Source organism: Sphingobium sp. TKS, assembly GCF_001563265.1.
Classification (GTDB): Bacteria; Pseudomonadota; Alphaproteobacteria; order Sphingomonadales; family Sphingomonadaceae; genus Sphingobium.
The window spans coordinates 459512-517182 of the sequence record NZ_CP005085.1 but is presented as its reverse complement, the minus strand read 5'-3'; the positions used below and the strand labels follow the sequence as shown (position 1 = coordinate 517182).

Sequence of the window (57671 nt, the reverse complement as noted above, 5' to 3'; positions counted from 1 at the left end):
CCGGGACTGGTCGGCGCTTGGCGGCTTGCCGCTCGACATCCAGCATCTCAACCAGTGGAAGCTCGGCACCCCGATCGCGCTGGGCGATGGGATCCTCTTCCTGACCTATGCCACCCTGCGCTCCAACCGCGGCGACAGGGGCACGCGGCTGCGCCAGCTGATCGAATGGATGGGTGAGGATTTCAGCGGCGTCATCGTTTTCGACGAGGCGCATGAAATGGCCGGGGTGGCCGGCGGCGAGGGCCGGTTCGGCGCCACGAAAGGGTCCGAGCAGGGCATTGCCGGCGTCCGCCTGCAAAATCTCGCTCCGCGCGCCCGGATTCTCTACGCCTCGGCGACGGGCGCCTCGGATGTCAACAATCTTGCCTATGCGACACGCCTCGGATTGTGGGGACCGCAGACGGCCTTCGCCGACCGGCGGGCCTTCGTGGAATCCCTGCGCCGAGGCGGCATCGCGGCGATGGAGTTGATCGCCCGCGACCTCAAAGCGCAGGGCCTCTATGCCGCGCGGGCGCTCAGCTTCGCCGGCGTCGAATATGACATCCTCGAGCATCGGCTCAGCGAAGAACAGATCGCCGTCTACAATGCCTATGCCGATGCCTGGGGCATCTTATGGCGAGCTGCGCATAACACCTGTTATCGCGAGGAAGCGGTAATGCGGAGGAGCGCGGCGTAGTCCTGCAAAGCTGCGGAACATTTCGCCACGTCCTTCACATTATTCTATAGGGTGTCGAGCCATCCCATCAGATTGGCATCTCGCTTCCACGAAGGTGGCACGTTGCTCGCCGCCGGGGCGCCAACCTGTTCCAGCGCCTTTCGTTTGGTCTCCAGATTGGCCTGAGCATAGTGATTGGTCGTATCGAGACTGACGTGCCCGAGCCAACTGCGGATGACGGTGATATCGACCCCGGCGGCAACGAGGTGGACGGCGGTCGCGTGCCGGAAGCTGTGAGGCGTAACGTGTTTTGACTGGAGGGTCAGCGTCGATTTCGCGGCTTGTTCCACGTAGGCGTTGAGCTTGAACCGCACCCCTGACGCCCCTAGCGGTTCACCGTATCGATTGACGAAGATCCGCTCATCGGGCGCACGGGGCTGTCGCTCCAGTAGCTTCCTGAGCAATGCCACGGTTTCTGGCCAGAGCGGGCAGATGCGTTCCTTGCGCCCCTTGCCGTAAAGACGCACGAAGTTCGGTGCATCGAACCGGATTGCTTCGGGACAGAGGTCAAGCGCCTCTTGGATTCGCGCGCCACTGTTATAGAGGAACGAGAGCAGTACATGGTCGCGCAGCCCTTCGAGTGTCGATCGGTTGGGCTGGGCGAGGATGGCCTCGACCTCCTCGGGCTCGAGGTAGCACGGCGCGGAGGTGGGCTCCCGCTTCAACGGAACAGCCAGGACCTCTGAGCACTGCGCGATGTATTCCGGATTCTTGTCCGCCACGAAGCTGAAGAAGCTGCGGATGGCGGCCAGTCGGCAGTTCCGCGTGCCGATCGTGGTCTTGCGGCCATGCTCGGTATGATGAAGGAACGCGCGCACCTCGCCGGCCGAGACGTCGGTGAGCGTCAGCCGCGCGACCCCGCAGCCTTTTCGCTCCGCGACGAACCGAAGCAGCAGCCGCCAGGTGTCGCGATAAGAGCGGATCGTGTGGATTGACGCGCTGCGCTGCTCGGCCAGCCACTCCTGGAAGAACGCCCGCAACAACGCGGGCAATGGATTGCCTTTCCTCATGGCCGCGCCTCCGTGACAAGGCACGGGGCGCCGAGCGCGCGGAACCGTTCACTGGCTTCCTGCAACAGATCCTGCGTGACGGTGATGTAGACCAGCGTGGAGTGGAGATCCCGGTGCCCCATGTAGGTCGAGAGGAAGTGCAGTTTTTCCTGAGGGTTAATGCCGGACCGGTACCACTGGAGGATGCGGTTCACCACCATCGAGTGACGAAGGTCATGGACCCGCGGCCCGGTCCGGCCCGAAGCGGGCTTGAGCCCAGCACGGCGCATGACGTTGGTAATCATTGTCGTAACCGCCTCGGGCCTGTAGCGGTCATTTAAGTGGGCATGCCAGAACAGCCCTGATTTCGGGTTCTGTGGGCCGCCAGCGCGCCGCCTCGCATCGATGTACGCGCGCAGTTCGACCGCGACACTGTCGGATAGAGGCAAGATCCTGGTCTTGTAGAACTTCGTTTCCCGGATCGTGATCGTGCTTGATTGCAGGTCCACGTCACCAAGATCGAGCCATGCCAGCTCGCTTCGCCGTAGCCCGGCACAATAGGCCAGCATGATCATGGTGTAGAGGGTCAACGGCCGCAGCGGAGCGTCCGGCGACGGATAAGTCCGTGCGGTATCGAGCATACGCCGAACGTCAGCCGGGCTGAAGATATGCGGTTGCCGATGCTCCCGCGCTACTTCCCGCTCTGGCCGGGGATTGAAGCGCTTTGGCGGGATAGTCGGATCGAGGCGGAACCGCGCCTTGGTCAGGATGCGCGCCAGCTTCTGGCATTCAGCCGCGTGGTTGCGGGTCGGCTTGGCAGCCGCCCAGCTCGCAATCATTGCCTCAAGTGGTTGCTCCGCGAGGTCGGGACGGGCCTGAAGGAACCGATCGAACCGCAGCAGCCAGTGAGCCTGCGCTTCATATTGATATCCCCGGCTGCGCATCAGCATGACATGGTCTTGCATGAAGTCACCCAGCACGCTGCCGAAGGGCGCAGGCCGTCGTAACGCGGCCAAGGATTCGTCGGGATTCGGGGAAGCCAAGGCCCGCCAGATCGGCTTGCTTTGCTTGACGTTGTACCGACGGCGAAGTGCAGCAACAGGGTTGTCGGCGATCAGCCCGATTTCGACGAGGTGGTCGAGGAAGCGGTCGACAATGCAGACCTGATTGAGCAGCGTCGACAATCGCCAACGTTTTTGCATCTCCTTCAGCCAGGCGTCGAGCATCTGCCGGTCCACCGCCGGATGCCGGCGGGCAACATCTTCGAAGGTGCAAAGGAACCAGCGATATGTCGGTACGCTTCCCGGCCGGAACTGCGATTTTACCAGGAAGGCGTCGACGACGGTGCGATCGGGATCGTGCCAGGCGCTCATGACAGCACCTCCATTCCAGGCACCTCGAGTGCCACGGCTCGGAGATCATCTGTTGCCAGTTTGAGATAAGTATTGGTGGATTCGGTGGATCGATGCCCGAGCACGTCGCCGATGATCTTTTGCGGGACCGATGCCCGCAGCATTTCGACCGCACGTGCGTGGCGGAAGACATGCGGCCCCCGCTTTCCTGCTGGCACTACGCCTGCGGCGGCCAACCGACCGCGGATCATGCCGTACAGGTTCGTCATTGCGATATAGGGTGCGCAGGATCGGACGAAGATTTCCCGCACTTCAACCTGGGGCCGCCCAAGGCGCAGATAATCCAGCAGCGCTTCACCAACAGTCACCATTAGCGGCATGTACGAGTACGCGTTGGTCTTGGTGTGGCAGATCCGGAGGGATTCTGCGCGCCAGTCCACGTCATCGAGCCGAAGGCGGCATATCTCACCTTCGCGCAGCCCATACGTGGCAAGCAGCTGAAGTATCGCATAATCGCGTAGTCCGCGTGGCGATCTGTCCTCCTGCGTTGTCGCCAGAACCGCGGCGATTTGGCTCCTTTCCAGCGTCGACGGCACATCTTCGTAGGCATAGAGCATGGGGCCGATGATGTGTGGCGTCAGATCGGTCGGGATGCGACCCGTCCGATGCAGATGGCGAACCACCGAACGGAGACGCTCAGCGACATCGGCCAATGATTTGCGCCGTAAACCAGGCGCGCGCATGTCCATGTAGAGATCGATGTCCACGATGCTCAACGTTTCGAGGCTGGCGGCACCGGCCCGGTCGAACTGCCATCGCAGGAAGTTTCGCGCCTCCCACATCAGCGCCGCAATGGACGCGCTTGCCAAACCGCGCTCCTCGCGCAGCCATGCCTCGTATTCGCGGCAAATTTCATGTCGATGCTCGTCATCGGGACCGATCATTTCTGCGTCCGGGGGCCAATTGCCTTGAGCAAGCCGGAGGAGCTTGGCGATCGCGGTGCGGGGCAACATGTGCCAACGCGCACTGGGAGGCCGACCGTACTGGATCTCAAAATCCTGAACCGCATAGCCAAAATACTGATCGACCTGCTGCGGCGTCACAGTCTCGACCTGTATATCGCACTCGGCCAGATAATCGAGAAACGCGCGGGCGTAGAGACGGTGGTTCGCCACGACCACGGGATTGTAATTCTGTGTGGTGAGCGAATTCGAGAGTTCGGTGATCAACTCGTCATGCAACTTCAACATGATTGCCTCCTCAGCTGGTCCAGGGACCGCCGAGGTTCGCAACCAATATAATGCGCAGCAACTGCGCACACTATCATGGGAATTCGCCGGTTACGCCGCGCTCCTCCGCATTACCGCTTCCTCGCGATAAGCGATCATTCACAACAATCTGCAGGCCGCGCTCGCCGCCACGCGCGTCACCGACGGCTTCAGCGGTGCCACCTATAATAGCGGCGCGAAGGCCGCGGCATTGTCGATCTTCGAATCGACCAAGCAACGCTTCTTCGGCCAGATCCTGCTGTCGATGAAGCTGCCCTCGCTGATCCCGGCGATCGCCGCCGATCTCGCGCGCGGCGACTGCGCCGTCGTCCAGCTCGTGTCGACCTCGGAAGCGATGCTCGATCGTGCCCTTGCCGACCTGTCCCCCGAGGAGCGCGCCTGGCTCGATATCGAGCTGTCCCCGCGCGAATTCCTGGTCGATTATCTGACCGCGGCCTTTCCCGTGCGCCAGATGCGCACCTATACCGACGATAGCGGCACGGTGCGCTCGGAACCGATGATCGACGAGGCCGGGCAGCCCGTGCTGTGCCGGGAAGCGATGGCCATGCGCGACCAGCTCCTCGAGCAACTCTGTGCGCTGCCGGTCGTCGGCTCGGCGCTCGATCACATAATCGGGCATTTCGGGACGGAGGCTGTGGCCGAGGTGACGGGCCGCAGCCGGCGGATCGTCGTCGATGCCGACGGCCGTCAGCGGATCGAACGGCGCAGCGCGCGCACGAACCTCGCGGAGACCGACATCTTCATGCGCGGCGAAAAGCGCATCCTGATCTTCTCCGACGCCGGCGGCACGGGGCGGAGTTACCACGCCAGCCTCGACGCGCCCAATCAGAGCCGCCGCATTCACTATCTCCTCGAGCCCGGTTGGCGCGCGGACGCGGCGATCCAGGGGCTGGGCCGCACGCACCGCACCCACCAAGCCTGCCCGCCCTTGTTTCGGCCCGTTTCCACCGATTGCCGTGGCGAACGGCGGTTCATCTCGACCATCGCCCGGCGCCTCGACAGCCTGGGCGCGCTGACCCGTGGCCAACGCCAGACCGGCGGGCAGGGACTTTTCGACCCCCGCGACAATCTGGAGTCCGACTTCGCGCGGGAATCGCTCGACCAGTGGTTTCGCCTGCTGTTCCAGGCAAAACTCCAATCGGTCCACTTCGATCAGTTCCAGGCGCTCACCGGTTTGAACCTGGCCGGGGAGGGCGGGGGGCTCACCGAGACCTTGCCCACGATCCAGCGGTGGTTGAACCGCATCCTGGCGCTGCGCATCGACCTGCAGAACGCGATCTTCGACGAATATCTCGGCTTGATCGAAGCACGGGTGGAAAAGGCACGCGAGGCCGGCACCCTCGATCTTGGCGTCGAAACGATCGCGGCCGACCGTATTTCGATCCTCGACCGGACGGTGATCCGGCGCGATCCCGTGAGCGGCGCCGAAACCGAGATCCTGCGTATCGAAACCGAGGAGCGATATCGGCCGCTGACCCTGGAGCGAGCGCATTGGCTTCTGGCCGACCCGGAAGCGCGCGGGTTGATCAACCCGCGTTCCGGCAAGGCCGCCATTTGCCGGCCGACCTTCTCGCTGACGGACGAAGAGGGGCGGACCGTGCGCCGCTATGAGCTGGTGCGGCCGACGCGCACCGAACGGCACCGGCAGGACCTCTTCGCCGAAACCCATTGGACCGACGTGGACCGGGCGAGCTTCGACGAAGCCTGGCAGGCCGAATGCGACGCAATGGCGGCGCAGACGCGCACGCAGATCATCTATCTGGTCACTGGCCTGCTGCTTCCGGTGTGGGGCAAGCTGCCCGACGATCATGTCCAGGTCTGGCGGCTGACGAGCGATGACGGCCAGTCGCTTCTCGGGCGTCTTATTCCGGCGCCGCTGGTTGAGCGGATTGCCAGCGCATTCGGCATCGCGGCCCATGTCGAGATCGACCTCGGCGCGCGGGTCGAGCACGTCCGCACCTCGGGCGAGATCATGCCGATCGGAGCGCTGCGGCTGAAGCGCGCCTTGGTCGCCGGCGATCAACGCCTCGAATTGCTGGACTGGAAGCCCGAGGCGCTGCCGCATCTCAAGGCGGCGGGCTGCTTCACCGAGATCATCCAGCACCGCACGCGGCTGTTCGTTCCCCCGAGCCGCGCCCTCGAGATCCTCGCCAGGATCACGGACTGACCCGCGGCCGCGCCAAGCGACCGAAGAGAGGGGAGGGGGCCTTCGGCCGGGTGGGCCTGAGTGGCTCAAGCCGGCCGACGAGGTCGGCGCAACCCTCGAAGGAGACAACCGATGATCCAGTCCGTGAAGGTCAAGAACCTCTCGCTCTCGAAGGACAATGTCCGCAAATCCAATCGCGATGCCGACCTCGACAGCCTCGCCGACAATATCGCCGCGCATGGCCTGTTGCAGAATCTCGTGGTCACGCCGCTCAAGAAGGCAGGACATTTCACCGTCAAGGCGGGTGGCCGCCGCTTGCGGGCGCTCCAGCGGCTGATCGATTCAGGTCGGCTTGCCGGGGACCATGAGGTTCAGGTGCTGGTGCTCGAGGATGATGCTGGATCGGCCGAAGCGAGCCTTGCCGAGAATTTCCACCGCGTCGCGATGAACCCGGCGGATGAGTGCTCGGCTTTCAAGCACTTCCTCGACAAGGGCGCGAGTGCCGAGGATGTGGCGAAACGTTTCGGCGTCACGACCCGCTTCGTTGAGCAGCGGGTACGGCTTGCCGAACTGGCTCCTCTCGTATTCGCGGCGCTGGCGGCGGGCGAGATCACGCTGGGGGTCGCCCAGGCTTATGCCGTCACGCCCGACGTCGATCGCCAGGCGCGCGTGTTCGAGAGCATGAGCCGGTCCTATTATGGCGACAATCCCGACAATATCCGCCGTGCGCTCCTCAACGGAACGGTCAAGGCGACCGACGCCAAGGCACGGTTCGTCGGCCGCGAGGCCTATGTCGGCGCGGGCGGCCGGATCGAGCGCGACCTGTTCGGTGAAGATGTGGACGAGAGCTGGATCGACGTGGAGCTCATCGAGCAGCTGGCCGCCCAGAAGCTTGAAGCGGCCGCGGAAGCGCTCGCTGCCGAACAGAAGCTGGCGTTCGTGACGCCGGTTCTCGCGACGCATGTGCCCTATGATACGGAGTGCCAGCTCCACGAATATCATCCGCCGCTGCGCGAATTGAGCGGGGACGAGCAGGAGCGCGTCGATAGTCTCTCGGATGAGGGCGACGCGCTCATCCGCGAACTTGAGACCGAACTCGAGGACGGCACGCCCGAGGCCGAGGCGGCTTCGGCGCGTCTCGCCGACATCGAGCGGGAACTCGATACGATCGAGGCGTCGCGCACGATGGTCGATGATGCGATCAAGGACCAGCTGGGCACCTTCATCTATCTGGCGCCCGATGGCAGTCCGCGGGTGCACAGCCGCATGTTCAGCGAGCGCGCCATCCGGCAGGCGGGCGAGGATGCAGAACCCGAAGCACCGTCCGGCAAGGTCGCGGCCTCCCGGCTCAGCGCGACGCTGGTTGACGAACTCGCGACCCAGCGCCGGCAGATCCTGGCAGCCCATGTCGCCTCGGATGCCGGGTTCGCGCTCGATCTCACGATATTCCTGATGGCGCACCGGACGGTGTTCGCCAGCAGCTATGTCCGGGACCACGCGACGTTGCAGGCCGCCGCCGCGAGCTTCCCGATCGTCAGCTTCCGCGATGAAGGTAGCGCGGCGAGCAATGTCCTGACCGAACAGCGCCAGGCGCTCGATGTGAGCTGGGCAGGCGGGAACACGCTGTCGTCCCGCTTCGATGCCTTCCGGCAACTGGATGAACAGGCGCGCGCCGATTGGCTCGCCCATGTCATGGCGCAGACGCTGGAGCCGACACTCAACGTCGACGATGGCGGGCGCCGCAACGGCTTCCACGATCATCTCGGACGGCTGCTCGACATTGATGTCGCGCAATGGTGGCGGCCCGATGCCCAGAACTTTTTCGGGCGGGTGAAGAAGGACGTCATGCTCGAAGCGCTCGACGAGATCGGCGGGCCGGTGCTGCGCGGCCGATACAAGGACGCCAAGAAGGGTGACCTTGCCAATGCCTGCGCTGCGCTCTGTTCGGGGCAGGGCATCGTCGAGGCCGAAGTCCGGGAAAAGGCGCTCTCCTGGCTGCCCGACGAGATGCGGTTCGGCGCGATCGAAAAGCCCGAAAGCTTCCGGAGCTATTCCGCTTTCCTCAGCGATGAAGACGACAGCGACGGCGGGGCAGGGGAGATCGCCCCCGATGGCGATGCTGGCGACTTCGAACAGGCCGCCTGAGGCGAACGCCTAACGGCGGGCGGCGCTTTCGTGTCGCCCGCCGCCCTTCATCGGCGGCGCTGAGACAGCCGCTCTTTCGCGGAGTATCCACCATGACCCAATCATCGGGCCGGCCCTCGCCGGCCGAGACCATCACGCGCGCCATCATCGACCGGCTCGAGGCCGGTGTGCGTCCCTGGGTACGGCCCTGGCGATCATGCGCCGCGCAAGGGCGCCCGCTGCGCGCCAATGGCGAGCCCTATCGCGGCATGAACACCTTTTGGCTATGGCTGGCCGCCGAGCAGTGCGGCTATCGGTCCCGCTACTGGATGACCTATCGGCAAGCACAAAGCCTCGGCGGGCAGGTCCGTGCCGGTGAGCAGTCGCAATTTGCGATCTTCTACAAAGCCTATTCGAAGAAGGTCGATTCCTACGAACGTCCGGGTGAGCTCGTCGATGAGCAGCGCCGGGTCATGCGGTCCTATGCGGTCTTCAATGCCGATCAGATCGATACACTGCCGGGCGATTTCTATCCCGAAGCCCTCTCCCTCGTCCCGCCGGGCGACCGGCTCGGTCCGCGGGCGGAGCGCTTCGTCGATCGGCTGCCCGCGCGGCTGCGATGCGGCGGCGATCGTGCTTATTATGATCTGCGCGCGGACGTCATCACCATGCCGCCGGTCGAGCAATTCGACACGCGCGCCGCCTGGGCAGCCACCATTGCGCATGAGGCCGGCCACTGGACAGGCCATCCAGCCCGGCTTGCCCGATCGTTCGGGAAGCGCTTCGGCGATCAGGCATATGCGTTCGAGGAGTTGGTCGCCTTATCTGGACAGTCTGCGCCGCCCGCAACATTGCAGTAAGGTCGGCGATGGACGCCCACGGTAGGCAGTAATCAGGCTGGCCGTAGCGCTGACCCAAGAGCTGGCGGAGGCCAGCCTGATTGCTGCCGGGCCATCAGGCGCACCGGTGTGAAGGTCAGCTTCCGGGTGGGGGGTCCGGGGGGAGGGTTTCGCGCCGGTGTCGATCATTACTGTTTGCGAGCGCCGCGAGGCCAAGGGCCTTGATGCGCATGTGCCGCTGATCCTGCGGGACGATGCGCTCTATGATCCCGATCTGGATCGCTTCTTTCTCGACCTGCCGCTGTCGGGGGTCCGCTCGCGGCACTCGCTTCGCGCCTACGCCTATGATGTTGCGGTCTGGCTTCGCTTTCTCGATGCCTGCGGCAAGACCGTGTGGGCTGCGACCCGCGACGATGTCGATGCCTATCATCGTGAGCGACGCCGCGACGAGGCCGATCACCGGATCACGGCGGCAAGCTGGAACCGGGCTGTCGCCAGCCTCGATCGCCTCTACCGCTGGGGCGAGCAGCAAGGGCTGATCGCCGACGCGCCGTTCAGCCGCCGCGCCGTGTGGCGACCGGCGCAAGGTGGCCGTCGTGGCATGATCGCGGCGCGCAACGACGCCTATGAACGTGTCGCCAGGCGGTCGGATGTGCGGTTCGTCACGATGGACGACTACCACATTTTCCGCGAGGTCGGCCTGCGCGGCCTCGCCCCGGACGGCACCGAGCGCCCCGGCGCTCGCGATCGCAACGGGCTGCGCAACGCGCTGTTCGCCGACCTTCTCGTCACCACTGGCCTGCGTCTTGAAGAGGCGTCGGGCCTGCTCGCCGATGAGCTTGCGGCCATCGATCACGACCACGATCAGGCTCAGCAGCTTTGGCTGCGCCTGCCGCCGCCGCTCACCAAGGGCGACCGGGGACGCAGTGTGCTGGTCCCGCGTCGGCTGCTGCGTCAGATCGCCGCCTATGTCGCCGTCGAACGCGCCGCAGGCGTGACCAAGTTCGCCGCGCGCGACGGCGCGGCCAAGCTCGAACGACCGATCCCTGTCACCCGCGCCGGTCTCGACCGCATGCGCGATGTCTGCACCCCAGAGGAACGATGCCGCCTGATCCTGTGCGACGAGGATGGACCGCCCCACGAGCCGGCGGCGCTATGGCTGACCGAGGTAGGGCAGCCTGTTCGCCCCAACTCGTGGGAGGTGATCTTCACCCGTGCCTGCAAGCGGTGCGAGGAGAACGGTTTCCCGCTGTCGATCAGTCCCCACCAGCTTCGTCACACCTTCGCAGTCCATATGCTCGCCTTGCTGATCCAGCAGCGGCTGCGCGAAGCGGCATTGCCGGCGGGGCCGGTGGAGAGCTACCGGCTGATCCTGGGCGACCCGCTGCAACAGGTGCAACGTCTGCTCGGCCACGCGAGCCTCACCACCACCTATATCTACCTCGATCATATCGCGACGCGCGCCGATACAGTGGACGCGGCCGTCGAGGAGCTGCTCGCGCTGCTGCCGGGACCGCAGGGCGCATGAGCGGGCATCCCCGCAAGGGCCGGCCTGTCGCTTTCGCGCCGATCACGCCGGAGTCCGTGCAGCCCGATGCTGTGCTCGGCCTCAAGTTCACGATCGAGGCACGGCATGGCGGAACGGTCCTGATCGATATGATTGGGCTCGTTCCTCGCCCACTCGCCATCGCCTTCGCGGGCGCGCTACGTCGGTCAGCGGCGCTCGGCGGCCCCATCGGTGCGGCCAGCGTCATCAAGCAGTATGTAAATGCCTACCGCCTGTTCTTCGCCTGGCTTGGCGATGACGCGCTGAACGTGGCTGGCGTCAGCGACCTGCGCGCAGTCCATATCGATGGGTTCGCCTCCGCGCTCGGACAGCGCGGGATGGGCGCGATCCACCGGCACATAACGGTCGGCAAGATCATCAACACATTGCGCGCGATCGAGGCAGACCGGCCCGATCGGATCGCGTCCGACCTGCATGAGCGGCTGCGCTACACGCTGGCCACATCGGCGGGCCGCTCGACCCCGCGCGATGCTTATAGCCCCTTCGTCGCCCGCGCGTTGCGCGACGCCGCGAGGACCGATGTCGAAGCGATGTTCCGCCGTCTCGGCGCCGACGACCGGACCGATGAGGGCGACCCGGTCATCGCCAGCGCGCGCGCCGATGTCGAAGCGATCATCGCGCGGCAGGGCTTTATCGTCGCAGACCAGCCCGCGCTGAAGAGCCTCTATTTCATGCGCATGCGGCGCGCATTGCCGATCAGCACGCTCATCGACGACCTGCATGGCCGCCATCACCTGCTTGCGCGCGATCTGCCGGCGCTGCTCGTGTTGCTCACGCTCGATACCGGCCTCGAGCCCGAGTGCCTGAAGACGCTGACCGTGGATTGTCTCACCAACCCCCATGCCGGCACGGTGGAGCTGCGCTATCTCAAGCGCCGCGCTCGCGGCGCCGAGCACAAGAGCATGCGCGTCCGCGACGGCGGTGGTGGCACGCCTGGCGGTCTTATTCGTCGCCTGATCGAGGCCACGGCGACTGCCCGCACGCATCTAAACGACGATCGTATTTGGGTTTATCACAACGCTGGCGGCCTGCGGGCAGGTATCCGCCACCCGACGGAACGGATCGATGCCTGGGTGGCGCAGAACGATATTGTCGATGACGACGGCAAGCCGCTCCACCTGCTGCTCTCCCGGCTCCGCAAGACCCACAAGGCGCTATGGTACACCAAGACCGAGGGGCATATGGCCCGCTTCGCGGTCGGCCACTCGCGCGAGGTAGCGGCGCGCCACTATGCTGATCTGCCGTCGCTCCGGCCCCTGCACGAGACGGCCGTCGCCGACGCCTTCCGCGCAGCGGTCGCCGCCGCGATGCCGACCGTGCTTCCGCCCACCGCCGAGCAGGCGTTGCGCAAAGCGCCCGATCAGGCCGAGCCGCTGATGCCGCTGGCTACCGTGGGTCCGTTGCTCGACGGCGAACAGGATGTCTGGCTCGCCGCCTGCGCGGGCTTCCATAACAGTCCCTTCGCCGAGGCCGGTTCGCCCTGTGCGCAGCCCTTCTGGGGCTGCCTTGATTGCCCTAACGCCGTCATCACCGCGCGCAAGCTCCCCGCGATCCTGGCTTTCCTCGTCTTCGTCGAAGAGCAGCGGCTGAGCCTGCCCGCGACCGACTGGGCGGCCAAGTTCGGCCGCGTCCATGCCCGCATCACCGCCCAGGTCGTGCCGGCCTTCTCCGATGCCGTCATCGCCGATGCGCGCCGGCAGATGGAGAGCGAGCGGCTTTATCTGCCGCCGGAGGCACGCGCATGACCATACCCGCCCATGCCCAAGAGCCTGCCTTCGACGATCGCCCCGTGCTGGCGAGCGCGCCGCTCAAGGAGGGCCACGCCCGCGAGGAGCTGTCTCGCGTCGGCGACCCGAGCTGGGATCTCGGTCTCGCCGTATTCCGCGAGAACGCCCGGCGCTGCCACGTCACCGTGCATTTCGACGTGCTCGAACATGCCGATGTGCAGGCGGCGATGCGCGCCTATCTCTACGCCCGTCTCAACGTCGATCTTCCCGGCTACCGCCCGAAGCTGCCGCCGGCGAGCATTCGCCAGGCATTCAACCGTGCCCGCCGGTTCTTCGCCTTCGCCCGTGAGCGGCTCGGACGGCTCGACGTTTCCCGTATCGATCAGGCATTGGTCGATGCCTATGCCCGGCACCTTCGTGCCGATCCGGCCCGGCGACCCGTCATCGTCGGCCACCTCCTCGAAGTGGTCCCCGATCTCTATCACTATCGTGACCACCTCGCTGGCGGAGGCCTTGCATTCGAGCCCTGGGCCGGACAGGCGCCCGCCCGCGTCGCGGGCTACCGGCATGTCCGGGAGAACCGCACGCCGCGGTTCCCGGAAGAGGTCATCGCCGCGCTGCTCGCATGGTCGTTGCGCTACGTCACCGTCTTCGCTGACGACATTCTCGCAGCCCGTCGCGAGCTTGATCGGCTCGAAGCGCGCCGGGATCGTCTCGTCGCCGCCGACTCCGGCCTCCCGGACGCTGATCGCCGGCAACGTCGCCGCACCCGCCTGAAGGCCTATTTCGGTCGCCGACGCAGCGAGGGGCGCGGCGCACCGATCTGGGGCACCGCTCATAACGGCAAGCTGCGCGTCGACCCCAACACCGGCGCCGTGACCCCACCGATCAACGCCCATCTCCTGCATCTCCATGCCGGGATCGACGTGCAGGCCGAGCCAGGCGCGCATCTCCTGCTGACCGGCGGTGAAGCGAGGTTGATCGACGCAGTGGCGGCCGAGCTGGGGGTAGAGGTCGGCGGCATGGACACGCCGATCTCGATCGATCCCGAGAGCGGTCGGCCATGGCGCGAGCGCTTCGACGCGAAGACTCTCGCACACGAGGAACGGATGCTCCAGGCCGCCGCCTATATCGTGTGCGCCTACCTGACCGGCATGCGCGACTGCGAGGTGCAGGCGATGCGGCGCGGGTGTCTCTCTATCGCGCGCAGTGAGGACGGCCTGATCGAGCGGCATCGCATCCGATCGACCATCTACAAGCGCCGGGCGGCCGTGGGCGAGGCGGCGAGCTGGGTGACGATCGAGCCGGTCGCCGATGCGATCACGGTGCTCGAACGCCTGTCGGCAGGACCGGCGCGCGCCAGCGGCAGCGATACGCTCTGGCCGGTGCTGCGCGCGAGCGCCGTCTCCAAAACGCATCTGTCGAGCGAGGTGGTCCGTCAGCTCAACACCTTCCGCGATCACCTCAACACCGCCTTCGGCAGCCCCGATATGCCGGTCATCCCGCCCGGTCCCGATGGCAAGCCGTGGCGCATCACGACGCGGCAGTTCCGGCGCACGATCGCGTGGCACATCGCCAACCGTCCGTTCGGCACCATCGCCGGCATGATCCAGTACAAGCACGCCTCGGTCGCCGCGTTCGAAGGCTATGCCGGGACCAGCGCATCGGGGTTTCGCGCCGAGGTCGAGGCGCAGCGCCGGCTCGGTCAGACTGATGACCTGCTGGACTATTTCGACCGGCGTCAGAGCGGCGCATCGCTTGGCGGGCCGGCGGGACCGCGTATCGGGCGGACGCTCGACGATGCCGCCGTTCAACTCGGGCCATTGCCCGCCATGATCGCCGATCGCGCCCGCCTGCGCGTCATGCTCGCCAGCGTCGCGCGCACCTTCCATGTCGGTCCGCTCGCGGATTGCTTCTTCGATCCTGCAACCGCGCTCTGCCTCAAGCGCGTGACAACCCCCGATCCCGCGCAGCCACTCACCGCCCTGTGCGAGCCGACCCGCTGTCCCAACGCCTGCATCACCGCCCGGCACAGGCCGGCCTGGGAACGCGCGGCGGCCGATGCCAGGGCGCATCTACGCGAACGGCGCATCTCCGATCTCCAGCGTCAAGCTCTCCAGCGCGAGCTCGATCGCCTGACCGCGGTGATTGCCGGGATCGATCCTCCCGCGCCGTAGACCACCCCGGCTGTTGGCGGAGTCCTGCGCCGGTCGGCGCGCCCGCGCAACGGCTTCGCCGTCCTTCGCTTCGCTGCGGCCCTGACGGGTGCGCGAGCCCCCCTGTGCCCGGCGCGAACGGGCCTCCGCCGCCGGGGATGGTCCCCGGCGCGAGAACGGAGAACAGATCATGTCAGCCTCACCACGCTCAGACGTCTACGCTCGCGTCACGCAAGCGATCGTCGACGCCATCGAAGCCGGCACCGGCACCTGGCGCATGCCGTGGCATCATTCCGGCGCCGACGTCACCCGCCCGACCAACGTCGCCAGCGGCAAGCCGTATCGCGGCATAAATACGGTCTCGCTCTGGGCGGCCGCCTATGGCAGCGGCTATGCGAGCGGGGTCTGGGGCACCTATCGCCAGTGGCAGGCGCTCGGCGCGCAGGTCCGCAAGGGCGAGCACGCCAGCCTCGGCGTCCTCTGGAAGGAGTTTCGCGCGAAGGGTGACGAAGCCAGCGACGATGATGGCGACCACCGACGGCTTTTCGCCAAGGCGTTCAGCCTGTTCAACGCCGATCAGATCGATGGCTATGCGCCCGAACCGGGGCCGGTCCTGCCCGAGAGCGAACGCCTCGCCGCCGCCGAAGCCTTCATCGCCGCGCTCGGCATCGATACCGTCTACGGCTCGGCCAGCGCCTATTATCACATCGCCGAAGACCGCATCCACATGCCGGATTTCAGCGCCTTCCACGACGCCCACGGCTTCTACGCCACCCATATTCACGAGGCAGCTCATGCCAGTGGCGCAGCCCATCGGCTCGACCGGGATTTCAGCACCAAGTGGACCAAGCACGCGCTCGCCATGGAGGAAGCGACCGCCGAGCTGACCGCATCGTTCCTGCTCGCCGATCTCGGGATCGCGCACGAACCGCGACCCGATCACGCGGCCTACATCGCCTCCTGGCTGCAACTGCTCAAGGACGAGCCCCGGGCGATCTTCACCGCGGCGAGCAAGGCGCAGGCGGCGGCCGACTGGATGCACACCCGGCAGCCATGATCCAGCAGCAACCAACGCTGAGCGGCCGATCCCTCGCGGGCTCGGCCGCTTCGTCGCGCATGGCGATGCGCGGGCTTCGCCCGCTCACCAGCGGACGCCGCTGGCGCGGCGGCGCTGATTTTTCGGGCCTCCCTCGATGCGGGTCTGGTCGGCGCTCCCTGCTAGGCCCGCCACGGCGCGCCGCAAGCCCGGCTTCGCCGAGCTGCTCCATTTCATTTCGCCCCTCCGGGTGCGGCCCGCCGCTTGCGCGGGCCTCTCCGGTCGTTCTCGCCGCCCACCCCCGCCTCGGGGGAGCCATGGGGTTTTTGGGCAGTGCTGGAGGCACCGATGGTTTTCACCTTCCAACCGCCATTTTTCGCTGGACTGTCAGGATATGTCGCCGAACTGACAGCAGCGCTGGTTGGCGCCGATGTGGGTCTCCCAACCACCCATCTCGACGACCACGCGGCTTATATCGGATCCTGGCTCGCCATTTTGCGCAAGGATAATCGCGCATTGCTGACGGCGGCTGCGCGAGCCGAGGAAGCCGCCGGGTTTCTGCTGCGGGCAACCGATCTCGCTTGCGAGGATGATCTGGACGAGCAGGCGGCTGCTTGATCTCGCCATGTCGCCGATTGCACTATATCCATATATCCGCTATCGTGGATATATGGATAACGAATCTGTCATCGTCGCGTTGGGCGCGCTTGCCCAAGCCACGCGCCTCGACGCCTTCCGCCTTCTGGTGCGTCACGAACCCGAAGGCCTTCCCGCCGGCGAGGTCGCCAAGGCGCTGGATGTCCCGCAGAACACGATGTCGGTGCATTTGGCGACCCTGGCGCGTGCCGGCCTGGTCACATCCGAGCGGCGCAGCCGGATCATCAACTACCGCGCCGATCTCGATGCGCTACGCTCCGTGATGCTGTTCCTCGTCAAGGACTGCTGTGGTGGCCGGGCCGAGCTCTGCCATCCACTTGCGGATGAACTGCTTGCCTGTCGTGCTGCCTGAAAGGACATCAACATGACGGATCGCCTGTTGAACGTACTGTTTCTTTGCACGGGCAATTCCGCCCGTTCCATCATGGCCGAGGCGATCCTCAGCCGTGAGGGGCTAGGCCGTTTCAAATCGTTCAGCGCCGGCAGCCAGCCCAAGGGCGAGGTCCATCCGTTCACCATTCATCTCTTGGAGAAGCTGAACTACGACGCAAGCCGGTTCCGCTCGAAGAGCTGGGAAGAGTTTTCCGGCCCCGATGCGCCGTCCTTGGATTTCGTGTTCACCGTTTGCGACAATGCCGCCAATGAGCTTTGCCCGGTTTGGCCGGGGCAGCCGCTGACCGCCAATTGGGGGGTGCCCGATCCGGCCGCTATCGAGGACAGCGAAACGGTGCAGCACGCGGCCTTCTTCGATACTTACAGGATGCTGTTCAATCGCATCTCGCTGTTCACCAACCTGCCGTTCGAAGGCCTCGACAAGATGAGTCTACAGAACCGGCTGAACCGGATCGGCAAGGAACAGGGCCGCGCCGACCTCCCAAGCGAAAAGGCACCCAGCGCATGAGCAATGCCGCAATCGATATCGTCATCTATCACAATCCCGAGTGTGGGACGTCGCGCAACACGCTGGCGATGATCCGCAACGCCGGGATCGAGCCGCATGTGATCGAATATCTCAAGACGCCGCCCAACCGCCCGCGCCTGGTTTCGCTCATCGCCCGCATGGGCATCAGCGCACGCCAGTTGCTCCGCGAGAAGGGCACGCCCTTCGCCGAGCTGGGTCTTGCCGATCCGACGCTCAGCGATGACCAGCTCATTGATGCGATGATCGAACATCCGATCCTCATCAACCGGCCAATCGTTGTGTCGCCGCTCGGCGTGAAACTCTGCCGTCCATCGGAAGAGGTGCTCGATCTTCTCCCGTCCGCCCAGCGCGGGGCTTTCACCAAGGAAGATGGCGAGCAGGTCATCGACGCCGCCGGCAAGAGGATCGGGGCGTGAACGCGACCGTTGCGGCACGACCCAAGCCGGCGATCAACAGCTTCGAACGCTATTTGAGCGTCTGGGTGGCGCTCTGCATCGCTGTCGGCATCGCGCTCGGCTATTCGCTGCCGAATCTGTTCGCAGCCATCGCATCGGCTGAGATCGCGCGCGTGAACCTGGTCGTGGCTGTGCTGATCTGGCTGATGATCGTCCCCATGCTGCTCAAGATCGACCTCGGCGCGTTGGGGTCGGTTCGCCAACACTGGAAGGGCGTCGGCGTCACCCTCTTCATCAACTGGGCGGTGAAGCCCTTTTCAATGGCGCTGCTCGGCACGCTGTTCCTGGGATGGCTCTTCCGGCCGCTGCTGCCGCAGGGCGAGATCAACGCCTATATCGCCGGGCTCATCCTGCTCGCCGCCGCCCCCTGCACGGCGATGGTGTTCGTCTGGTCGAACCTGTGCGACGGCGAGCCGACCTATACGCTGAGCCAGGTGGCGCTCAACGACGTGATCATGGTCTTCGCCTTCGCACCGCTGGTCGGACTGCTGCTCGGGGTCGCCTCGATCACAGTGCCCTGGGACACGCTGCTCATCTCGGTCCTGCTCTATATCGTCGTGCCCGTCATCGTCGCGCAGATCATTCGTCGGGCGTTGCTATCGTCAGGCGGGCAGCCGGCGCTCGATCGGCTGCTGGCAACGCTTGGGCCGGTGTCGCTGGTTGCGCTGCTGACGACGCTCGTCCTCCTGTTCGGCTTCCAGGGCCCGGCGATCCTGGCTCATCCGCTGGTCATCGCACTGATTGCCATTCCCATCCTCATCCAGGTCTACTTCAATGCGGGCCTGGCCTATTGGCTCAGCCGGCGCTTCGGCGTGGCCTGGTGCGTCGCCGCTCCGGCCGCGCTGATCGGCGCGTCCAATTTCTTCGAGCTCGCGGTTGCAGCCGCGATCAGCCTGTTCGGCCTCAATTCCGGGGCCGCGCTCGCGACCGTGGTGGGCGTGCTGGTCGAGGTGCCGGTAATGCTGTCTGTCGTCAGCATCGTCAAGAAGACGCGGCCCTGGTACGAGCAACGCGTTCCTGCATGATCGCTACACTGCTGGATTCCAGGTCGCTTTCCGACCTGATGGCGGAGCTGAGCGCGGCGGGTCTGCCTGCCAGTGATCTCGCCGAGGCGGGACGCCGCTTCTTTCGGTTCGAGGATGATGTTGGCCTTGTCGGCTATGGCGGGATCGAAGGCGACGGCTCCGACCGCCTGCTGCGCTCGCTGGTCGTGAAGGCCGATCGGCGCGGATGCGGATTGGGCGGTGCCATTCTCACGGCAGTCGAACGCGCTGCAGCTGATGAGGGCGCGACTAGCCTGTACCTGCTCACCACGACCGCCGAGCCTTTCTTTCGCCGTCACGGCTATGAAACAGCCGAACGGACCGACGTTCCTGCCGTCATCGCGCAATCGGCCGAGTTCCGATCGCTATGCCCGGCGAGCGCCGCCCTTTTGTACAAATGGATTGCCTGATGTCGCGTCTTCGTATCCTTCCCGAACCCGATCACATGCCCGCGCTGGACCGTGCAATGATCCGGCCCGATCTCGCCGCCGGGCTCGGCGCGCTTGAGCCGAAACCTCGCATCCTCCTCCTCTACGGCTCGCTGCGCGAGCGGTCGTTCAGTCGCTTCGCGGTCGAGGAAGCGGCCCGGCTGCTCATCCTCTTCGGCGCCGAAGTGCGGATCTTCGATCCGGCCGATCTCCCGCTCCCCGACCAGATCAAGGACGATGATCACCCGGCGGTGCATGAGCTTCGCGAGCATGCGCTTTGGTCCGAGGGCATGGTCTGGTGCAGTCCCGAACGGCACGGCCAGATCACCGGCATCATGAAAGCGCAGATCGACCATTTGCCGCTCGAATTCGGCGGCATGCGTCCGACCCAGGGCCGGACCCTGGCCGTCATGCAGGTTTCGGGCGGATCGCAGTCGTTCAACGCGGTCAACACGTTGCGGCTGCTCGGGCGGTGGATGCGCATGTTCACCATCCCCAACCAGTCGAGCATTGCTATGGCGTTCAAGGAGTTCGACGAGGACGGCCGTCTCAGTGCCTCAAGCTATTATGACCGGATCGTCGACGTCATGGAGGAGCTGGTGCGCTTCACGGTGCTGACACGTCGCCATGCCGATCAACTCGTGGACCGCTATTCGGAACGCAAGGCGGCAGCCGCCAAGCGCGACGCGGCCCAAGATCTGGCCTCACGGTCGAAGGCCTGACGGCCGGGCTCTTCCGATGCGACGCGCTTTCATGCCGTCCTGTGCGTATCGGGAGATCGGGTTGCGGGTGCCCTTCTTAAGGTCCTCTGCGTCATGAATGCCTGACGCGACAGGGCCTTCGCGCCTTTCGCCAGAGGATGCGGCACATGGGCCATCGCGCTGGCGGCGGCAACCCGAACGCTCCGGCCGTGTTGGCGCGCCGAGGCGCGCCTGCCCGCACCACCCGGACCTTATCGGGTTCCCCTTGGGCGTTGCCCGGCGGTGCCGCCGCCGCTTTTTCGATGGCCCGGAGGGTGCGCATCCGGCGGGAAGGCCGCCGGCCCTGCGACACGGAAAGGCAATCCCTCATGACCAGCTCCCTTTCAGCAGTGCTCCAAGCACTCGAACTCGGCCATCTCGACCTGATGGGCGACCAACGCTCGATGGAAGCGCCGCCGCCGGCCGAAGCGCTCGAACAGACCGTCAGCGCCATCTGGAGCGATCTCTTCGCGCTCTTCCCCTTCACCGCGCTCGAACGCGACATCGAGGATCTGGGCTGGGGCTTCGTCAATCTCTTCCACCGCGCGGCCGCCAAGAAGCATCAGCTGATCGACCGCCTGACCGACGAGATCCGGCTCCTGCTCGCCGAGCAGGACGGATCGGAGATCGCGACCGCTGATCTCGAGGACAAGATCGATCTCGCTCGCAAGGTCGAGCAGTCCGCCCAGGCCTATGAGGGGATGCGCGACACCGCGGCGCGCCACTATCTGCATGAGACCGGCCGCTCCTGGGTGCCCGCGACCGGCAACCGCATCTCGCTCGGCACGACCGCTGCGATCGTCGATGGCCGGGCCTATTTGCAGGCGCGGCGCGAGCGGGTGCGCGATGCCAATATGGTCCATGGCACGCCCGTGGTCTTCGCCGGCGGGCGCCTTCGCTTCGCCAGCGACGACGAGGCCAAGCAGTTTGCCGACAATCTGCTGCGGACCCTCAAGGCCGTGCGCGAACGTGTGGGCGACATGTATCTCGTCCATGGCGGCGACATGAAGGGCATCGAGCGTCTTGCAGCATCCTGGGCCGAGCAGAACGGCATCCAGCAGCTGCGGTTCGGCCTTGATCGCAAGCTTGGCGATCGTGCCGGCTTCCGGCGCAACGAGCAGATGCTCTCGGTCAAGCCGCGCTACGTCATTGCCTTCCAGGGCAACGGCGTCACCGAAAGGCTGGTGGTCGAGGCCAAGGCGCGCGGCATCCATGTCGTCGATCGCCGCGGACCGCTCGGAACGCCGCCGGCGGCTTTATCTCGCGGCTGACCGCCGTGCCGGCCGCTTCGGCGGCCGGCTTTTCTCAATCTCGCGGATTCCGGTGCCGGAGGGGAGGGGGCGGGGCGGATGCGTCCCTTGTTCCCTTCGGAGGTTCCGCATCATGTTCATGCCCGATCGCGCCAGTGCGTGCGCGCTCCTTGCCTTCCGCGCCGCGCATGGCCGCCACTGGAAGGCGAAGCTGCTGTCCTTATGGTCGACAGGCCGCGATGTGGACGAAGCCGATGGCGCTTACTTACGGCATCTTCGCAACCAGGCCGGTCCCTCCTGGCTCCGCCAGCTGACGCCGCGCCGCTGGCGCGCGATCGAAAGATTGGCGGCGCCCGGCGATCCGGTGCTTGCAGCCGTGTTTCTCGATCGAGCGCGCGAATTTCATCGCGGCGCGCAGATTGGCGCGCCTATTGCGCTTGCGCCGGCACTGCACTTGCTCGCGATCTCCTGCGAACTGGGTTTGAAGGCGCATCTTTTGGGTCATGGCTGGACGGACGATGCGCTGGCCCGCGATATCCGTCATGACCTTGTCCGCGCCCTCGACGAGGCGCGGCAGCTAGGCCTGCCGGCGCCCGGTCGTCCGCTGGCCGATTTCATCAAGAGCCTCGGCCCGGCCTATGCCGTGCATCGGATCGACGCGCTGGTGGCAGGTGGCTATGCCTGCGACATCGGCGCCGTGCTTTGCGAGACCGGGCAGCTCCTCGATGCCGTGGCGGCCTGCCTGAGGCCAGCCACGCCAGGCGCCGCCACCTTGCGTACCTCCTCTTCCCCCTCCGCGTGATCGTGCAACGGACGTCGTGTCGAGCCCGCGAGTGGCCATGCGAAGGATCTACAATCCCGTCCTGCGGCTCAAGGGACGGGCAGATAAGGCACGGGCGTAAGGTCCGCGAGATGCCGGACCGGCGTGCTCGGCAAAGCCGGCAATATCGGCGGTTTCGCTGGGTGGGCTCCGGTCATGGCCCAAGCGACGCACCGTCCTTCTCCTCATCTGACCCCTAAGCCGGCCGTCCGGCCCATCCAACCCGCAAGCCATCGGGCCGAGTTGCCGTGTGCCACGGCTGCCCGCACCACCCCTTGTCTCGGGGTTCCCCGGCGCTGCGCTGCCGGTGGATGGGCCGTCCTGTCCGCCTTGGCCGGGGATCAGTCGAAGGGACGGTCCCTTGGACCCACATCGAAGGAACTCAGGCCATGCAGAACCTCGTCATCCTCGCCGGCAATGTCGGTGGCACGCCGGAAACCCGCACCACCCAGGGCGGCACCCGCATTACCCATTTCAGCCTCGCCACCTCGCGCCCGAAGCGCGACAGCAACGGCAAGATCCTGCGCGACGACAACAATCGCCGCCTCGAGGACACCGAATGGCACCGGATCACCTGCTTCAACGGCGTCGGCAAGACGGTCGAGCAATATGTCGACAAGGGTATGAAGGTCATGGTCCGGGGCCGTATCCACTACACCCGCTGGACCGACAGCGAGAATATCGAACGCTACGGCGTCGAGATCATCGCCGACGAGGTGACCTTCCTCACCCGCGCCAAGTCCAACGAGAATAGCGGCGGCGGCAACGAGCCCGAAGACGATGAAATCCCCTTCTGAGCTCGGACAGGGCGGCCCGGCGGCATCGCCGCCGGGCCTCTTATCCTGTTCAGGCGCGGCATGGTCCCAAGCGGATCAGCGGGATCGGCATCGCCCCTTGGCATAGCGCTCCCAGCGCAGCACGGTGCCGGTCGCAATCATCGCGCAGCTGAGATCGCCGATGCCGGGCGCGTTGCACCAGGCGCCGGTCCGGTTGCCCTTGGCTTCGCCGGTCGAGACGCAGCGCATGGTGGGGCCAGCCACGCGAATATGCCCGGTGGATGTCTGGCCGCGCGGTCCGCCAAGCAGGCGCACCAACGCATCGCGGGCGGCCGGGCCACTTGCTCTCGGACAGGGCTGGCCGGGGCGGCAGCTGTTGTCGATCTCGCGCGCGGCAATGCCGGCGAGCCGCACATGGGCGCCCTCGCGGCACCAGATCGGGCCATCGCCATCCCAGACGCGCGTCGGTGTGCAGGCGAAGGTCTGATCATTGGGGACCACGGCGGCGGCAAGCAGGAGCGGGAACAGCATCCGGCGGGGCTAACCGACAAGCGGCGGCCTGTCATCCGGACCCGTTGGATGGAGCGGCAGGCAGGGCAAGGGGTGGGGCGCGACATCGGCGGGGACCTGGCCTCCTGGCCGGCGGGTTCGCCCGCTCTCAATCGGCGCGATCCTTGGTCCACCCGGTGACCTTTTGCGATCAACCCGCAAGGGGTCCGGTCGCTTCGCTACGGCTTTTTGGGCCTCCAGCCAAAAAAGTGATCGCGGCCACCGGCCGGACACATCGGGCGCCTGTCGAGCGGGACGAACCCGCCGGCGCGCAAAGGAGCCTCGACATGTTCACCGACATCGCAATCGCTCGCCGCCACGCCTTCAGCCTCTCGCGCAGCCTCATGATGGTCACCTTCGTCATCGCGATCGGGCAGCATTACGGGGTTATCACCGCCGAAGACGCCGACGGCAGCGTCGCCATCGTCACCGAATTCGATCCCTTTGCCTGACGGCTCGACCGGGAGCCGCTCGGCTCCCGGTTATTCCCCGCGCTTCGCTCGCGGCTTGCGCCGAAGACGAGAACCGATTGTTCAGATGCCGCGACTATGCTGCGATAATGACGATTGAGGCTGCGATAGCGAATGCCGGCGATGATGCCCTGTGGGCGCGCGTCACCCAGGAGGTGAACGCCTGGCGCGGTGCCTGTCTGCAATGCTTCGCCGCGGTGGAGGTGGCCGTTACCGAGACTTTGCTGCATCTGAGCGCTCAGCCGGGACGAGGACAGTCGGTGAAGCTACGGCATTTGGTCGGGCAACGGCTCGATGACCTTGCTGCACTCGTCAATGAGGGCGGCCCCTTTTCCGTGGAGGGAAAGGGTGTCGCGAGCCTGCTGGCGGAATTTCGGCACCAGGAAGGGCTGCGCACGATGCTCGCCCATGGCCAGGCGAAGCTGACAGTCGAACGGACCAGTCGATGGGCCGCCATCTTTCGTGTGATCGCGATCCGGGCACGGCAGGCTGATCGTTCGACGCTCGTGATCGAAGAGAACGAGGCGGCGGAGAGGCTTCAGCAGCTCCGTAAGGTATCGCAGAAATTGTGTTCTGCACTTGGCAATCTGCGACGGGCGGTTGCCGTCTGAAAGTCGGATTTCTCTGCATCTATGCGCTGAGAATGGCGGCTCCGGCGCGGCCGGACCGGGCTCTAGGCTTCGCCCTGAGCCTTGTGCCAAGTCTCAGTAGGGTGGGCGCGAGACGCCTCTTTCGAGGACGCCCCAGCGCCTCCCCCCGAACCGTGCTTGCACCTTTCAATGCACACGGCTCTCCATTCTGTCGGGCATCCGACCACCATGGTGTGCGACGTGACATTTGCGGCACAGAACGATGGTCCTGCGCCGCCGCGCCGATTGTTTCCACAGTGTCAGTTGGTCGCCCCGTTTGTCTTTCAGGCGGTTGGGATGATGCATCTCGAACGGTCCATCGGTATCGCCGCATGCTTGGCATTCTTCAGCGGTGAGGCGGGTAACGAGGTCGTTCGAACTCTGCGCAATGCGCGAGCCGACCGTGATGGTATCGACGATGGGATTGCCCCACGTCTTCACGATCAGATGTTTCAGCTTCCACACCTTGTGGACGCGCGGTTTGCCCCGGACCGTGGTGGTGACACCATAGTCCGCCCCCATTTTCAGGGATTTCATGACCTGCTTTCTACTCGTACGCCGTCGACAGGCTATCGTCGCCAACAAGCTCCTGAACATGACCAGCTCAAGTTTGTCGAGCGACGCTTTTACGCCGTCGGCGATCGCATAATAGTTGGCGAAGCCACAGAACTCCGAGTTATAGGCAACGATAATTTCCGCGACACTGGAGTCGAGGAACTGCGGACGTGCTCGGCCATTCCTCTTGTCGAGGTTGCCGAGCTTTTTCCGCCTGCAGAACCCATAGACCCGATCCCGTGGCACCCACAGCTTGATATTCCCCCGCGTTGGCCGACGAAGGACGCGACGCATCCCACCGCCGACCTTCTGCCGTCCCGCCATCGTGCCGGCGGAGCGCAACGTGAAGGCGCATACATGGAAGCCAAGGAACGGCGATCCCTTCGACGCATCGCGAACCCCGGTTTTCTCCGGTGATACCGCCAGATTGAGCCGCTCAGCGAGGAAGTGCTGTATATCGGCCATGATCCGGACGGCGTCCGCCTTGCTGCCGATCACACCGACAAGGAAGTCGTCGGCATAGCGGCAATAGCGCAGGCGGCGGAAGTTGGGGTCCATTTGATCGACGGATGATATTTTCCGTCGATCCCGATTGATGGCTTCGATCCGAGCCAGACAGGCCCGGACTTCTGCCTCGTCCGCGCCACCGGCACGGATTGCGTCGATCTTCTTACGAAGTGCGGCGATCTGCTGGCCCTGAGCAGCATAGGCAGGATTGGCCCGCCGTTTGACGCCCTTGTCGAAGCCCGCCCGCATTTCCTCCATGAACAAGTCAAGCTCATGGAGATAGATGTTGGCAAGCAAGGGCGAGATGACCCCGCCCTGTGGAGTGCCGCTATAGGTCCGTTCGAACTTCCATTCGTCCATGCACCCTGCCTTGAGCATTGTTCCGATCAGATCGATGAACACAGGATCATCGATGCGCCGGGCCAAGAGGCCGAGCAGGATGTCATGGTCGATGTTGTCGAAGAACCCGCGAACATCCACTTCGATCAGCCATTTCGCACCCGTCCAGGTTTTGCGGATCTCCTCGAGAGCCGTGTGGCAGGAGCGACCCGCGCGGAACCCATGACTATGTTTCGAGAACACAGGCTCATAGATCGCCGCGAGGATCATTCTCGCCGCCTCCTGAACGATGCGATCATCCGCCGTAGGGATGCCCAATGGGCGCATTTTACCATTGCCCTTGGGGATATAGACCCGCCGCACTGGACGAGGGCGGTAACGGCCATCCGCCACGCGTTCGACCAGACGATCAAGCCTTGCCAGCGTCATGCCGTCGAAGGTCTGGCCGTCTACTCCCGGCGTCATGGCACCCCGATTCCGGGATACTCTGTCATAGGCCCGCTCATATAAGCAGCGGTACCGCATGAGGCGGTGGAGACCATTGATCCGCTTGCCCGCCCGCGACAGGGCCGGAAGCGTCTCGATCCGTCTCAGGATAGTAGCGGTCTGCATCAGCAATCCCTTTCCCTTGATCCATCGAGGTTACAGAACTGCCGTCCTTCGCCCGGATGCTGCGGATTTCGACAAGGATCACTCCCGCTTATACCGCTGCTCCGTCCGCCTCGCGGCGGCTATCCCGGCCATTACACCGGGCATTTGACTACTATGACGGCTCCGTCGCCATGCAGGTCCGAACAAGCCGTCCTGTTTAGGCGATCCCGCAGTTGCGCGAGTGAGGAGTCGCGGCGTGTTTAGGTGCCCCGTTCGTTTCCTTAATCCCCTTACCGGGGCTGCGCCGAGCGGACTGGCAGCGATTCACTAGGACGTGCTCCTCGCTCCGCTCGGAATGGTGTGACAACCGCGTTCACCATCGCCAACCTGATAGCCGCTGGAATCTGGGATTCAGACAATCCAGTCTTCACCATGCACACCTTGCCTGTTGGTCAACCGTCAGGTTGCGGCACCCGACTTCGATCCATTCCCCGACATGCTATGGTCCCGTTTCCCTTTCGGAATCTCAGCCGGTTCATCACCAGCACCGGTAAGTCGGTCAGGCATAAGCTACGCCAGTAAGCTCAGTTCATTCGAACACTCCTTTCTTCTTCGCGCCACAACGGCGCACGCCCATTCGGGTGACGATCCCTGCCGTGACTGCTCGCACTTCTCAACCCTGCGCGCAAACTATGGCCCGGCCGGTCGCGCCGCGCGCTGGAGGGCAGTTGGCCAGGCCCGCACGCAGGTGCTCATCGTGCAGCAATATGTGCCAGGGACGGTCATGGCCCCGCGCCGCGAGATAATAGGCCGCGCCGTCGCAGCCGACCATGCGGCATCGGGCCTGCCGGTCGATGAGGCTGGCGCCTGCTCCATGGAGCCCGATCAGGGCATCGACATCCTCGCGCATCAACGCACCGCAGCGGCGGCATTGCGATCGGACGAGGATCTGGCGCAGCCGCATCGCCTGGAGTGACGCGGTCCAGGCCGGGGCAAGGCGGAAGAGAGTGGCGCTGCTCGTCATGATGGGCGGAGGATAGCGCCGGGCTCTCCGCGGAGCCAGAGAATCAGGACACCGCGATCATCTCTTCGCGATCCCGCCCGCCAAGACCTTCCTCCTGTCGGCTTGCCTGGCCGGCGCGCGCGCCCGCGCAAGCCCGCTTTGCGGGCTTCTCCACTGCCGTTGCGACCCTGCCGGTGCGCGGCCGCGCTCTGCCGCCGGCCCTTGGCACGCCTGTCGGAAGGCCCCGGCGGGCGGGGCCGGACAGATCAGGAGCGTTCTCATGTCCCAATCCTCCCCGAATGCGATGAGCCAGGCCGAGCGGATCGCCCGCGTCGCCGAACTCAATGACGCGCTTCGCCGGTCCATCCATAGCCCGGGCCGCAACCAGATCGTGATGACTGCGGGCGTTGCGGCGCTGATCGGCGACGTCGCCCTGTTCCGCGGCTTTCGCCGCCGCGCGGAGATCCTCCGGATCGTGCGCGACTATGACAGCTTCACGCCCGACAACGATCCGATCGACGAGCATGATTTCGGCCGCTTCGAGTTCGAGGATGCGATCCTCTACTGGAAGATCGACTATTACGATCTCGAGCTCGCCTATGGCTCGCCGGATGCCGCGAACCCCGAGGTCACGACGCGCGTGCTCACTATCCTGCTGGCCGACGAATATTGATCCGGCGCAGCCATCCCCCCGACCGGGGGGATGGCCCGCATAGTCTGCTTGAGCAGACTATGCGGGCAACGGACGCCGCATCCGCAAATGCGGGAGGGGAGGGCGCGGGTCCGAGATGTCGCGCGATTGCGCGTGGCCGGCGCCAGTGGCGCCGTTCGCTTGCCCGTTCACTGGCTCCAAGGAGACTTATCATGGCCGCATATTTCGCCGCGCATCCCGATCACGCGTTTCTCTTCGCGTTCGGCTGCTTCGCCCTCACCGTCTATCTGTTCCGCTATGCCGGTCCCGGCATTGGGGGTGGCGGCGACTGGTCCTCGCGCGATCATTATGAGCGCAACCTGCGCGATGGTCCTGACGACTATTGCTGAGGTGCCGCGGTCATGAAGACGATCGTCGTCAGCCTGCTCAAGGGCGGGGTCGGCAAGACCTTCCTCGCCAGTCATCTCGCCTGGTATCTTGCTGAACCGCCTGAGCGCCGCGTCGCCTTCGTCGATCTCGACCCGCAGGGCAGCTCGACGCGGCGCCTGGGCGCCGAGCGGCAAGGCGGATTTTCCGCCGACCTGTTCGATCCTGCCGCTGCCCTGTGCGCCGACGGGCAGGCCGGGCTAACCGTGCTCGGTGCCGATCCCCGTCTCCAGATGGTCAAGGCGGCGCAGGATGTGCGCGACTTCATCGGCCGCTTCCCGGCGCTCCGCCCGCATTTCGACTATTGCGTTATCGATACCGGTCCCAAGTGGGACGAGCTCACCTTGAGCGCGATGGCGGTCGCCGATGCCGTGATCGCGCCGGTGCAGGTTGCCGAGGATTCGGTCGAATGCGCCAAGATGCTGCTGACCGCGCTGCGCAAGGCCGAGGCCGCGCGCGCCGGCCGCAAGATCGCTTTCCTCGGGCTCCTCCCCTCGATGGTCAATCCGTTCGACCGGCGCGAGATGGAGAATGCGGTGAAGCTGGCGCATGCGGTCGGCGAGAAGCTCATGTTCCCGGCCTTCATCAAGGCGCGGCCGACCTACAAGCATGCCGCGGAAAATCATCGTCCGGTATGGCAGGAGACCGGCAGCGGCGCCAAGGCGGCGGCCGAGGAGATCCGCGCGGTGCTCGCCGAGATCGAGGGGCGCATGACAAGCCAGGAGGTCGCGGCCGCCTGATGGGCAAGTTCGACGAGCGCATCGAGGAGTTCGGACTTCTTGTCGGCGACCATGAACGGGCGCGCCGGGTCGAGGATATCGAACTTGCGCGCATCCTGCCCGACCCCGGCAATCCCCGGCGCAGCTTCGACGATGACGCGCTCGCCGAGCTGGCCGCCTCGATCGCGTCGCGCGGCGTGCTGCAGCCGATCACGGTTACGCCGCCCGACGCGAACGGCATGCACCGGATACGTCTGGGCGAGCGCCGCTTCCGCGCATCGCAGCTGGCGGGCCTTGCCACGATCCCCGCGATCGTCGTGCCGGTCGGCGAGGGAGTGCAACTGCTGGCCGACCAGATCGTCGAGAACGACCAGCGCGCCAATCTGTCGTCGGTCGAGCTCGCCCATGCGATCGCCCGGATGCTGAAGGGCGGGATGAACCAGGTCGAGATCGCGGCGGCACTCGGCCGATCCAAGCAGTTCGTCTCGCTCTATGCCGCCTATGGCGACATGCCGGCCTATCTCAAGGCGGCCCTGCCGTTTGCGCCTATTCGCCTTCTCTATGATCTGCACCGGACGGCGAGGGACTACCCTGCCGAGGTCGAGGCCTATGTCGCCAGCTGGGGCGACGCCGGCGCAACGCTCGCCGCAGGATCGCGCTTCATCGCCGAACTCAAGCAGACGCACCCGGCGCCGGTCCCTCCGCGGGCGCCTGTGGCACAGCCATTGGCCCCCACCGACCGCGATCCGGTTCGATCGGGCCTCACGGACAAACCCTCCGCGCCGATCCGATCTCCTAGACTACCGGTCTTGGTCGACGGCTTCCCTGCGTGGCTCCCGCTGGCGCCTTTGGTCACGGTGATTTTCGAGGATGGCCGCGAGCGTGAAGTCGCTGCCTCGTCGATCGGTCCGACCGGCGAGAGAAGCGAGGCCTTGCCAACAACTGACCCGCCTCCTCCGCGTTCGTAGTTTATCTTGCACGATGGTTTGGGCCGTACCCTTCGGGGTGCGGCCCTTTTCGTGTCGATGGGCGGGGGCAGCGCCGAAGGCGCCGCCCCTTGCTGCGGACGATCGGTGTTCGAGAGGGGTTCGCTGGCCGAAGAACAATAGTCTGCCCAAGCAGACTATAAGATGAGTTGAGTAAAGGTAAGGGCCGGATAGGCTTGGCGCCGGGGATGTATGACAATAGCGTTGGGGACATGCCCGTCCTCACCTTTCGGCTCGACGATGATGTCGCCCAGCGTTTCGCCGCGCTCGCGGCGGTATCGGGCGGCCGCTCGGCGCTGCTGCGCCGCTTGATCGGTGACGCCTTGGCCATGGAGGCGGGGGAGGGGCATCAGGCGCCGCGCGCCCGCCAGCGCGCAACCTGCCGGGTCGAGGTTCGGCTGATCCCGGAAGAGATCGCCGCGCTCGACCGCGCGGCGGATGTGCTGGGGATGAAGCGTACCGACTGGATCACCACGTTGCTGGCGCGGCGCTTGCGCGCAAACGCGCCCTTGCCGCGCGAGGAGCGGGCGGCCGTCGCGCAGGCGTGGCGCGAGCTCAATCGGATCGGGATCAACCTCAACCAGGCGACCCGCGCGCTCAACGCCTCGGTGATGGTCGAATCCGGCCTCGACGTCGCGCGGGAAGCGGCCAGGGTCGCAAGCTTTAGGTCCGAGATCGTCGATGCGCTCGCCGGTCTCGGGGCCGCGCTCAAGGGCGATCTTCGCTACTGGGACATGGCCGATGCGTGAGGAGGAGGGGGTTCTCCCGCTTCCCAGCCTGATGGAGGCCTGGCGGCCGCCGGCAGGCGGCAAGCGGACCCTGCGCGGCGCCTATGTTCGGATCAAACCGGGCGGAAGCGGGGGCGGGGCCGCCCGGCCGATGTCGATGGGCCAGGCCGAGGCGCGCGCCAAGCTCGAGCGGATCGTGCGCAAGGCGCCCGAGGTGATGGTGAAGGTCTCCGGCAAGCAATATGGCGCTCATCATGTCGCCGAGCATTTCGGCTATGTGGCGCGCCACGGGAAGCTCGCCGTCCGATCGAGCGAGGGCGAGATTATCACCGAGCCGGATCGGCTCAAGGCGATCGCTCAGGACTGGGCGATGCTCGACGAGGCCATGAACGAACATGGCCGGGAACGGCCGACGTCGATGTCGCTGGTGCTGTCGATGCCCGGGGGATCGACCGACGCCGAGACGCTCCATGATGCGGCGCAGGCATTCGCGCGAATCCTGTTCGAGGGGAACCATGCCTATATGCTGGCGCTCCATACCGACACCGATCATCCCCACGTCCATCTGACGGTGGCGACCGAAGGGGCGGACGGAACCCGCTTCAATCCGCGCAAGGCGGATCTCCATCATATGCGTGAGACCTTCGCGCATGAGCTGCGCGCGCGCGGTGTCGCGGCGGAAGCGACACCCCGGCGGGCGCGCGGTCATGTCCAGAAGCGCGTGCGGTCAGCCGCGCTCCATCTCGATGCCCGGCTTGGGGCCGAGGGGCGCAGGCTCAATCTCGCGCAGCTCAACGAACTGCGGGCGCAAAGCTTCGTGCGTGCGGCCGACCAGGAGCGCCGGCCGGAAGATGTCATGGCGCTGGCGCGCCAGAAGCAGATCCGCGGCGCCTATGCCGAGGCCGCCGTCGCGCTCGCCGCCACCGGAAAACCGGAAGATCGGGCCTTGGGGCAGGAAATCGCCGGCTTTCTGGCGGCGATGCCGCCGGCGGTGTCGCGGCGGCTCGCGCGCGCACGGGAGATACTGCAATCCGAACGGCCGCCGCAGGAGCGCCGAAACGAGCCGGAGGGCGTTTCGCCGCCCACAGGTGCGGACGAGGGGCGGCCACCGCCTCACCGGGATCGGGAACGATGATGGCCGGCGCTCCCGCGGGCGGCTTGCCTACCTTGCCTGTGTGGCCTTGGCATCCTATCTGGATGCGATGCCAAAATATCTTGGAAAATAGCGAATTTAGGCGCTGATACGCGCTTCTAGCTTGTTAGAAAAAAGCGTGCTATTATCTAACAGATAGGAGCACAGCCAGTGTCTGCGGTAGCCGATCGGATCATGAAGCGCGTGCGCGGCAAGGGCCGCGGCTGGGTGTTCACGCCCAAGAGCTTCGTCGACTTCGGGACGCGTGGGTCGGTCGACATGGCGCTGTCGCGCCTCGTGACCGCCGGCGACATCCGGCGCATCGGCCGGGGTCTTTATGACTATCCGCGCCAGCATGACAAGCTCGGTGCGCTCAGTCCCGATCCCGCCAATGTCGCCAAGGCCCTCTCGACGCAGAGCGGGGACAAGCTCGCACCGTCGGGCGCGGCGGCGGCGAACAGGCTCGGGCTATCGACCCAGGTTCCCGCCCGGGCCAGCTATGCCACGACCGGCCGCACCCGGGTCAGGCAAGCGGGCGGGCGCAGCCTGACGCTCAAGCACAGCCGCGCACCGGTGCTCGACAATGCGCCGGACTCGGTCAACGCGGTCGTGCAGGCGCTCGCGCATCTGGGGAAGGACAATATCGATAGCGACAAGATCCGGCACTTCGCCGCCCGCCTCGATGATCGCGACATGCGGATGCTCGCCCAGGCCAGGGCCGAGATGCCCGGATGGATGGGCGACGTCGTCTTAAAGATCGGCGCCGCCCGCAATGGATGAGTTCGCACGCAGACCAGCCGAGGATCGGCGCGCCTTTATCGATGAAGCGGCGGCGCGGCGGGATCTGACGCCGATCATCATCGAGAAGGATTTCTGGGTCTGCTGGACGCTACGCCGCCTCGTCATGTGTCCCGACCTCGCCGGTCACATGACCTTCAAGGGCGGGACCTCGCTGTCGAAAGCCTATGGGATCATCGCGCGCTTCTCCGAAGATATCGACCTCACCATCAGCCGCGCGGCGCCGCTGCTCAGCGAAGTCGCCTCGCCGATGGACAGCGACATTACCGGCAAGGAGCGCGAGCGCCGGACCAAGGCGCTCAAGGCGGCGGCACAGGCTTATGTCGCCACGGTCGCCATGCCGATCCTGGCGCGCGAAATCGAAGTCGCTCTCGGCACGGCCGAGGGCTGGAGCCTGGCGCTCGATCCCGACGACAAGGACCAGCAGACGCTGCTCTTCGTCTATCCGCGCACCTCGGGTTACGGGCTCGCCTATGGCGAGAATTACGGCGGCGCGGATGAAAGCGGTTACATCAAGCCGCGCATCAAGCTGGAATTTGGCGCCCGCGGCGACACGGAACCGTTCGCGCTTCGACCGATCTTGCCCTATCTGGCCGAAGACTTTCCCGAGGAACTGCCGGATCCGGTGACCGAGGTGCCGACGCTGGCCGTTGCGCGGACCTTCTGGGAAAAGGTCACGATCCTTCATGCGCTCCATCATAACGGCAAGCTGCGCGAGGGCATGTCGCGCCATTATTATGACGTGCTGATGCTCGACCAGGCGGGCATCACGAACGAGGCGATGGGGCGGATCGATCTGCTCGAGCAGGTCGTGCACAACAAGAGCCTGATGTTCGCGGACAGGTCGGCCTCCTATGACACCGCCGTGGTTGGAACGCTGCGCCTGTCGCCCGATGGCGCGACTTGGGAGAAGCTTGAGCGGGACTATGGCGCGATGTCGGAGATGTTCATGGCCGCGCCGCCGAAATTCGAGGCGTTGATGAAGGGTCTGGCGGCGATCGAGGGGACGATCAACGGGCGTTGATGCCGGAGACCGCGAATGAGCAAGTAATCTAAGTATTTGAAATAGAACGATAAAAGACTGATAATCAATCTTATGTTAAATCAGTGCCAGCATCGCACAAGCGAGTGGCGGCTCACGCACCGAAGTCTGGCGTCATAAGCCGAAGGCGCACCGAAAAGCTGCTCGGGCTGCCGAAACCCGACAGGTTGGCAACCAGCTGGGTTTCGTGCCTGCACAAAGATGGGCTAAATGCGGGACCAATGGAATCGAGCGAGGGAACTTGCATGATCACCGCCAAGCACATCCCTTGGGAGCCGATCGGCACTTTGCCGGAAGACCGGAAAGACGGCCGTCGCTTGCTGCTCTGGGAGGTTGACCTCCCTGTGATCGGGCGATGGGATAGCGACCGTGAGGGCTGGGAAAATCCCGAAAGCATGCATATCCTGGAAGAAGTCATCTACTGGGCCGACATCACCCCACCCGTGTGATGAGTGGATAGGAAGGGGTTACTTATCGGTATCCGCAGTTCGACTGATTCAATAGTGCGCCAGCGTCCGGCCGATGCCGATCCGTCTGAACGGCGGCTTGGTCTTAAAGATATCGATGAGATCGAAAGCGCCGAGCGCGAAAGCCGCGATGTCGTTGCCGGCCTTCAGGACGATGAGCTCGCCGGCATTGTGTCTCTTCGCGATCATGCTGTTGTTGGGATGAGAGGTGCTGTCTCCCGCGGCGGCTCCGCTTCGAGCCAAGAGAAAATCTGGCTAAGATCGTGGTCCGTTTAGGCAGCGATCGTCACCATCGGTGGTGCCTCTCCCTTGGTCATGGCGCGGCCCCGCCCGCGGGATCTGCTGGAAGCGGGATCACATTGGCCTCGCCGAACAAAGCTGTCACCTTCGCCATCGCGAGCTCGCTTAGAATCTGGGTGAACAACAGCGCCAATCGGCGCTTCGGTCTGGAGCACGCGACGTAGAACAGGTTGCGATTGCTCTCGAAGGATTCGACCTTGTCTGCCGGGGGGCCTGGGTCGAGCCGTTCCAGCATCTGCGCGAAATTATACTTGTTCCAGCCACGGCCGACGATGACGAGCACGTTCTCGAACTCCGCACCCTTCACGCCGTGCTTGGTGGCGAAGGGCGTGTGACCATCGATGAACGCATCCACCGCCATCAGCTCGGTGTAGGCGACGTCCCGTAGCCTTCGCAGCTGGGCGATCCTCCGAGACTCGCCTTCGACCGGTTCGGGTCCGGCGTCGGCCAAGCGTTGCTCGCGGTCCAGCACCGCCTCGGGCAGATGCATGTGAGCCTGGCCTTTGATGAGGTCGATGACGGCGCCGATCGTGCCGGTCGCTCGCAATTGGATAAGCTGTTCGAGAGACTGCGTCCATGCGACCTTGTCGTGATGCCGACGGATGCACGGCCTGCCGGCGCCTAGGCTCTCAAACATCTCGCCATAGCGCTTCGCCTGAAAGGCCGCGCATGCTGGCTCGAGCTGGTCGGCCAGAAATTTGATGTGGGGGTCTTCTTTCTTGAGCCAGGCATCGTTGAACTGGCCATAAATGCTCTGGATGGTCGGATAGCCCTGTTCCTTCGCCAGCACGCTGTGGCTGAGCATCAGGATCTTGGTGCGTTCGACGGCAAAGTCCCAGCCCTCATCCGACAATCGCTGCTTCAGGTGATCGAGATAGGCGCGTGCCGCCTCGGGGCTCGTGTCGCCAGTCCAGTGACCACCGCCCTGGCCCGTTCGGCGCTGGCCCGGCCATGCATTCGTGTGAAAGATTCGAGCCTCACCCGGCGCATCCGGGTCGCTGGGGATCTGTTCGAGATCGGGTCGCATGCGATTGAGCACCGCGACGATGGGTTCGGCGGATCGGAAATTGGCGTTTTTGTCGATCACCTCGAGTGCTGCGTGCTCGACCGCACCGCATCCCTCACCGTAGATCTTCTGCCAATGGTCGCCGAACAGGCCAATGATAGGCCCCGTACCCGTACCTAGGAAATGCTGCTTTAGAGCCTCTACGAAGCCCGCATCGGTGTCCTGATATTCGTCAATCAGCAGCACGGGATAGCGCTTCGCTAGCACTAAGCGAAACTTGGGCCGTGCCAGCAGCTCCGTCATCAGCGTCAGCACGTCTTCGTGCTTCAATGACACCTCGTCTGGCGTCACCCGGGGATAGCCGAGGTCGTAATTGACCTTCCTCGCGCCTAGCCCCCCCACCCCGGCATCGGCGAGACGTTCTCCCCATCCCGGCAAGTCAGGCACGATCGCGCGGAGCTGGGGCTGAAAGTCCTGCAATACTGACCAACAAAATCCGTGAATGGTCTCCGGCCGAACCGCCGGGTGGGCCTGAACGCGCGCGATAATCTCATCCTTCGCCACGTTCGTGAACGTGATGCAACCAATCTGTTGGCGCTTACGCACAAGTTCCGTACCGCGAAGTTCGATCAGGCGGCGCAGCGCCTTTTCTAGGGAATATGTCTTGCCTGCGCCCGCGCCTGCCTCGAGCCGGAAGCTTTGTCCGGCATCGAAGCACGCATAGACACGCTCAAGTGCAAGGCGGCCGGCCGCGTCGGCGGCGGTCTCTTCGTCAGCCATCGACCTGGGCCCCATCAGCCGCGTCAATCACTTCGGCGACCAACTCGGCGGCGATCGCGTCTGGCCCGAGGGTCGGCGCTGGATTGCCTTGGGCAAGCCACCGCAACCCTTCGCCGATGTAGCGCGGCGTCCGCCACTCGGTGTTTACGATCGCATGTTCAAGCGCAAAGCTGGACTTTTTCTGTTCGGCCGCATGCTCATAGGCGAGCGTCGCCTGGTCGCCCTCGCCGAGATCGAAGAGTTCTGGATTGGCGAGGATGAAGGCATCCTCAAAGCTGCGAGCACATGGACCGCCATCCTGCTCGGGGATCTGATAGGCGAGCCGTCGTCCGCCGTCGGTCTTCTCCTCGGTCGACTTGTCGAGCAGCTGGGCTGGGCTCACGTCGGGCTCGTACCAGCTTTTGATACAGGCATTGCTGGTGAATGTGCCCTCGGCCACACGAACCGCCACGCGCTTGTTCTTGGCCCCGGGCGCAACGGAATCGATATCGGTGATGATCAGCGTGCGCAACTCGAGGAACGCCAGCAGGCCGAAGAAGCGATGGGCGTAGGCGCCGCCGACCTCCATGACAGTGAGGTACTGACTGCTTAGTTGCGGCTCGCCTTGCGCGGCAGCGTCGGTCTTGCGGATCATCGCCGGAAGGAGAAGGCGTTCAGCGGTTCCTTCGATCAGCACCGCCTTGTCCGCAAAGAAAAGGTCGCAGCGGGATAGCGTGAGATATTGATGAAGAAAATTGCGATCCTCTTCCGGCGCGCCGCCCATACCCTGCCGGAGATCCTTCACAACTGAGCGCCGGAGGCCCGGGCCGTCGGTAACCGACAGAAAATAGCGGAGGCTCTCGAAGCGGGCTTCGTTCGCCATGTGGGGCGAGTGGGTGGTGACGACGAACTGGACCGGCCACGGACGGTCGGCGTTCAATTGGGCGACGAACGCGTTGGCGATGTACTCCAGCTGGCGTATGAACACCTCCTGCATCTGGGGATGCAGATGCGCCTCGGGCTCCTCGATAAAGATTAGATGCACGCCGGCCGCTGTTGGCGTTCCCTGGAACTCGCGGAAGAAGCGCAGGAGCTGTAGTAGCATGTAAACGAGGTTGCGCGCGCCGAGGCCATTGTAGGTTTCGGGCAGGGTTACGCCGTTCACGCCCCGGTAGCGCAGGCGCGTGTGGTTGCTGAGCAGCTTGTCGACGTCGAAGCTGGTCTCTGTCACCAATCCCGGGTCTACAAGGCCAGGATATCCAAACAGGTCGAACGTGGGCAGCAGTGAGGTCAGCTTGGCGTTAAAACCGATATGCAGATCGCCCTGGATCTGATCGACCGCCTCCTTGAGCTGCTCGGCGGTGCTGCGTCGCGTTGGATCCAGTTCGTCCGTCAATGCCGATTGGAAGAGCACCTCGACCACCTTGCCGAGCACGTCGCGCTCGCGGAATGTATCGTCATCCAGCCCGCGCTGGGCATTGATGAAGCCGCCGCCGACGAGCGCGGACAGGATCTTTGGTTCCAGTGTCTTCCGGTTGGTCGGGTCGTTCGGATCGACCGCTTCCAGCGATCCGGCATAGGCCGAGGCAATGCGATTTCCGAGTTCGCGGTAGAGCCGGGCGCGGTCCGCCTCCGGATCTTCGAGCGGCTCCGTTAAATCAACGAACAACGCCTGTAGCGCATTGGCCTTCGGCGCGAACCGGAACTCCAGCCGGGCCTCGTGGCAATCGGGATTCAAGTCGATGATGCACTCGCTAAGCGGCCCAAGATCGGCCGCATCGACGTCATAGCCGATATCGAGCACGAGCTTGATTGCTGGCAACTGTCCGAGCGTCTCGGACGAATCTTGCTGCGCGCGGAAAGACACAAGCGATGTCCAAAAGCATTCGTGACACCCGAGCGAAAAATCTTCGAGGCGGAAACTCAGGGCGCGATCGGACAGCAAGCGCCGGAACAGCTCGGCGATCGACGTCTTGCCGCTGTTGTTGCGGCCAACGATGAGCGTCGTCTGTTCTTCGAAACCGATCTCCACGTCGCGGAGGAGCCTGAAGTTTTCAATCTTAGCTCGGTTGATGCGCATTTTCCCCCCTATTTTGGCGCTATATAACCCGGGCGATGAACCCTAGCGTCAGCGCGCCCGACGCCATCGGCTTGGGCGCCGATCACCTGGACGTCCGCACGGCGGAACCAAGGATCGGTCCCGAAGATGATCATGGCGCTGTCCTCTAGCCGCATCGCGTCAAGCGAGCTCGCACTTCGAGTGGAGGTCGTCACCGACAACGGACTTGGCAATCTCGACAAGGTGGGGATGGTGCGTGAAGAACAGGACCTGCGTGGAACAGGCCACCTCGGCGAGCACCCTGAACCCCGCTTCGGCGCGCTCGTCGTCGAAGTTCACGAACAAGTCATCGGCGAGAAACGGCAGGTTGACCCCAGCCTTCACCGATTGCTCCAGCGCCGCCAGCCTAAGGGCGAGGAAGAGCTGGTCGGTGGTGCCCTCGCTCATGGCGCCCACCTCCACCATTGTGCGTCGATCGTCCCTCAGGCCCAGCAGCCGCGGGACGCTTCCGTCGGCGTCCACTCGTAGCGCGGCATAGCGGCCGGCGGTCAGAATCGAGAACAAATCGCCGGCGCGCAACAGCAACGGATCTTGATGTCTTTCGCGGTATTTCTCGATCGCCCACTTCAACGTCAGCGCCTGAGCACGCTTCAGGATGTACTGTTCGGCAAGGACTTCAAGCTCGGCCTTCGCCTGTTCCGCGTCCGATGCCGCGTCCACCGCGGCTGTCCCGCCCGCGTCGAGGGCGGTGAAAGCAGATCTGGCGTGGCCATGCGCCGTAGCCGCTGCGGCCACCTCGTCGTTCAATTCCCCCAACCGTGCATCCAGCGACGAGACGTGGCTCGCGATTTGGTCAGGATTAGAAGCGGCGACTGCGGCGACGAGTTCGTCCAGCGTGAAGCCGTCCCCTTCCTCGACGATCCTGCGTTCTATGGCGGCCCGCTCCACCGTCAGCCGGCGCTTCGCGCGCGACCGTTCGATCGCTTCCGATAATTCCGCGCGATCCGTCGATTTGGTTTCAGCGAGCGCGGGGGCCAGCGCCGCGTCGGCCGTGGCGAGCTTCGCCGAAGCCTCCTCGAACTGATCCGCGCGGCGGCGCGCTTCCTCATCCAGCGAATCGATCAGCGTGGCGGCCGACCTGGCCGCCGTGAGGCAATTCCTTAGAGCGCCAAGCCGCGTCGCCGTGTCGCCCGCGGGAACGTTGGAGCCATCGGACAACTTCTCTACCCGCTCCATGTGATTGCTGGCGTCCCTGCGGATCGTCTCGACCCTCCTGCGCAGGTCTGCCTCTGCCGCGATGGCGCCACGAAGATCATCGAGTAGTTCCAGAACCGCACCGCAAGTGACGATGTCCAGCTGCAGACCGGCTTCGTCCATTACTTCTCGCCAGGAGGTGACGTTCGACGCGTCCTCATCGTCGAGGCGCTGGTGCCGCCGGTCGAGGGCGGAGGCCTCCGCGGCGATCTGGTCCAACTGTTCTGCGGCAAGACGGCGCTGTTGCGTAAAATCCTCGTATTCAGCCCGCTTCCGCTCGGCTGCCGCGAGTACCGGCGTTAACGGTCCGCCGGCGTCCGCAACCTCCAACGCCTGCGCCAGCGCGGCCCGGCACCGGTCACGCCGTCCGACAATGGAAGCGAGATCGGCCCGCAACGTCAAGCCATCGCGATGGGCCTCGACCGCCGCGTCCCGCGCCGACCGCCAGGTTAGGAAACGGGTGGGCTCGAGGGCTGGCAGGCCGGCCGCGGTCAATCGCGCCGCCCATGCCTCCGCTGCTTCTCCATAACGCTTGCGGGCATCTTCAATCCGGCCCTGCGCTTGTTTGGCCTGAAGATCGTGCGACGCCTTGGACCGCTCGAGCACGGAGAGGCGGCTCGACTCCTCGGCCAGCGAAAAACGGAGGACCATCTTCTCGTCCACACGGGACACGCTTGTCTCGTAGTCGGCTACGGCCGCTTCTGGAGACCCGAGTGGGGTCCCCGCAAGGACATTCTCACGGATGGGTTGCCAGCAGTCCTGGCGGCTCAAACGGACCGATGCGATCTCGTCCTCGGACACGACGGTGCCGGTCGCGAGTTGGCCAATCTCCAGCGCAACCTTCTCGGCCTCTTCGGTCCAGTGCCGGAGCTGCTCCTCTTCACGGCGAACTTGGCCGAGAATTTCGGCCAGTTCGCTACGTGCGGACTCGATCTCCTCGTCGCCCACCTCGGGTAGCACCAGCAGCTCGTCGATTCCGCCCGTCCACGGCGAAAGGCGGGTGAGCAGGGCGGGCAGCGACGATGCCAACGCTTCGACCCTAAGGCCGGCTCCTTCGCAACGAGCGTCGGCATCCGATCCGAGCGCGCGTGCGGCGTCGACCGCATCAATGAGCGCCTCGGAAGCCGCGGCGGCCGATGCACCATCGAGCCGGTCCTGCGCGCGCTTCCTTCGGTCGTCGAGATCGTTCCGGCTCTCGGCGATCTGCCTTCTCGCGGCGGCGTTCTCGCCGTGAGTCCGGGAGAGGTCGCGCAACTTTGCCGCCAAAGCGCGTGAAGGTGTGGCGTCCGCGTTGGGTCCCGCTTCGGCCCTCAAACGGCGAGTCAGCGCCTCCGCGACGACGAGCTCCGCCTCGCGCCGGACTAGATCCTGCGCGGCCTTCGCGACGGAGCCCCCGTCCGCGATGAGCTGGTCGATCTCGTCCGCCTTTTCCAAAAGGGTCGGATCGGCCTCGATTTTGTCCCGACGGTTTTCCGCGTCAGCCTTTAGCTGCTCTGCGGTCGACCTCTGGCGCTGGGCCTCCTCGGCCTCGCGGATCACGCGTTCCGCCTCGTCCTCGCGTTGCACACTGAGATCAACGATGGTTTCGTAGCCGAGCAGGGTCTCGGTCTGCTCGTCGCGCAGCCGTACGAGCGGGGCGAGCCGCCTTACGCGGTCTGCAGCCCTCAGCTCCGTTTGGACCACGTCGCGGGCGTCTCGAGCCAGATTGAGTGCGGCCTGTGCCTCCAGCATCGCGTTCCGTGCGTCAGACCAGGACTTGGGCTTGAGAGCTGCGTCTCGGATCGTCTTGGTGGCTTCGGCGAGCTGGCGGTGCGCGAAGGTAAAGCTGCGTCGCTGGGACGTCGTAGGCGCCCAGATGGCATCGGCCTCGCCTTCGAGCTTCTTGAGCTCGTCGGCGACGCCGGTGAGGCCAGAACCCGCGGCGAACAACGTGCGGCCGAGGTCGTTCTTGGCTTCTACCATTGCCTTGCCTCCCGAGCGCAGGGCATCCTGGTCGAGACTGAAGGAGAGGCTGAAGGTTTCGCGGGTCTGCCCTTTCAGCATCGAGGCAAGGGGAGCCTCGTCGATCGCTGCGTCATTCGTGTCAAGCAGCGTGCCGGCCGTACCCTTTTTCCGGCGGCACGCGAACGTCCGACTACCGTCCTCCAGTACCGCACCGACCCTGAGGAGGATGTAATCGAACATGAAGTTGTACGGCGACCGCTGGGGGAATCCGAAAAGGAGGTCTGACACCGCCGCCAGCGAGGTCGTCTTGCCGGCTTCGTTCGCCCCATAGATGATGTGGAGGTCGGGGTCGCCGGACCGAAAGTTTAGCTCGCAGTCCGCGAAGCGGCCGTAACGTTCGAGGGAAAGGCGGGAGAAACGCATTGTCAGGCTTCCGGCGTCAGGCGCGACCGCAACGCCGTTGATGCGGTGCCGAGGATTCCTGCCCAGTCGCCCTGTGCCGCTAACAGACGCAATTCACCGTCCTCCGACTCACCGAGCGCGCTCTTCGCCAGAACCATGAAGCGCTCCAGATCCGCCTCAATCGCCGCCGCTAGTCCGAGGTCCGAGGAGCCCTCGCCGATCAATTCATCGAGATCCTCGCCGAGCACGGCGTGTTGTTCCGTGGTCGGCTCCGACACCAGTACCTTCACCTTCTCGACATGAAGGTCTGGCGAGATCGACGTGGCGATGGCGCGCACGTCGTCCCGAATGGCCCCAGCCTTGTCGATGAGCGCGCCTGCGCCTGCGAGCTCGCCCCTCAGGCTCACGCGGACGATCATTGGCCGACCGGAGCCATCGGCGCCGTGGATGCGCGTCAGTTCGGCGCGGATCAGGTCCGGGAGGCCGCCCGGCGATGAGCCGGCGCAATCGATGTCGAGGCGGATCCAGCGCACAACGTCCAGATCGATGCGATCAATGGACGAAACCTCGCCATCCACCACCGTCACGATGACTGCACCCTTTGCGCCCGCCTCGCGTATAGTGCGGCCCTGCACGTTGCCTGGAAAGACGACATAGGGGTTGTCGTTGACGATTTCGAACTCGTGCACATGGCCGAGTGCCCAGTAGTCGTAGCCCTTCCCGCGTAAATCTTCGACGCCACAGGGCGCGTATTTGGCGTGCCCCGGCCGCCCCGCCAAGGCGGTGTGGAGTACGCCGATGTTGAACGAGTTCGCTTCTGCGGCCGGATAGGAGAGGACGAGGTTGTCGGTGACGGCCGGCGTGGAAAAGCTCTGGCCGTGCAGCGCCACAGCGAGGTTCGGCAGCCTGTGGGTTTCGGGACGCCTCGGTCCGAATTGGCGAACGTTTGGCGGCCAAGTCAACGTCCGCGAGATCGCCGAGGCGGCGTCGTGGTTGCCGGCAATAATGAACGCTGGAATGCCGGCCTGATCGAGACGGCCCATGGCCCGGGCAAAGTAGAGTCCCGTCCCCATATCGCGCCAGTCGCCATCGAATAGATCGCCGGCGATGACGACAAAGTCCACCGCCTCGTCGATCGCGCATTGGATGAGGTTGTCAAACGCGGATCGCGTGGCCGACCGGATCTCCTCGACGGGAAGTCCATCGTACCGCGATAGGCCATGCAATGGACTGTCCAAATGGATGTCCGCAGCATGCAGGAAGCGGAAACTCGACACGGTGATGTTCCCCCCTGGCAGTCAGTGCCTACCGTTTATGAAGATAAGAGCGGCAAATGGAGACGTTGGCCATTTGCCGAAGCGCAGCTTCTCAGGCCGCATAGCGGCCGTCCTCAAGCTTTCGTACCATCCCCATTCCTGCAAGCGCATCAAGCACTGGCGCGACTGTAGAGGCGCGTTTCCCTTTGAATGCACGGGCAACATCTTTGGGCGCCAATGGTTTGGCGGACCGCGCCACGACGCTTGCGACGGCAACCACTTGTTCTGGAAGGGCGCTTGGCCAATCCCGCTCCACCTTCTTTGCCTTGGTGCCTCTGCGAAGTTGCAGGACGACTTGGGCCGGCTTCTTTCGGAGGGATTTCGCCTGGAAAGAGGGCCGAACCCACCGGATCTGCCCCGCACGCTCCTCCTCGGCTCGCTCGTCATTCAAAGCAACAAGCCTGACCAGCATTTCCTCATGTTCCAAGTCGCGCGGCCAACCGTATGCTTCAGCGACAGCCTCATCTATCTGTTGGTGATAATGGCGGATGAGCGAGACTTCGCCGCGTTCGGCGATGGACCGGTATTTGGGATCAAGAACTCCACCCTTGGCATCTCGCATACGGGCGAGCGTGGTATAAAGTGCTGTCAGGGTCAGATCCGAATGGCGCGCTAGAACCTTCCGGCGCAACCTGTCCAATTTGCGCGCTGCAATCCGAATCCTCTGCTCCAGTTCCGGCACGCTCGGCGGAAAGGGAAACGGATCAAAACAGGTTTCATTTTGATAACGCGGATCGTCGCCCGACCCCATCCGCCCGCCCGCACGAAGCGCCCACACGGTGTGCGCTGTGCTCGAGACCACGCCGAGAACATAGGGGTCGTCGGACGCAATCGCTATAACTGAGCCATCCACGAGACGGCCCGCACTGGGAATAAACTTGAAGAACCTCTCCGTAGCTGTTTCGCTGGTGACGATGTAGCGCCGGAGACCGCTGATGGCTGCACGAAGCCTCGGTCGAGGTTCTGCGAAGCGCCACCAATTGAGGCGGTACTGCTCCCTGTCGTTTTCATCGCGCTCTGGCTTCACATGATCGAACAGGTAGCGGTGCACGCCAGGGAAGCGATCATGCAACTCGTCCTCAGTCTCGATGTCGAAGAAGTCGAGAGCGTAAGTGTTACTTTGAGACTCAGTCACATCCGTGCCGGCCACAACCAGCGGCATTCGTTCCGGCGGCACGCCATCGGCGATGAAGCGGGCTCGCTGCTCGGTATTGATTTTGAATCCGTCACCGGACATTTTCACACCCATACGACAGATGTTGCCGTTGGCTCTGAGTGAGGTGGCGCCGGCGACGTTAGCGCCGGTAGTCAGATCGATGTTAATCGGCGCAACTTGCTCCTCAAACTCGAGCAGTGTTTCACCTTTTTTGCGCTTCTCCAGTGAAACGCTCGACAGCCGTCCTGCGCCTTGTCCGGCAGCAGCCGCAGTCATCGCGATCCGCACCGCAGCGGTTGTTTCCTGATCGTGCCACGGATGGTTCGGAATCGCGAAGGTCAGGTAGAGTTTGCCACCGCGCTCAGGATCGAGATAGCGGCTAAGCACCGAGCGATTACTCGATTGGGCAATAGTCTTCGTCGTGATGAGACCAAATCCTCGAACAGAGCCATTCGCTACCTGCTCGGCACTTCGTGCCCACCAATAGGTCACGAAATCGATCTCGCCAGAAAGGTCGCCGTACACGCTCCGGAGCGTATCGACGTAGGGCGACCCGAGGCGCTTGCGCATTCGGCGGCATCCGATGAAGGGCGGGTTCCCGATGATGAAGTCTGCCTCCGGCCAGACTTGCCGCCGCGGATTGACGTACCGATATACCGTTAGCCGACCGGAGTGATCGGGAACGGGTCGCCCGGTCACTGGATGCGGCTTCATCGACGTACCATCCCAGATCGTCTTTGGCTCGCCGTTCTCCATCTCAGGAAGCTTCTCGTCCCAATCAAGCAGGGCATCGGCTGGGATGATCGTTCTGACATCACGCAAAACGGGGGGCTCGGGCATCCGATCTTCTCCGTTCACACGAAAATGCCATTGAAGATAGCCAATCCAGAGCACGAGTTGAGCGATCTGTGCAGCCCGAGGATTGATTTCGAGGCCATGGAAGTTGGCAGGAGTAATCGTGTGGCTGCCGAGCTCAAGAAGATAGCGCTCATCGCCGAGTGCTTCGAGCAATTCGAGCACCTCTCCTTCCAACTCCTTAAGTCGCGCAAGCGCGACATAAAGGAAATTGCCCGTTCCGCAGGCCGGGTCTAGAATGACGATGTTTGCGAGCTTGGTGTGAAAGCGTTCGACCTCAAGACGCGCGGTCTCCTTGTCGCCTGCTTCCGCAGCCAAGGTTGCTGCGGTTCGCGCACCTTCCCAATCAGCGCGCAGGGGTTCCATTACGGTGGGGCCGACCAGTCGCTCTACATAGGCGCGCGGAGTGAAATGCGCGCCAAGCTTGGCGCGTTCTTTGGCATTCAGCGCACGCTCAAGCAAGGTTCCGAAAATTGCTGGCTCGACCTGGCGCCAGTCCGATGCCGCTGCGTCGATGAGGACGTTGATCTCACGCTGATCAAGCGCCAGCGCACTGGCATCCTTAAAGAGGTATCCATTGAACTGACGCACAACCTCCCCTGCCTCACCAAGGCCAAACGCAAGGCCACCGGTATCCATCGCCTCCCATAGCTGACTGAGTTGGGGGGCCAGGAGTTCGGGGCGATCGCGGACTTTTTTCAAGAGCGCGCTGAAACTCGCCTTCGGAATAAGACCAGTGTCCTCCGCGAACATGGTAAAGAGGAGACGCATAAGGAAGGCCGCCACGCGATCCGGGTCCTGCTCTCGAGCTTCGATACCCTGGGCTAGAACAGCCAGATGATCCGCAATTTTTCGCGTAACCCGTGCCGCCTCGGCCGAGGGGTCGAGCGACATTGGCATGGTCCAAATTGCCGCCAGGCGCTCCCGGACTGTCTTGTCGCGCAGTTCATCGAGGGTAATTCGATACCGACGACGGTCGGGAAATGGCGCATAGCCTTTCCCGTTGCGTTGAAAGTCCGCATAGACGTCGATGCAATATCCAACGTCGCTGACCAGCAGGAAAGGTGGCCAGCCATGTGAGCGGGGCAAATTCTTAGCGTAGCCCTCCGCTTGACTTGCAGCTCGCTGCATAGCGCCGGTCCATGCAGCGGTGTCTCGACGAGCCATGCCGCGCTTGAAGCGGTCCTCCGCAGTCTGGCCAAAGAAGTCGCGAAGCGAGTAACCTTGACCAGCGTCGACTGCCGCCAGGTCGGCACTGCTACCTTGCTTAGCCTCTAAGATGAAACTGCCACGCTTATAGCAATCAATCCAGCCGTTGGATGTAGCGCCATCAATCTCGGTTTTGATGACATGACGTTCGAAGACGTAATCATTCTGCGCTGTGTCACTTAGCGTTGGCCGCGGGGCCTCTACGCCGAGCAGTTGACACAGATCGGTTAGAAACAATTGTGTGTTGGCTCGCTCGTTGCCACCTGCGGGTGCCCACTTCGCAATAAAATCTTCGACGTCCACAGGCCCCCCTTGCTCTGAGTCTTTTGGGGCTCAGGACGATGAGGATCAAGCTATTCCGTGCGAGCGGTTTCAGTCGCGCCTATCGACTGCGAGATCGCTGGATAGGTGGGTGAACCTTAGACGATTCCTGTCGGCCGGACGCGACTTTGACAGGCCCCCGTTCCCGTGTATCCCTGACCGTGGCAGGACGAATTTGATGACCCTGTTCGACGTGGTTTCGCAGTTTCGTGGTCGCGACCTTCATAACACGCGAGATCGCTTCGGGATTGTCGAACAATGCGGTTCGCACGACCGCCTCGATCACTCGCAACTGACTTTGCGCGGCTCGCTCGTTTCTGTCTCCGGGCGCCTCAGGTCGGGATCGCGTCGGTCGCTCGCGAGCCTGTGACTGACCTCGGCCGGACTCCAGGCTGATTGATGGAACGGCAGCCGGCGCAATACTGTTGCGGCTCTTGTCTCGCCGTAGCCGATCCAATTCTTGTAGGTCGCGTTCGTTCGGCCGATATCCTCGTACTTCCAATCCTTGGCGACTGGCCTCGAGCCATGCTGCCCGGCGGAAGGCTTCGCTGCCAGTAAGATGAACATTCGACCATCCGCGATGCCGGGCGATGGCGACGAGATCACGCACGACCTCCTCACTCTCGCTCGAGGTGACAAGACGCCGCCCTTGGTCCCGAAATGCAGGCTCTTTTGCCTGCGCCGTCGTGAAGTAGGCCGGTTCGCCCGACCATTTGCCGGTCGACGAAAAGTAGCGCTTTCGCAGGGGCTCCGGTATGTCGCCGGCAGAAATTGATCGGGGCTCGACCCCTGCCCCCTCCTTGCCTTTGTTAGGGGTGCCGGGATCCTTGGGAATGTCGTCCCGCGTGTCTTTCCCAGAACGCGGTGCGGACTGACCTTCACCGATTGAAATGGCATTGGCGCGCTTCCTGGCGCCCCGCGAATTCTCGGACTTCTCAGCGGACATGGGCTGTCCTTTCCTGGATAATGGATGTGGATGGCTGCCCGACCGATGGCAAAAGTGCCCGCTCGACCATCGCCGACACGAACGCGATCGCGGCGGCCTCGTCGCCCGGGGGCGGCAGTTCGGCCAGGTCGCCCAGAACCAGCATGTCATCCGTGATCTTGGCCGCACCTGCCAGCTCGGCGTCGGTCATTTCCCGCATCACAATTTCCTCCTGTATGGTCTCGCCCGAGCTTGTCGCCGGCTGCTGTGGGGCGCCGCTCAGACCGGGTGTACCAGCGCCCTGCCGCGCTGAAGCCGGCGTAGGTGGGGAAAGCATTGCCGCGATTGGACGGGCGGACGGCACAGGCGGAGCAACCACCCGCCGAGTGAAGCGCGGCATCCGGTAATAGGCGATCTTGCGCCCTCGAATTGGGGGGATGCCGGCGCGAAGGAGCAGGAGCTCGTTCTTCGGCAGCTGCATGAGCTCTTGCGGCAGCAGGAGCGCGCGGCGCTGATCAGATTCCGAGATGCTCCGGTTCGCCAGTAGCCCGTGGATGGTACGGCTGCGGGATTTCACGTTCATCGTGAAAAAGCCGAGCCGTTCGGAAAGTTCGTTCGCGACCTTCAGCTCCTTAGGCGTGAAGACAACCTCGAGGCCGCAATTGGCGATGATCTCGTCGGTGACATCGGGACCGTAGATTGCGCGAAGCTGGGATCGGCTCTGAATGACCGGAACCAGGCGCAGGCCATAGCCGGCGACGTAGGAGAAGCCGCTCGCAATCACCGAGGCTTTGCCGAGCCTGGCGAACTCGTCGAGCAGGACCAGGACCGGGACATTGCTAGCGCCCTCAGGAAGGTCGCGGGTGTTGAGATCCACGAGTTGCTGCAGGAACAGACTGTAGATCGGCGCGATGCGGTCGATATTGTCAGGCGACACGCCAAGGTAAATCGACATGCGCCGACGCCGCACCTCGCGCAGGTCGAAGTCGCTCTCCGAGGTGGCGGTATCCACCATGGGGTTGAGCCAGAGATTGAGCCGTGCGGTGATGGTCTGCTTGATCCCGGAAAAGGTGTTGTCCGAGGCCGAGGTGAAATCTTGGATCGCGGACACGCAAGCTTGGCTGAGGCGCTGGCCCACCCTGCGAGCTTCCTGAAGCGCTGCGGGAAGGTCGCTCTTGGGATCCCCGCTCGTGAGGCGGCGGTATATCTCGCCGATGGTGAAGGGCAGGCCCGGGTTGGATGCGACCAGGGCGCCGACGCCGACAAAGGCCGCTCGCGCGGCCTCCGCCCAGAAGGGATCGGATCGCTCGGGCGCGGGGAACAGCATGCCCGCGATCTTCTGCAGCTCGTTGATGACTTCGGTGTCATCAGTCCGCCTGATGTGCGCCAGGGGGTTGTACCGCGCCGTCCGCCCCTCCGCGTCGAGCGGATCGAACAGATGCACTGCTTGGCCGGCCCGTGCCCGATAGCCGGCGCTTGCGCCCCAGTTCTCCCGCTTCACGTCGAGCACGATCACCGAATCTGGCCAGGTCAGCAGATTGGGAATGACGACGCCCACGCCCTTGCCCGCTCGCGTGGGCGCCTCGAGCAGAACATGCTCGCTCCCGCCGAATATCAGGAAACGTCCAGCCTTGCGGCCGACAACGATGCCGGCAGCGTCGCGAAGGCCCTCCCGCCGGATCTCGCCTTCGCGCGCAAACCGGGCGGTGCCGTGCAATGCCGGCCCGCGGCGCAGAATCCCGATTGCGAGGAGCCCGACCACAACAGCGCCCGCCAGAGCCCCGCGCTTTAGCCAAAGAATAAGCAGCGGGTCCGCCCGATAGTACCACAACCATGCGGGCAAGGCCGTGATGTCGGTGTTCGGGCCGATCTGGCCCATCCCAAAGAGGGCAACTGGCACGGCGATGGCGCAGCACAATAAGGTGCCGCCGGCAACGGACAGGCCGATGATCCAGAAGTTACGCTGCACCGGCATCGCCCACCTTCGGGTGGAAGTAGACCTCTTCGACCTCAAAGCGACCGCCATGGCGCCGGGTCTGGACGACCACATCGATGAGCATTCGCAAAAGTCCGCGGATATCATCGCGCGCGAGATCGCGGCCGCCCTCGGATTCCTTGACGAGCAATGTCAGCTGCTCGAAGGCGCCCGCCGCAGAGCCAGCATGGACGGTGGTGATCGACCCAGGGTGCCCCGAGTTGACGTTGCGCAGGTAGAAGAAGGCGGTGCCGTCGCGCAGCTCCTGCAGCAGGATCCGGTCCGGGCGCATGCGCAGCGCGCTCTCGAGCAGCTGCTTGGGACCGACCTTCGCACGGCCCTGCCCTTCGCCCGAATAGACCATGTGAACGACATTGCGATGGGGCACGATGAGTTCGCGCGTGTCCTCGATCGTAAGCAGCCGCTCGTCGGGCGGGATGAGCTGGATAAGCGCTTTCGCCAAGGTCGTCTTGCCGGACCCGGTCGCCCCGCTGACCAGGATATTCTTGCGCGCGGCGACCGCGACCTTGAAAAAGGCTGGCCAGTCGCCCGCGTCGCGAAGTGCCACCAACTCGGCGTCGGTTTCGGTAAGGTCCCGGGCGCTCGCGCGCGTCGTGTCAAAGAGGCCAGCGCGTGCGAGCTGGTCGATCGGCAGGGTTACGGTCGAGGGCTTGCGTATCGTAAAGGACGGGCAGCCGCTCGGCGTCACCGACGGGATCACGATCTGGCAGCGCTCGCCGCCTGGGAGGACGGTCGAACAGATCGGCGTCTGCCCATCGATGTCCTGGTGCGTGAAGCTTGCCGCGGCGACGGCGAGCGTTCCAAGCCACTCGCTGTCCAGTTCAGGCAACTCATGCCATCGCCACCCCTGCCGGTCCTCGATCCCCGCCTCGCCCGGGCGGTTGATGACGAGCTCGGTTACATCATCCGGCTCCAGCAACGGAAGAAGCGGTTCGAGATAATGGCGGAGGACGGCGGTATCGCGCATGGCTTACCGCCGCAGCTCCAGATTGTAGACATCGGCGAAGTTGAAGTCCTTGGCGACGAAGATACCGACCTCCTCGCCCTGGTTCTTTTTCAGCACCGGCCGGATGTTGATGTTGTTCTGGAGCGCGATCGCGGCCCCTTCGCTCGGCGCACGCGTGACATTGTTGAAATTGCCGTTGCCGCTCGATGCGGCCTGCCCGGCAATATAGGCGGCGTCATCGACGAGCGAGAGTAGGAGCGCGCCGCCGAACCGTGCCCAGAAGAAGCTGTCGACCGCTCCGGCGAGCCCGGCGCGGCCGAGCGCGTCTGACCCAGGCGAGGCAAGGTCGATGCGGACGCCTTGTGGCGTCACCGCCCGGGTCCAAAGCACAAAGAGGCGGTTCTGCCCCTGTTGGATGCCCCCGCGATACTCGCCGAGTACGCGCGTGCCCTTTTCCATGAGCACGACCCGGCCATTCTCGGAATACACGTCCCGTGGAATCAGGCAGGACGTGTATCCAGGCTGTGCGGAATTGATGGCCGTCTGAAGGGTGCAGGGAATCAATGTCCCCGCAGTGATCAGAAAATTGCGATTGGGGAGCATCGAGGCTCGCGCTTCGCCTACGGCTGAGCTTTGTCGCAGCAAGTCCAGCGCATTGGGCGCACCGCCCTCCGTACTCCCTGGCGTTCCTGAATTTTCGGTCGGTTGCGCGCTCGAGGCCGCCGCCGGGCCTTGCGAGGTCTCTCCACCGAGATCGCGCCCGCCATAGGCGATGAGTGTCGACCGTCGCGCCTGGTCGGCCAGGTTCGGCCGGGCGCCTGACGGGCCGGGCGCTGCACCGGGCTGCATGGCAGGGACGATCTGACCGTCGGGGCCAGGAACCCCGGCTGCGGGATTGAGCACCGGTGCGTTGGGATCGTTCCCGCCTGCGCCGAGCGGTCTCGGCTGCGGCGCGACCGCCGCGTAATCGACGGTTTCCCGGGCCACGATATCGCGCCGCTCTTGGGCCGCCCCGCCCGGTGCAGTGAGGTCACGATTGGAGGCCTGTTGGCTCGTTCCGGAATTAACCCACAGGATGCCGAGTACCATCGCCGTGCCGGCAAAGATGAGGGCGGTATTACGCTTGGAAGGCGTCATCCCCCCGATCGGCTCGATACCGCGCTCGTGCAGGATCTCGTCTTTTTCTGGCGTGAGATCGGCGCTCGGCAGAGGGCGCGAAACGGAGGATGGATCTTCAACCATGGCTCATTCCTGCGGATGTGTGATGGTGCGCTCGACATGGGGCGACCCGGTGTTCGTCCCATGATCGACCCCATAGGGTTCTGGCGCCTGATTATAGATGCACAGCACCTCGCCGCCCCGCCGAAGGCGCAGCTGACGCGCCACCAGATGGACGACGACGAATTCGTCACGGACGTCGAAGGGAACCAGCGTCTCAGACCCGTCTGGTCGCACCAGATATATAGCCGGCACCTCGCGGTTCGCTGGGAAACGCAACACCGTGAACTGCCCGTTATCGGAGACCTCCGACGGCTGAAGCTCGCTGGAGCCCTGCACCTTGTAGTTCATGTTGCGAGGCCCTTCGACGACCCCATGATCGAGAGCGCCGCGAACGGCCCGGCTCTCCAGGGCAGCCGCCTGCATGGCAATCTGCGCGGCCCTGAGACGCGCGGCGCGGTCTGCATCGTCCCTGGGATATCGGAACCGCACCTGAAAATAGGCTTGGCCGTTGCGGCCCGTGATCGGACCGCTGCGAGCGGTCAACTCGAACGCATAGCTGCGCAATTCGCCTCCGCGCGACGTGGTGACGATGAGATTGGTCGGTCCGGCACGCTCACGCGGCTTGAGGAACAGGATGTGCCCGGCGACGGCGACCTCCCAAGATACGGTGTCGCCCAGCGCGACGTGCTGGATCGTCTCATCGTCGCTCAGGACAATCTGTGTTGCGGTCCGGAACGTGCCGACGATCCGATAGACCTCGGTCTCTTCATATTCGACGAACTTGACGCGCGGGTCGGACGGACCACCTCGCGGAACTTCGACCGCGTGCGCCGCCGTTACAGGCACCAGCGCGCAAATGATGGCGGCGGAGAGCGCCCTCATCGGATCACCTCCGGATCGGCACGATAGTTTTCGACCTGGAATCCCAGCGGGTTCCGGTAGCGATCGCCTTCCGCCATGGGCGCGTTGGCGTAGGCGAACGTGATCGTGGCGATCCAATCGCTGTTCTGGATGTCGGTCTCGGTCTGGACTGTCCGCGTGAACCGGACATTGGCGACGCGATCGTTGATGAAGGCGATGTTGCGCACGCGCGCCTGCACAACTGCGTTCTTGCCCCAGACATTTTGGGGACTGGCACCATTGTTGCTACTGTAGAAGCGCGCCCAGCGCTGCTGTTCGGTCGGCTGCGAGAGGATCGTCACGAACCGAAAATTTTCTTCGGCCGCTGCCGGGATCCAGCTTTCGCGGGTTCTCACATACTGGGCGAGGAAGTATTTGGTGACCGCCTCATCGTAGCGCATCGGCCGCTGCGTGAGCGCGGTCTGGACATCCACCGCGCCGGTGGTCTGGTTGACGCGAATAACATAGGGCACGACAGTCTTGAGAGGCGTCAGAGCCGCAACTGCGAAGATCGAGGCCGCGGCCAGGAGTGAGGCGATGGCCGCGATGCTCCAAGCGATGCGGGTCGAGCGCAGCGCGTTCCGGATCCTGTCCTGATCCCAGCTTCGTGCGTCCCGGAAATAGCGCTGCAGCCCCGATGCCGGCACCGCCTCCGAGCGGTCATCAGCAGCTCGCATAATGCGGTCCCCTTGGTGCGAACGATACTTTGTCTCCGGAAGATGACGCGGAAGGCACGGCGGGCGGTGGGGGTGGATCGCCGTCTCTTGGATGCGATAGCGGCGGTATGGGCGGCGCAGCTCTCGGCGCCGTGGTCGCAGGCACAGGTGAGCCCGGTAAGACGCTTCCATAGATGTTCACGTCGCGCAGGTGATGGCCATTGCAAACCGCGAGCTTCTTTGGACCGGATGCACAGCCGACGACGCCGAGCGCAGCCAGAACAACGCCCAGGCAGGTGACGCTACGGCGGAAGCTAGGCGCGAATATTGGTGAAGAAAAAGCCATGAGATGCCTCGCTACGCCGCTTCGATGGTGCCGCCGCGGTGAGCGGCGCGCTCCAAGTTGCGGCTGTTGCGCATGACGCGACGCTGTCGGAAGGGAGATGCCATCGTGCCCCAGGCCGTTCCGGCGAAGGCACCCACGCCGGCAGCGGCTCCCCCGGCTATTCCCGTTGCAATGGCTGGAGCCTGGAAGAAGAAGATCGTGCCCAAAAATATGTACGCTGCAAACAGGACAGCACCGAAAGCCGTATCCACGACGCCTTCAGATGCTGCTGTTGCAGCCGCTCCGAGGTCTGTGATCAGGGTCGTGATGGCTATGATTACAGCAAGGAGAACGATATAGTTGAATACTTGCCCCAGCCAGCCGTGGAAAAAACGCCTCGTTGGCTCGAAGAGAGCTAGAGCGATGAAGATGGGGCCAAGTGCGATAATGATCGCCAACGCAACTTTGGCAAATATAGTAATAGCAAATCCAACCGCTGCCGAGAGCCCAGCTAATGCCTTCAGCCCCAGGCTCAGCGCATAGAGGACCAGTTTATATGGGTTAATGTCGCTGTACGTTGCGGCTTCAGTCTCTATCCGTGCAACTATAGCATCACTTTGAGTGTAATAGTCGTCGAAGGCCTCTCCTACTGTGTCGATCGTCTTACCGGCGAGAGCTTGGGAGATCGCATCGGGCATTCCGTGGAAGAGCGGCGTCGTGATCCAATCGGAATAGGCGACCGTCGTCGCAGCAACATACAGCAGACAGAGCTTCACCATCCGATAGAATAGCTCACCCCATGGTTCGCTGATGATGCCCCGCATCACCATGTAGCCGAACAGGGCGATGTAGATAACCAGCCCGACAGCGAGCGGACCACGGACAACCTCTACGACGTTTTGGAGACGCTCGTTGAGGAAAAGATCAAGCTTCCCATCAACGTTCGCGTAAAGTGAATTGAACATGTCCGTGGCCATGCGAAGCTCCAAGGCGCTGGATTATTTCGAAAGCGACCGCATCTTGTTGTCGAGAATCCGGAGGCTTTCAGCGTTGGAACACTCCTGTTCGTTGGGATGTGATCCGTCGGCACAGGCCTTGACGAGTCCTCTGAGCTCTTCCGGGTGAGAGGTTAGATAGTCCTTCCCGCGCGGTGCCCGCTCGCATCCTGCGAGCATTCCCGCTGCGGCAAACCCAAGCAGCAAAGCTCTCGCGGTCATTGCGACAAGCTTTCTAGCTTCGTCGCCAGTATCGCTTCGCTTTCGCGCTGTGATCGCAACTGGACGTCTGCTTCTTGCCGCATTCGCAGCGCCTGCAATTGCAAGGCGTCGTTCTGGATATGGGCATTCTCGACCCCTACCCTCGCCTGGATATCCATGACCTGCTTGGCGTCCGAAGCCGTATCCAGCGAGGTTCTCAGTTCTTCGAGCCCGGCGGTACGCTGGGCCGACACGCCATAGGCCGCCTCCGCGATCGCGGCATCGCGCGCTGCGAGGTCGCCGTTCCGCAAGAGGTTGTCGCGGGAAGCGCGCTCATACGCCGACGCACCTGGTCGCAATTCCGGCAAAGCGATACGGTTGGCGTCCCGGATACGGGTCGCGGAGCTCCCGAGCGAGCCCAGGCTGGCATTGTCCGACGACATCAGCCGGCTGATGTCACGGGCCTCCCGCGGCAGAAGGTGGCGCATGGCATCGGTGGAAAGAGATGATGCGATGCCGTTGACGTCGGTGACCTGGTTGAAGCTGCCATAGAGCTGCTTCGCTTCTGCGATCTGCTCCTTCCCCTGATCGATCATCGACAGGGTGTTCTTCACCGTGGCCAGCGCCTGCAGATAGCCGGAGCTGTCGTAGACGGGGATACCTTGCGCGACTGCAGGCCCCGCCATTCCAAGGGCGATGGCGCCAAGTGCTGCGTATATGCCCTTACCCATAGCTCATCCTTTCCTGATCGATGCAGACCGACGCTGCTGGTGAAAAAGAGCCAACCATTTCGCCGGGTCGTCGCCGACATCAGCGCGAATGGCATCGAGGAGCGTCACGGTTTCCGTGGTGCCCGAGAGCACCGCGAGCTCGTCGGAGAGGCCGCCCAGGTCCAGTTCCACCACGATCGAGTCATGACCCTGCTTGATGAGGAAGCGGCGAGATTCCGGGTTCAGGTCGTGACGGACGAGCTTGAATTCCGCCTGGGTCAGGCCCAGCCCGTCGATATAATCCGTTTCACGCCCATAGGGGTTGGGCAGCAGGATCTTGGTCGCGACCTGCTCCATGATACTGTGCGAGATATCCGAGCGCAGCGCATCGGCCGGGCTCTGCGTGCCGAAAACCAGGAAGGCGTTCTGCTTGCGGTAGGTCTTCAGGCCATCCTGGGCAAAGGCGCGGAAAGCGTCATCACCCAGCGCCTTCCAGAACTCATCGATGTCGATCACCAGTCGTCGGCCATCCAGAAGGCCGTCGATGCGATGGAACATGTACATCATGATCGGCGTGCGAACTTCCGGATTGTCGAGGAAGTCGGTCATGTCGAAGCCGAGGAACGGCGCATCGAGCGACAAAGCATCGATCTCGTTGTCGAACACCCAACCCAGCGATCCGCCTCGCGACCATTTCTCAAGCCGAGCGCCGATGCCTTCCGGATCGCGCTGGCCGAGCAGCTGGCGCAGGGCCAGAATGGATCGGTTCTCCGGTGCGAGCCGCCCGAGCGACGCCAAGCCTTCGTCGATCATGCGCTCCTGGGTGACGCCCAGCGTGCCGCCGGGCGGCGTCACCAGCTGCCGGATCAGACGACCGAGAAAGACGAGGTTGCGCGGCCCATATTCGAGCGCCCGCAGCGGCGCGAAGCCGGTTGGCTCCCCGTTCTTCAGCGTCAGATAGATCCCGCCAGCAGACCGCACGTAGATCTCGGCGCCGCGATCCTTGTCGATGAAGATCTGCTGCGCGCCCGTCTTCTCGAGCTGCGCCATCAGGAAGTTCTGAACGACCGTTTTGCCCGCGCCCGAGGGACCGATGATGAGCGTGTGGCCGAGATCCCCGACATGGAAGTTGAAATAGTAGGGCGATTGCGCGGCCGTTTTCATCAGCGCGATCGCCGGACCCCAATGATTTCCGCTCGGCCGGCCTGCGGGGTAGGTATGAAAAGGTGCCAATGCGGCGAAATTCCGCGATGTGATTGCCGCCGGCCGCGCCCGCCACGCGAAGTTACCGGGAAGCTGAGCCCAGAAGGCTGCTTCGAGCGCCGGCCCTTCCCTCGCTGATACCAAACCAGCGTCCGCGAGCGCCGCCCGCGCGGCCGACAGATTATCGGCGAGTCGCCTCTGGCTTTCGGCAAACACCCCAAGCGAGAAATGATGTTCGCCAAGGACGAACCGATTGCTTTGAAGATCGTCGGCGGCGTCTTCGAGGTCGAGCGCCTGGCTTGCTGCCGCGTCCTCGGTCGAAGCCATCTGGTTCTGTCGCCGGCGCAGCCTTTCGGCTGCGCGCGCCTTCCCCATGAAGGTGAAGGAC

52 protein-coding genes and 1 pseudogene (2 of these 53 running past the window's edge) are annotated in these 57671 nt (G+C 64.2%); 30 read left to right on the top strand and 23 right to left on the bottom strand.

What is annotated here, in order from left to right:
• Nucleotides 1-676: the 3' portion of a strawberry notch-like NTP hydrolase domain-containing protein gene (locus K426_RS27525; protein WP_066564301.1), read on the top strand. 1520 nt of this gene lie to the left of the window's left edge; the window shows 676 of its 2196 coding nt (coding positions 1521-2196); its start codon lies off the left edge, out of view; its stop codon occupies nt 674-676.
• A 44-nt stretch (nt 677-720) separates the two neighbouring features.
• On the opposite strand, the gene K426_RS27520 is transcribed toward K426_RS27525, so the two are convergent.
• The 3 genes from K426_RS27520 to K426_RS27510 are packed head-to-tail and all read right to left on the bottom strand — an operon-like array spanning nt 721 to nt 4306.
• Nucleotides 721-1725 carry a site-specific integrase gene (locus tag K426_RS27520; RefSeq protein WP_009823939.1) on the bottom strand — a complete coding sequence of 335 codons (1005 nt, stop codon included), beginning with the start codon at nt 1723-1725 and terminating at the stop codon, nt 721-723.
• The gene (locus K426_RS27515; RefSeq protein ID WP_009823940.1) at nt 1722-3077 is read right to left on the bottom strand and encodes a tyrosine-type recombinase/integrase; all 1356 of its coding nucleotides are present in this window, start codon (nt 3075-3077) and stop codon (nt 1722-1724) included. Before K426_RS27515 ends, K426_RS27520 begins: the two co-directional genes overlap by 4 nt.
• Nucleotides 3074-4306 carry a site-specific integrase gene (locus K426_RS27510; RefSeq protein WP_007015824.1) on the bottom strand — a complete coding sequence of 411 codons (1233 nt, stop codon included), beginning with the start codon at nt 4304-4306 and terminating at the stop codon, nt 3074-3076. The genes K426_RS27515 and K426_RS27510 overlap by 4 nt, the downstream gene beginning before the upstream one ends.
• Nucleotides 4307-4535: 229 nt before the next feature.
• Between K426_RS27510 and K426_RS27505 the strand changes: the two genes are divergently transcribed.
• The 7 genes from K426_RS27505 to K426_RS27475 all read left to right on the top strand — a co-directional run bounded on the left by K426_RS27505 (nt 4536) and on the right by K426_RS27475 (nt 15961).
• A complete protein-coding gene (locus K426_RS27505) occupies nt 4536-6512 on the top strand; it encodes a strawberry notch C-terminal domain-containing protein (RefSeq protein WP_009823943.1) in 1977 nt (658 codons plus the stop codon).
• Nucleotides 6513-6623: 111 nt separating this feature from the next.
• A complete protein-coding gene (locus tag K426_RS27500) occupies nt 6624-8636 on the top strand; it encodes a ParB/RepB/Spo0J family partition protein (RefSeq protein WP_007688079.1) in 2013 nt (670 codons plus the stop codon).
• Between the two features lie 92 nt (nt 8637-8728).
• A complete protein-coding gene (locus tag K426_RS27495; protein ID WP_066564298.1) occupies nt 8729-9475 on the top strand; it encodes an ArdC family protein in 747 nt (248 codons plus the stop codon).
• 157 nt (nt 9476-9632) lie between these two features.
• Nucleotides 9633-10982 (top strand): tyrosine-type recombinase/integrase, encoded by a 1350-nt coding sequence (locus K426_RS27490; protein WP_066553252.1) that lies wholly within the window; start codon nt 9633-9635, stop codon nt 10980-10982.
• Nucleotides 10979-12766, top strand: a complete 1788-nt coding sequence (locus tag K426_RS27485) for a hypothetical protein (protein WP_066553254.1) — start codon at nt 10979-10981, stop codon at nt 12764-12766. The genes K426_RS27490 and K426_RS27485 overlap by 4 nt, the downstream gene beginning before the upstream one ends.
• Nucleotides 12763-14925 (top strand): integrase, encoded by a 2163-nt coding sequence (locus tag K426_RS27480; RefSeq protein WP_066553256.1) that lies wholly within the window; start codon nt 12763-12765, stop codon nt 14923-14925. Before K426_RS27485 ends, K426_RS27480 begins: the two co-directional genes overlap by 4 nt.
• A gap of 169 nt (nt 14926-15094) precedes the next feature.
• Nucleotides 15095-15961, top strand: coding sequence for an ArdC family protein (locus tag K426_RS27475; RefSeq protein WP_066553259.1), 867 nt, complete (start codon nt 15095-15097; stop codon nt 15959-15961).
• An 84-nt stretch (nt 15962-16045) separates the two neighbouring features.
• Here the strand turns inward: K426_RS27475 and K426_RS32895 are convergent, their stop codons facing one another.
• Nucleotides 16046-16177, bottom strand: coding sequence for a hypothetical protein (locus tag K426_RS32895; RefSeq protein WP_257721804.1), 132 nt, complete (start codon nt 16175-16177; stop codon nt 16046-16048).
• 111 nt (nt 16178-16288) lie between these two features.
• On the opposite strand from K426_RS32895, the gene K426_RS27470 reads away from it, so the two are divergent.
• The 10 genes from K426_RS27470 to K426_RS27425 all read left to right on the top strand — a co-directional run bounded on the left by K426_RS27470 (nt 16289) and on the right by K426_RS27425 (nt 23052).
• Nucleotides 16289-16558 carry a zincin-like metallopeptidase domain-containing protein gene (locus K426_RS27470; RefSeq protein WP_066564295.1) on the top strand — a complete coding sequence of 90 codons (270 nt, stop codon included), beginning with the start codon at nt 16289-16291 and terminating at the stop codon, nt 16556-16558.
• Nucleotides 16559-16610: 52 nt separating this feature from the next.
• Nucleotides 16611-16949, top strand: coding sequence for an ArsR/SmtB family transcription factor (locus K426_RS27465; protein WP_013849891.1), 339 nt, complete (start codon nt 16611-16613; stop codon nt 16947-16949).
• 12 nt (nt 16950-16961) lie between these two features.
• Nucleotides 16962-17498 (top strand): arsenate reductase ArsC, encoded by a 537-nt coding sequence (locus K426_RS27460; RefSeq protein ID WP_007688074.1) that lies wholly within the window; start codon nt 16962-16964, stop codon nt 17496-17498.
• Nucleotides 17495-17935, top strand: a complete 441-nt coding sequence (gene arsC, locus K426_RS27455; RefSeq protein WP_007688073.1) for an arsenate reductase (glutaredoxin) — start codon at nt 17495-17497, stop codon at nt 17933-17935. The genes K426_RS27460 and arsC overlap by 4 nt, the downstream gene beginning before the upstream one ends.
• Nucleotides 17932-18999, top strand: a complete 1068-nt coding sequence (gene arsB, locus K426_RS27450; protein WP_007688072.1) for an ACR3 family arsenite efflux transporter — start codon at nt 17932-17934, stop codon at nt 18997-18999. The genes arsC and arsB overlap by 4 nt, the downstream gene beginning before the upstream one ends.
• Entirely contained in the window at nt 18996-19427 is a 432-nt protein-coding gene (arsN2, locus tag K426_RS27445; protein ID WP_007688071.1) for an arsenic resistance N-acetyltransferase ArsN2, read from the top strand. Before arsB ends, arsN2 begins: the two co-directional genes overlap by 4 nt.
• A complete protein-coding gene (gene arsH / locus K426_RS27440; protein WP_007688070.1) occupies nt 19427-20167 on the top strand; it encodes an arsenical resistance protein ArsH in 741 nt (246 codons plus the stop codon). Before arsN2 ends, arsH begins: the two co-directional genes overlap by 1 nt.
• 347 nt (nt 20168-20514) lie before the next feature.
• Nucleotides 20515-21456, top strand: a complete 942-nt coding sequence (locus K426_RS27435; protein ID WP_007688069.1) for a DUF2493 domain-containing protein — start codon at nt 20515-20517, stop codon at nt 21454-21456.
• 112 nt (nt 21457-21568) lie between these two features.
• Nucleotides 21569-22237, top strand: a complete 669-nt coding sequence (locus K426_RS27430) for a hypothetical protein (protein WP_007688068.1) — start codon at nt 21569-21571, stop codon at nt 22235-22237.
• A 407-nt stretch (nt 22238-22644) separates the two neighbouring features.
• Complete coding sequence (locus tag K426_RS27425) at nt 22645-23052, top strand: single-stranded DNA-binding protein (RefSeq protein ID WP_007688067.1); 408 nt, start codon at nt 22645-22647, stop codon at nt 23050-23052.
• Nucleotides 23053-23127: 75 nt separating this feature from the next.
• On the opposite strand, the gene K426_RS27420 is transcribed toward K426_RS27425, so the two are convergent.
• On the bottom strand, nt 23128-23562 hold the full coding sequence (locus tag K426_RS27420; protein ID WP_007688066.1) for a thermonuclease family protein: 435 nt from the start codon (nt 23560-23562) through the stop codon (nt 23128-23130).
• A gap of 305 nt (nt 23563-23867) precedes the next feature.
• On the opposite strand from K426_RS27420, the gene K426_RS27415 reads away from it, so the two are divergent.
• Entirely contained in the window at nt 23868-24032 is a 165-nt protein-coding gene (locus K426_RS27415) for a hypothetical protein (RefSeq protein ID WP_007688065.1), read from the top strand.
• Nucleotides 24033-24139: 107 nt separating this feature from the next.
• Nucleotides 24140-24661, top strand: coding sequence for a hypothetical protein (locus K426_RS27410; RefSeq protein WP_031295760.1), 522 nt, complete (start codon nt 24140-24142; stop codon nt 24659-24661).
• Nucleotides 24662-24826: 165 nt separating this feature from the next.
• On the opposite strand, the gene K426_RS27405 is transcribed toward K426_RS27410, so the two are convergent.
• Both K426_RS27405 and K426_RS32260 read right to left on the bottom strand, forming a co-directional pair.
• Nucleotides 24827-26692 (bottom strand): reverse transcriptase/maturase family protein, encoded by a 1866-nt coding sequence (locus tag K426_RS27405; protein ID WP_066553268.1) that lies wholly within the window; start codon nt 26690-26692, stop codon nt 24827-24829.
• Nucleotides 26693-27344: 652 nt separating this feature from the next.
• Nucleotides 27345-27695, bottom strand: coding sequence for a hypothetical protein (locus K426_RS32260; protein ID WP_066564291.1), 351 nt, complete (start codon nt 27693-27695; stop codon nt 27345-27347).
• A gap of 259 nt (nt 27696-27954) precedes the next feature.
• On the opposite strand from K426_RS32260, the gene K426_RS27395 reads away from it, so the two are divergent.
• From K426_RS27395 to K426_RS27360, 9 genes are all read left to right on the top strand, one after another.
• Nucleotides 27955-28347: a DUF3768 domain-containing protein gene (locus tag K426_RS27395; protein WP_007688057.1), complete on the top strand. Its 393-nt coding sequence runs from the start codon at nt 27955-27957 to the stop codon at nt 28345-28347.
• A gap of 191 nt (nt 28348-28538) precedes the next feature.
• Nucleotides 28539-28715: a hypothetical protein gene (locus K426_RS32255; RefSeq protein WP_007688055.1), complete on the top strand. Its 177-nt coding sequence runs from the start codon at nt 28539-28541 to the stop codon at nt 28713-28715.
• Between the two features lie 12 nt (nt 28716-28727).
• The gene (locus K426_RS27390) at nt 28728-29492 is read left to right on the top strand and encodes a ParA family protein (RefSeq protein ID WP_007688046.1); all 765 of its coding nucleotides are present in this window, start codon (nt 28728-28730) and stop codon (nt 29490-29492) included.
• The gene (locus tag K426_RS27385; RefSeq protein ID WP_007688045.1) at nt 29492-30439 is read left to right on the top strand and encodes a ParB/RepB/Spo0J family partition protein; all 948 of its coding nucleotides are present in this window, start codon (nt 29492-29494) and stop codon (nt 30437-30439) included. The genes K426_RS27390 and K426_RS27385 overlap by 1 nt, the downstream gene beginning before the upstream one ends.
• A gap of 206 nt (nt 30440-30645) precedes the next feature.
• Nucleotides 30646-31206, top strand: coding sequence for a plasmid mobilization protein (locus K426_RS27380; RefSeq protein ID WP_007688044.1), 561 nt, complete (start codon nt 30646-30648; stop codon nt 31204-31206).
• Nucleotides 31199-32320 (top strand): relaxase/mobilization nuclease domain-containing protein, encoded by a 1122-nt coding sequence (locus K426_RS27375; RefSeq protein ID WP_007688043.1) that lies wholly within the window; start codon nt 31199-31201, stop codon nt 32318-32320. The genes K426_RS27380 and K426_RS27375 overlap by 8 nt, the downstream gene beginning before the upstream one ends.
• Nucleotides 32321-32488: 168 nt before the next feature.
• On the top strand, nt 32489-33097 hold the full coding sequence (locus K426_RS27370; protein ID WP_007688042.1) for a DUF6088 family protein: 609 nt from the start codon (nt 32489-32491) through the stop codon (nt 33095-33097).
• Nucleotides 33090-34139: a nucleotidyl transferase AbiEii/AbiGii toxin family protein gene (locus K426_RS27365; RefSeq protein ID WP_007688041.1), complete on the top strand. Its 1050-nt coding sequence runs from the start codon at nt 33090-33092 to the stop codon at nt 34137-34139. Before K426_RS27370 ends, K426_RS27365 begins: the two co-directional genes overlap by 8 nt.
• 263 nt (nt 34140-34402) lie before the next feature.
• Nucleotides 34403-34606, top strand: coding sequence for a hypothetical protein (locus tag K426_RS27360; protein WP_007683427.1), 204 nt, complete (start codon nt 34403-34405; stop codon nt 34604-34606).
• 48 nt (nt 34607-34654) lie between these two features.
• On the opposite strand, the gene K426_RS32250 is transcribed toward K426_RS27360, so the two are convergent.
• From K426_RS32250 to K426_RS27335, 6 genes are all read right to left on the bottom strand, one after another.
• Complete coding sequence (locus tag K426_RS32250) at nt 34655-34813, bottom strand: hypothetical protein (RefSeq protein WP_007683426.1); 159 nt, start codon at nt 34811-34813, stop codon at nt 34655-34657.
• Nucleotides 34814-34937: 124 nt separating this feature from the next.
• Complete coding sequence (locus tag K426_RS27355) at nt 34938-36710, bottom strand: UvrD-helicase domain-containing protein (RefSeq protein WP_014072624.1); 1773 nt, start codon at nt 36708-36710, stop codon at nt 34938-34940.
• Complete coding sequence (locus tag K426_RS27350; RefSeq protein ID WP_007683423.1) at nt 36703-38769, bottom strand: ATP-dependent nuclease; 2067 nt, start codon at nt 38767-38769, stop codon at nt 36703-36705. The genes K426_RS27355 and K426_RS27350 overlap by 8 nt, the downstream gene beginning before the upstream one ends.
• Nucleotides 38770-38928: 159 nt before the next feature.
• On the bottom strand, nt 38929-42369 hold the full coding sequence (locus K426_RS27345) for an ATP-binding protein (protein ID WP_007683421.1): 3441 nt from the start codon (nt 42367-42369) through the stop codon (nt 38929-38931).
• A gap of 2 nt (nt 42370-42371) precedes the next feature.
• Nucleotides 42372-43625 carry a metallophosphoesterase family protein gene (locus tag K426_RS27340; protein ID WP_007683419.1) on the bottom strand — a complete coding sequence of 418 codons (1254 nt, stop codon included), beginning with the start codon at nt 43623-43625 and terminating at the stop codon, nt 42372-42374.
• A gap of 91 nt (nt 43626-43716) precedes the next feature.
• Nucleotides 43717-47187, bottom strand: coding sequence for a class I SAM-dependent DNA methyltransferase (locus K426_RS27335; protein ID WP_007683417.1), 3471 nt, complete (start codon nt 47185-47187; stop codon nt 43717-43719).
• Between the two features lie 196 nt (nt 47188-47383).
• On the opposite strand from K426_RS27335, the gene K426_RS32735 reads away from it, so the two are divergent.
• Nucleotides 47384-47575, top strand: a complete 192-nt coding sequence (locus K426_RS32735) for a hypothetical protein (RefSeq protein WP_156405541.1) — start codon at nt 47384-47386, stop codon at nt 47573-47575.
• 132 nt (nt 47576-47707) lie between these two features.
• On the opposite strand, the pseudogene K426_RS32730 reads toward K426_RS32735, so the two are convergent.
• The 10 genes and pseudogenes from K426_RS32730 to K426_RS27290 form a co-directional block, all read right to left on the bottom strand.
• Nucleotides 47708-48151 (bottom strand): annotated as a pseudogene (locus K426_RS32730) (LPD7 domain-containing protein); the annotation flags it as partial.
• Complete coding sequence (locus tag K426_RS27325) at nt 48141-50105, bottom strand: type IV secretory system conjugative DNA transfer family protein (protein WP_007683415.1); 1965 nt, start codon at nt 50103-50105, stop codon at nt 48141-48143. The gene K426_RS27325 and the pseudogene K426_RS32730, both read right to left, overlap by 11 nt.
• Nucleotides 50089-51093, bottom strand: coding sequence for a P-type DNA transfer ATPase VirB11 (gene virB11 / locus K426_RS27320; protein WP_007683413.1), 1005 nt, complete (start codon nt 51091-51093; stop codon nt 50089-50091). Before virB11 ends, K426_RS27325 begins: the two co-directional genes overlap by 17 nt.
• 3 nt (nt 51094-51096) lie before the next feature.
• Entirely contained in the window at nt 51097-52314 is a 1218-nt protein-coding gene (gene virB10, locus K426_RS27315) for a type IV secretion system protein VirB10 (protein WP_014072617.1), read from the bottom strand.
• A gap of 3 nt (nt 52315-52317) precedes the next feature.
• A complete protein-coding gene (virB9, locus tag K426_RS27310) occupies nt 52318-53175 on the bottom strand; it encodes a P-type conjugative transfer protein VirB9 (RefSeq protein ID WP_007683410.1) in 858 nt (285 codons plus the stop codon).
• Nucleotides 53172-53870, bottom strand: coding sequence for a virB8 family protein (locus tag K426_RS27305; RefSeq protein WP_007683408.1), 699 nt, complete (start codon nt 53868-53870; stop codon nt 53172-53174). Before K426_RS27305 ends, virB9 begins: the two co-directional genes overlap by 4 nt.
• Nucleotides 53871-54206: 336 nt before the next feature.
• Complete coding sequence (locus K426_RS27300) at nt 54207-55151, bottom strand: type IV secretion system protein (RefSeq protein ID WP_007683405.1); 945 nt, start codon at nt 55149-55151, stop codon at nt 54207-54209.
• A 21-nt stretch (nt 55152-55172) separates the two neighbouring features.
• Nucleotides 55173-55349: an EexN family lipoprotein gene (locus K426_RS33195; protein WP_418361288.1), complete on the bottom strand. Its 177-nt coding sequence runs from the start codon at nt 55347-55349 to the stop codon at nt 55173-55175.
• A gap of 38 nt (nt 55350-55387) precedes the next feature.
• Complete coding sequence (locus K426_RS27295) at nt 55388-56101, bottom strand: type IV secretion system protein (RefSeq protein WP_007683402.1); 714 nt, start codon at nt 56099-56101, stop codon at nt 55388-55390.
• 3 nt (nt 56102-56104) lie between these two features.
• Nucleotides 56105-57671, bottom strand: the 3' portion of a protein-coding gene (locus K426_RS27290; RefSeq protein ID WP_014072616.1) for a VirB4 family type IV secretion/conjugal transfer ATPase. It continues 845 nt past the right edge of the window; only the last 1567 of its 2412 coding nucleotides appear in the window; the start codon falls outside the window, past its right edge — the gene reads right to left on this strand; the stop codon is at nt 56105-56107.

Bases quoted from the DNA above. Each gene is read 5' to 3' on its own strand.
- K426_RS32250 (WP_007683426.1), bottom strand. From the start codon at position 34,813: ATGATCGCGAAGAGACACAATGCCGGCGAGCTCATCGTCCTGAAGGCC.
- K426_RS27385 (WP_007688045.1), top strand. From the start codon at position 29,492: ATGGGCAAGTTCGACGAGCGCATCGAGGAGTTCGGACTTCTTGTCGGC.
- K426_RS27465 (WP_013849891.1), top strand. From the start codon at position 16,611: ATGGATAACGAATCTGTCATCGTCGCGTTGGGCGCGCTTGCCCAAGCC.
- K426_RS27405 (WP_066553268.1), bottom strand. From the start codon at position 26,692: ATGCAGACCGCTACTATCCTGAGACGGATCGAGACGCTTCCGGCCCTG.
- K426_RS27375 (WP_007688043.1), top strand. From the start codon at position 31,199: ATGCGTGAGGAGGAGGGGGTTCTCCCGCTTCCCAGCCTGATGGAGGCC.
- K426_RS27430 (WP_007688068.1), top strand. From the start codon at position 21,569: ATGTTCATGCCCGATCGCGCCAGTGCGTGCGCGCTCCTTGCCTTCCGC.
- K426_RS27360 (WP_007683427.1), top strand. From the start codon at position 34,403: ATGATCACCGCCAAGCACATCCCTTGGGAGCCGATCGGCACTTTGCCG.
- K426_RS27325 (WP_007683415.1), bottom strand. From the start codon at position 50,105: ATGCCGGTGCAGCGTAACTTCTGGATCATCGGCCTGTCCGTTGCCGGC.
- K426_RS27480 (WP_066553256.1), top strand. From the start codon at position 12,763: ATGACCATACCCGCCCATGCCCAAGAGCCTGCCTTCGACGATCGCCCC.
- K426_RS27355 (WP_014072624.1), bottom strand. From the start codon at position 36,710: ATGGCTGACGAAGAGACCGCCGCCGACGCGGCCGGCCGCCTTGCACTT.
- K426_RS27295 (WP_007683402.1), bottom strand. From the start codon at position 56,101: ATGGGTAAGGGCATATACGCAGCACTTGGCGCCATCGCCCTTGGAATG.
- K426_RS27435 (WP_007688069.1), top strand. From the start codon at position 20,515: ATGACCAGCTCCCTTTCAGCAGTGCTCCAAGCACTCGAACTCGGCCAT.
- K426_RS33195 (WP_418361288.1), bottom strand. From the start codon at position 55,349: ATGCTCGCAGGATGCGAGCGGGCACCGCGCGGGAAGGACTATCTAACC.
- K426_RS32260 (WP_066564291.1), bottom strand. From the start codon at position 27,695: ATGACGAGCAGCGCCACTCTCTTCCGCCTTGCCCCGGCCTGGACCGCG.
- arsN2 (WP_007688071.1), top strand. From the start codon at position 18,996: ATGATCGCTACACTGCTGGATTCCAGGTCGCTTTCCGACCTGATGGCG.
- K426_RS27495 (WP_066564298.1), top strand. From the start codon at position 8,729: ATGACCCAATCATCGGGCCGGCCCTCGCCGGCCGAGACCATCACGCGC.
- K426_RS27380 (WP_007688044.1), top strand. From the start codon at position 30,646: ATGTATGACAATAGCGTTGGGGACATGCCCGTCCTCACCTTTCGGCTC.
- K426_RS27300 (WP_007683405.1), bottom strand. From the start codon at position 55,151: ATGGCCACGGACATGTTCAATTCACTTTACGCGAACGTTGATGGGAAG.
- K426_RS32895 (WP_257721804.1), bottom strand. From the start codon at position 16,177: ATGAAATGGAGCAGCTCGGCGAAGCCGGGCTTGCGGCGCGCCGTGGCG.
- K426_RS27500 (WP_007688079.1), top strand. From the start codon at position 6,624: ATGATCCAGTCCGTGAAGGTCAAGAACCTCTCGCTCTCGAAGGACAAT.
- K426_RS27475 (WP_066553259.1), top strand. From the start codon at position 15,095: ATGTCAGCCTCACCACGCTCAGACGTCTACGCTCGCGTCACGCAAGCG.
- K426_RS27365 (WP_007688041.1), top strand. From the start codon at position 33,090: ATGGATGAGTTCGCACGCAGACCAGCCGAGGATCGGCGCGCCTTTATC.
- K426_RS27410 (WP_031295760.1), top strand. From the start codon at position 24,140: ATGACGATTGAGGCTGCGATAGCGAATGCCGGCGATGATGCCCTGTGG.
- K426_RS27510 (WP_007015824.1), bottom strand. From the start codon at position 4,306: ATGTTGAAGTTGCATGACGAGTTGATCACCGAACTCTCGAATTCGCTC.
- K426_RS27420 (WP_007688066.1), bottom strand. From the start codon at position 23,562: ATGCTGTTCCCGCTCCTGCTTGCCGCCGCCGTGGTCCCCAATGATCAG.
- K426_RS27460 (WP_007688074.1), top strand. From the start codon at position 16,962: ATGACGGATCGCCTGTTGAACGTACTGTTTCTTTGCACGGGCAATTCC.
- arsC (WP_007688073.1), top strand. From the start codon at position 17,495: ATGAGCAATGCCGCAATCGATATCGTCATCTATCACAATCCCGAGTGT.
- K426_RS27395 (WP_007688057.1), top strand. From the start codon at position 27,955: ATGTCCCAATCCTCCCCGAATGCGATGAGCCAGGCCGAGCGGATCGCC.
- virB10 (WP_014072617.1), bottom strand. From the start codon at position 52,314: ATGGTTGAAGATCCATCCTCCGTTTCGCGCCCTCTGCCGAGCGCCGAT.
- K426_RS27350 (WP_007683423.1), bottom strand. From the start codon at position 38,769: ATGCGCATCAACCGAGCTAAGATTGAAAACTTCAGGCTCCTCCGCGAC.
- K426_RS32255 (WP_007688055.1), top strand. From the start codon at position 28,539: ATGGCCGCATATTTCGCCGCGCATCCCGATCACGCGTTTCTCTTCGCG.
- K426_RS27415 (WP_007688065.1), top strand. From the start codon at position 23,868: ATGTTCACCGACATCGCAATCGCTCGCCGCCACGCCTTCAGCCTCTCG.
- K426_RS27470 (WP_066564295.1), top strand. From the start codon at position 16,289: ATGGTTTTCACCTTCCAACCGCCATTTTTCGCTGGACTGTCAGGATAT.
- K426_RS27520 (WP_009823939.1), bottom strand. From the start codon at position 1,725: ATGAGGAAAGGCAATCCATTGCCCGCGTTGTTGCGGGCGTTCTTCCAG.
- arsH (WP_007688070.1), top strand. From the start codon at position 19,427: ATGTCGCGTCTTCGTATCCTTCCCGAACCCGATCACATGCCCGCGCTG.
- virB9 (WP_007683410.1), bottom strand. From the start codon at position 53,175: ATGAGGGCGCTCTCCGCCGCCATCATTTGCGCGCTGGTGCCTGTAACG.
- K426_RS27485 (WP_066553254.1), top strand. From the start codon at position 10,979: ATGAGCGGGCATCCCCGCAAGGGCCGGCCTGTCGCTTTCGCGCCGATC.
- virB11 (WP_007683413.1), bottom strand. From the start codon at position 51,093: ATGCGCGATACCGCCGTCCTCCGCCATTATCTCGAACCGCTTCTTCCG.
- K426_RS27515 (WP_009823940.1), bottom strand. From the start codon at position 3,077: ATGAGCGCCTGGCACGATCCCGATCGCACCGTCGTCGACGCCTTCCTG.
- K426_RS27390 (WP_007688046.1), top strand. From the start codon at position 28,728: ATGAAGACGATCGTCGTCAGCCTGCTCAAGGGCGGGGTCGGCAAGACC.
- K426_RS27305 (WP_007683408.1), bottom strand. From the start codon at position 53,870: ATGCGAGCTGCTGATGACCGCTCGGAGGCGGTGCCGGCATCGGGGCTG.
- K426_RS27345 (WP_007683421.1), bottom strand. From the start codon at position 42,369: ATGCGTTTCTCCCGCCTTTCCCTCGAACGTTACGGCCGCTTCGCGGAC.
- K426_RS27425 (WP_007688067.1), top strand. From the start codon at position 22,645: ATGCAGAACCTCGTCATCCTCGCCGGCAATGTCGGTGGCACGCCGGAA.
- K426_RS32735 (WP_156405541.1), top strand. From the start codon at position 47,384: ATGACCCTGTTCGACGTGGTTTCGCAGTTTCGTGGTCGCGACCTTCAT.